Consider the following 54,368-nt stretch of genomic DNA (forward strand, 5'->3'; position numbering starts at 1 on the left):
GTAAGCGTTAAGTGAGCGCCGTATTGACGGCTATTTATTGGTGAGATCTACGTTCCATGGCAGCAGTTCGGCCACTTTGTTGATGGGCCACTCCGGCAATACGCTCAGGATATGGCGAAGGTAACCCTCTGGATCGATACCGTTCAGCCTGCACGTTCCGATCAGACCATACAGCAGGGCACCACGTTCACCACCATGATCACTGCCGAAGAAGATGTAGTTTTTCTTGCCCAGACAGACCGCTCGTAGCGCTCGCTCAGCAGCGTTATTATCCGGCTCTGCCAGACCATCATCGCAGTAGTAACACAGGGCATCCCACTGGTTCAGTGCATAAGCGAACGCCTCGCCTAACCGGGATTTTTTCGACAGAGTGGCACTTTTCTCCACCAACCAGTCATGCAGGGATATCAGCAACGGTTTACTTCGGGACCGTCTGGCGGCCAGCCGCTGAGATGCCGGAAGGCCGCGTATTTCCTCTTCTATCGCGTATAACTCACTGATGCGCTTCAGAGCCTCCTCTGCTGTGGCCGTCCGGGTGCTGATATAGACGTCATGGATTTTGCGCCGCGCATGAGCCCAGCATGCCGCTTCTGTCAACGGGCCACCTTCACGCTCTGCGCTGAACAACCTGTCGTACCCTGCGAAGGCATCTGCCTGCAGCACGCCATGATAGTGCCGAAGATGTTGCTGAGGGTGTTTCCCCTGTCGGTCCGGTGAGAAGGCGAACCATGCCGCTGGCGGATCTGATGAACCCGCGCTTCTGTTATCACGGACATATGTCCAGATACGCCCGGTTTTCGTCTTCTTTCTGCCCGGCGCCAGCACGGGCACCGGAGTGTCATCCGTATGCAGTTTGCGGCAGTCCATCACGTAGTGGTAGAGGGCTTCATCCAGCGGGGCCATTAACCGGCAGCACGCATCCACCCAGTTGGAGAGCAGCGCACGACTCAGATCCACACCCTGACGGGCAAAGATTTCGCACTGGCGATACAGCGGCAGGTGTTCACAGTATTTGGCCGTTAACACGCGGGCCAGCAGACCCGGCCCGGCGATGCCCCGGTCGATAGGACGTGAGGGCGCTGGCGCTTCAACGACGCAGTCGCATCGGGTACAGGCCTTTTTCACTCTGACCGTGCGGATCACTTTCAGGGCGCTGGAGACCAGCTCCAGTTGCTCCGCGCTGACTTCGCTGAGATAGGCCATATCACTACCGCAACCAGGACAGCTGGTTTCAGCTGGCTCCAGTCTGTTTATTTCGCGGGGAAGATGTTCCGGTAACGGGCGACGATGACGGGACTGGCGCAACTGACGCGGAACCTGCTGATCATTGTCCCGGCCGTTGTAACGATCGCTTTGCTGCTCCTGCTGTTTCAGCAGGGCTTCGGCTTCTTCGACCTGCCGGCGTAGCTTTTCTGAACGGGTACCGAACAGCATTCGGCGCAGTTTTTCTATCTGAGCCCGCAGATGTTCTATTTCACGCTCTTCGTTCTCTATTTTCTCTTCTGCGCGGGCCAGCGCCGAACGCAGGAACGACTCAGTCTCAGCAACGAGACTGAGCTGGCTGTCTTTCTGGCGAAGCGCGTCTTCCAGCGCAGCGATACGGGCGAGATAGTCCTGACTCATGACCCCATTTATAATGCGGTCATGCGCTTTTTACAACATCGTCAGTGAGTTAAGGCGTGCAGTTTTAGGTTGCCGCCAGTCCAGCTTATCGAGGAGCATGGCGAGTTGTGAGCGGGTGATGGCGATTTTGCCGTCGCGTACAGCAGGCCAGACGAACTGTCCCTCTTCCAGACGTTTGGTAAACAGACACAGACCGTCAGCATCAGCCCAGAGGATCCTCACGGTGTCACCTTTACGACCACGGAAGATAAACAGGTGGCCGGAGAACGGATTGTCATCAAGAACATGCTGGACCAGTTCGCCCAGACCATTGAAGGACTTACGCATATCGGTGACCCCGGCAACCAGCCAGATACGAGTGCCTGACGGTAAGGGTATCATCGGCTCCTCCCGCTCAGCTCGCGGATCAGCGTTTTCAGAAGTGCAGGTGATAAATCCCCGGACAGACGCAGGCTGGCACCGCCGACAGTCACCTCGCATGTCATGGCCTCGCGGCAGGCTGGAGCGGCGGATTCATAGTGCGGCTCAGCATGGTGTGACAGGACCATATCAGGCAAGACAACGGGGATAACAGAGTCTTGCTCTCTGATTGACCGTTGTATTTCATCGGGCAGAAGATGTCTGTAACGCTGGCGCCAGGTAAACAGCAGATTGTCATTAATTCCATTATCCCGCGCCAACCGGGCAACACAGGCTCCAGGCTGATATGACTTTTCGACGAGAGCCAGCTTAAAGTCCATTGAGTAGGACGCCCGCGCCCTGCGGGGCTGAAGAGTGTTTGACATTGATAGAGTCCATTAACGTTAATAAGAGGACTCTATCATCGTCAATCGTTAGTAATCGCAACAGGCGGCAGTGGCTTGACGCTTACAACATATCAACTCCATTTTATAATCCTGTCGGGATAACAGGTAACAAAATGTACATGGGGTTTACCTGGTAAATAACAAGGCCATTAACCATTATCAAGCCCACCAGCAGGTGAGCTTTGTAATGGTCACTCAGTCGTCGAGTTGCAACACACCATGCTCAAGTGAATCGGAATACGCGATCAGCCCAGTGTATAAAGGAATAATCTCGCCATCATCCGCTTCAAACTCCGGAATTGTTCCAGTGGTGATGGTGTATTGAGGCGCACCGTCTTCTTTCGCGAAGACAGCCAGGTCTTCAATCTGTTTTGCTGTAAGAACTACTGTCATGCTCATTCCTCATTTGTTAAAAAGCCCCGCTATTGCGAGGCTTGGGGTTATTTGTATCGCGACCCACTACCTGTGAATGACGAACAGCGATTTACATTTAGGGCAAAGTAACGCCTGTTGCTGGCGTACTTTCGTGGTCGAGTGTGTGGATTTATGTCCGCATATCGGGCACATGGCAGTCATATTGGCTACAAGCCCAACACGCTGCATTGCATAATCGAAAAATGACATGGTGGTTAACCTTTCAATAAATGGGGCTTATTATACCATGCATAGCTCAATTATTAATCAATCATCATCGCATTCTTGATGCCATTTAGCTTTGTCACAGGCATTCACTAAATGCCTTTGACATCAGGAGAAGGAGATACCCAAATTAACCAGCACGGCTTTCTTTCCCTCAATGCGGCGGTCAAGTTCGGCCACTGCATGTGGGCGTATAGCCTCAAGAAAGGCATTGTCTTGATAGGTGGACTGGATTGTCACACCAAGCCCGGCACCACTTTCCAGTATGCCTTTCTGCCGCTGTAGTTCTTTTATCTCGTTATTGATGTAATACGCTTCACTTAGGTTCTCTGCGTTCATGACTAAACTCCTTCTTGCAGTTAGCCAGCACTGATTTGTTATGTGCCAGAATGTCCCGCTTCGTCTGCTTATCCAGTACAGCAATATCGTGCTCAGTAAGGTAGATGATGTTTACCCAGTCACAGGCCGTGTCCGTAACTTCAGGTTTTGCGGGTAAATTTCTCACGCAACTCGCGATCAACATCGTCATCAGGAAGATGATTAACAGTCTGCTGAACATCCCTTGCTCCTTTCGTTGCCTCTACCCGGCGTTCTGCAACGGCTTCAGTAGCTGCCGCACGTTCTTCAGTACGCTGCTTTTCAGCTTTGGTCTCAGCGACGATAGTTCCGCGTGATTTTCCAAGACCAAAAGCGCCTGCAATTGCAGCCAGAACGGCAACAACCAGGCCAATAATCATTTCAAGTCCCATATGACCTCACACCAGTGCAGCTTTAGCTTTGGCGTAACGTTCACGACGGTCTTTAATGCCGTTCTGTCCGCCGTTGATAATTTGCGTGACGCGTTCCACATCCCCCGAATGCAGGAGACAACCGCGTAACGTGAAATACCACGCCGCCGAACGGGCCGAATGTCGCTCTTGCGTCAAAAGTTCTGGCGTACTGACAAGGTCAAGCTTCAGCGCCGAACCACATTTGGTGTAGTTCTCACGTCCAGTGATTTGCAGCAGGCCGCGACCGCGATATTTCCAGCCATCACCCGGGCTGTTATTACCCATGCGGTCACCGTAAACCAGATTGGCTATTTGCGGCTGGTGAGCGACCTGCTTACCATCAACGCGCCCCAGCATTTCGCACTGATACGGCGTCAGGCGCTTACCAAATGTTTTCTTCAGCCCGTTTACCGAGTAGTTGAAGCTCTCTACCAGAGAGGTAAAACCAGCAGATTCATGCCCGACTTGTGCAATGAACATGGCCTGATCATTAATTACTGTAATGCCAAACTCTTTCATTGCCGCATCGATGTGCAGAAACCAGCGCGCAGCTAATCCGGCGCTTATACCAGCCGCCTGCTGAAATTGAGATTGTTTCATGTGATTAATCCGAAATTGAGGCAGGACAAAACTCAAATCAAAGGATGTGATGTAATACCCGCGAAACAGAGTTTGACTAAAGTCGACTCTCCACCTCATTAAAACAACACAGAGCCTCGAATTTTCAGGGAAGCGGAGATGTCGCGCTTCCCTTTTTTATTTCTGAAGAATGTTAATTAAGCGTGCCAGGTTACCCCGTGCGCGAAGCACGATGGCACAGATGATCAGATTGACGATGACCACCATCCAGTGAGACTCCTGATAGAGGCCGAACAGATACCGAAACGGGATGCTGGCGTATATCAGCACAACGAAGTAGGCCAGCATAGATATCATCGGACGATGTCTCGCCCCGTCACGCTGGTAGAACATCAGAACAAGAACGATGACCCCGCAGATTAACGCATTGATCATCGCTGAAGGATCACTTGTTACCATTGCTGGCCCCTCCTCCACGGAATCGCGAAAGAATACTGAACAGGCTTCCCAAATCCTGACTGTTGAAAAATGTGAGCACTTTGATTGTCATCGCAGCCACTACAACAGCACCAAGTGCATCTAATGGCCTGTCACTATACCCGGTAGCCTGTGACAACTTTGAACCAACCAGGCCAGCTGCAAGAACGCCAACAATGAATGACGTCATGAAGTAAGCAATCAATCGTACTCGTGTGATATTTGCCGCTGTCGCTACATAAAATACTGCACCAGCGAATGCGCCAAATACCACGCCATAATCAATACCGGTTGCAAGACCAAATACGCTGGCTCCCATCAGGCCACCAGCCGCGACCGTAGTGCCAGAAACAGGATCGGACATTAAGCCACCTCTTATTGCTATGAGTCCTCTCAGAACGAGGGGAAAATTAAAAAACGCGCTTTTAGTTATGGATAAATCGGATTAACCTCATCATTTGCACTGAGAATAGTGAGGATAAACAGATGAGTAGATTTACCGTTAGGGTTGAGTTGCATAATAATCAGCCCGACGACTATGAAGAACTTCATGAGAAGATGCTGTCTGCGGGATTTGTCAAAACGATAACGGCAGATGATTCAGGAAAGACTTATAAACTTCCAGATGCTGAGTACAACTACTCTTCGGATGAATCAAAAGAGGAAGTTGCTAAAAAAGCGCTTGAAATTGCCAAAACAGTGAGAAGATTTCCATCCATTCTGGTTACAAAGTCTGCAGGAAGGTATTGGTTTAATTTGAAAAATGAGGAATAGAAAAAACCCGCCAAGAGCGGGTTTCTTTTTGTTCTGTTGCTCAGTTCGCTTTAACGTCCCGAGCCTACCACAATTTAAGCACTTACTGGCTCACCTTTCAAGTAAAATCTACTGCTATTTGTGTCGAACGTGTCACAAAGTGGTGCGTAAAGCATCGATTCTGCAAGACTTACCCACGTGTCTATGCGACGACGACACGTCATGAATGTCCATTCAGGGTGTTTTTGCTGCAATTCAGTTGCCATCTGGCGTTTGCTCTTGCGCAGGCGGTGACGGTCTACGATTACCCCATAGAGAGAGCCGTGGCCGTCTTTCATCAAAACAGAAGCAATAACGCCGTCGATTTTTAAACCCTCATCGTCAGAGCAGAAGGCCAGGCCGCTTTTATTCTTCCCTTCGAGAATTTCTCTGAAAAATGCTTCCAGTTCAGTTTTGCCTATACCCGATTTTTTCATTCGACGTAGCGCTTCGTTGATTGCCGTTTTCGTGATTTTCCCGGATACCAGTAGCTGATTGAACATATTTCCCCCAGAACCGCCGCCGATATACGACCAGCGCCCCCACATGCGTAACTTGCCTTGCACCCAGATGCTTTCCAGCGTCCGAAGGCGAACCATTTCACCGGTTTTCCCAACTTCTGATGGATTAATCATTTAACGTACTCCCCATGGTTCACCTGTTTAATTTGCCCGGTAATAATTTCGACGCTGTTGTTGCATTCGTTTCCCCATCGGTCCCATCCTTTCCACTCTTCCCGAGCGAATATTTCGATTCTTTTCACATCGCCGTATAATTGTTCCAGTCGGTTCCTGACTTCCCACGGCTTTGCGCTATGTTCCCCAAGGCAGGTATGCACAACCTGTTTTACTGCTGCGCTGGCACGTTGTAAGCCCGTTCCTCTGGTAGCAATCAGCACATCCTCGGTATTGCTGCGTGTATGGTTGCCACCGTTCATGCGGGTTTCACGGTCCAGCATTTCCAGCAGATCGTTGAAGTCCACCAGCTCTCCAGTGCTTAATGCCTTATTGAAGCGATCAGCGGCGTTCTGGTTCAGCTTCACCCACGTAAAACCCTTCATCGTTCTGACCCGAAAGCCCCAGGATTCAGCCAACGCTACAGCCTCTCGGTTATGCGTCCCCGTGTACCACATCGCCAGAACAGCGTTTTCAGCCGCCAATGACCAGACCGGAAGGCGTTTAAGTTCCTCCATGCTCATTGTGCTGTAATGATTACAGGCTGCACCATTGCTGATTCTGTTGCCGTATTCCCACGGCGGATCGCAGTAGATAAGATCGTATTTCATGCTGCCCTCTGCTTTTTCAGTTCGCGGGTTTTACGGCGGTACTTAGCCGCAATATCTTCAAGCTCTTCTCGTGAGTAGTGCTTCGCCTCATGTGGGCCTTCCAGCCAGTCCACCAGCCCAGGACCAAACCACTCAATGAGCGTCGCTCTGTAGCGTTCATGCACCGTTTTGTTCTTAGCGGTAAACCGACCAGCACCACCGTTACAGGCCTTGCACTGGCGATAGGCGTTCTTTTCTTCAAATCTGAGTTCCGGGCGTGCTCCAACACTCAGGAAATGCCCGCAATCCCACTGACCGCCGAAAATCATCGGAGGGTGATATGTGCCGCAGGATGGGCAGGGCTTCCCCTCGTCGCGTTCACGGATGAAAGCGTTAAAAGCCGTCTGGGCTTTACTGAGAAAGTAACCGCGTGGCTGGAGCGCCTTCTTGCGAATCTTAAGACTGACTTTTCTCTCTGTTTCAGCCTTTTTGACCTTCATCGCGCGGTTATAGTCAATCGCACAGCGTGGACCACATACCTTCTGAAGGTTTCGATCCGGGGTGAAGGTCTCGCCGCACTGGGCGCACTTCTTCGGCTTGTATACTTTTACTTTTGGCCTGGACGGTTTCTTCACTGTTTCATCCCCTTGTGGAACACCCATTCGAATACTTCAGAGCCATTAAGAAGTAGATCGTTGAAATCACCCTGGGCAGGCCAACGGACCGATACAGTCTCCAGATCGTTCTTCGCATGCAGGTTTGCAGCAGCACATTCAAATGCGGCGGCATGCCCCGCTGCATTTGCGTCAGAGTCGGCAAAAATAATGAGGTTCTTCACCCCGGCAGGGACGCGGAATTTCTTCATGAATGCGGTGTTCATCGTTGCCCAGGTATGGCATTTAGTGATCTGATGACAGGCCAGCGCGGTTTCGATACCTTCAGCAATGCCAAGCGTTGAAGACGTTGGAAACATCCTGATCGCTACTGATTTCGCAAATTCTAAATAGCTGTCCTCCTGCAATTTCATCATCTTCTTGGATGATCCACCTGTATGGGCCTTCTTATCCCCGTCCAGCAAGGTGCGATGCAGGTAACACAGCTCTCCACGGTCATCCGTTGCCAGTGCATAAATAGCCTGGAGGTTTTTACCGTCTGCTGGCTGTTTGTCGCAGTATCTGACGCTGTCGGCGGGTAAGGAGTTAATCCCTCTCCCCTTCAGATAATTGTCTGCACTGGTGCCGCGAAGCGGTGTGAGTTTTGCAAACTTACGGCTGACGCGTTCACGCTGTTGCGCCAGCGATGTGCGCACCGGGTTAACTCTGGTTCTGTCCTGGGTGAATTCATTACCTATGATCTGGTCCACTTCCGAGGCAAGTACCTTAAACGCCTTACCCGTACTGGCAGTCAATAACGCCCAGCCATCACCTGAACCACAAACACAGATGTATGACCCGGTTCCGTCCTTGTTGTCACAGCGAAACTTCCCCTTACGACCGCACAAAGGACATTCACCTTTAAAATGGTTTTTCCCCGTAATACCTGGCAGGCCGTAATGCTCGAAAATTTCAGACCAGCGCCCTAAGGCTGCTTGTTTGGTATTCATGCGGCTTCCCCTTGCTTCTCTTTGCTTTTCGCAAATGCGATCTGTTTGGATTTGATGTAATTGCTGACTTCGGGTGTGATCTCTTTGGGCGTGTGATGAAGACCACGCGGCCAGACACCGAATTTTTGTCGATAGGTATGCGCGCACCAGCCGTCGCTAACAGGTCGTCCCTGCACTGCACGGGTGCGCTGATAGAAAAGAATCTGGGACCACCAGGATTGTTTCTGTTCCGGGGTATATTTGACTTCGGCTTTACTGACCTTTGTCAGCCCGCGTGATTTGTCTGTTTCAACATCTTCACCAGCCAGTGGTTTAAATCCGCATTTCGGACAGATATAAATTCCGGCTGGTTTTACGTAGTGACACTGGCTGCATTCTTTCGGCAGTTTCTCAGGTTCGTCTGTCTTAACTACGCGCTGAGGGGCTTCTTCCATACCGTCAGATGATGAGGGGAGATAGTCGTACTCAATATCATCTGGATAGCCCAGCTTATTCACTGTGCCGCTGTGATCGAAGATAAGGCAGTAATCTTTGCCAGGGGCGGCACGCAACCCACGCCCCAGCGTCTGAATCCATCTGATTTCGCTTTTAGTCGGGCGGGCAAAGATGATGCAGCGAACATCACTATCGAACCCGGCAACTAATACGCCGACGTTGATAATGATTTTGGTAATGCCCTGCTCAAAGCGGCGGATCGCTAACTGGCGTTCGTCGTGCGGTGTGCTGGCCGTCATGACTTCGACTGTCACCCCGGCACTGGCAAACTCCACCGTGACATAGTTTGCGTGGGCTACGTCTACGCAGAAACAGATCGTCGGTCGGTCCTGCCCGTTCTCCAGCCAGTTTTTCACGATATCGCCGACAAGTTTTGCCTCACTCATCACCTTACTGAGTTGGCCTTCTTTGTAGTCACTGCCGTAGCCTGCAACGTAGGAAGTTTCAACGCCTGACAGATCAGGATGAGAAGGTGCGTAAAACTCATATTTACTCAGAGCGCCAATGGAGATCAGCTCTTTCATAGTTGTCGGTTTGATCAGGCGCTCATAGTAGTTGCCCAGGAACTTAGCGAACGGGGTACCGGAAAGACCGATCACCTTCGTTGAAGTATTGCGGGTGAGGTTGTCGATAACCTCCAGAAGTTTTTTCCGCTTCAGGTGGGCTTCATCAACGATCAGCAGGTCAATGTTATCCGGGAATTCACGGCGGATGAGCGTATCAGCGCTTGCTATCTGGATGAGTGCAGTCGGGTTGTATGACGGGTGATCGCGCCATACATAACTGATCTCTTCGGCCGGAAGACCGTACTCAATGAAACGGGATGCTGTCTGGTCCAGCAGGACGGTGTATGGGGCCACAAACATTACGCGCATTTCACGACTGACGAAACCATCAGTGATCAGCGCTGCAATAGCCGTCTTACCAAAACCAACTGGGGCATAGAGCATGAACGAATTATTCTTTTTCCAGGCACTACGCAACATGTTGAGTGCGACGATCTGTTTCTCACGCGGCTGGATGTTAAGCATTGGCAGATACCTCCCCAAAAGCCATAGCAACCAGGTCATCGATCACAAACTTCGTGCGCTGACGCTGAACAGACAACACAACGGTTTTGGTTCCGTCTTTGCGCGCCCGACCTTTCAGAAAACCGCCGTGGATATGGCGAATAAAGTATTCAGAGTTAGCAAGGCGTGGGATGCTGCGAACCCGTCCCAGATTACTGACTTCGTAAGCACTGGAATAAGGCTCAACCGGCACCGGGGCCCATTTTTCGTTTGCGTCTGAATAAATCATCTTGGCTCCTTATGGATGGCTAAACGTCCAGATTTCCAAGCGACGTTTTAACCCCATACAGTGATCTGTCTGTTAGATCGATCTCTTCTGGTAAAGCTGTTCCAGCCCTTCGGGCTAAAACCCAACACCGCCCCCTTTCCCCCACCCGATTTCAAAAATTCATACCCTGGGTGGGAGCGACGTATAGCCCCTGACTGCCGGGGTATACCTCGTGCAAAACTCTCGCAATCTGCGGTTAGCATTCCGTCGTGCTGCGTTCTGCTGCCGGAAAGAAACCGGTTCAGCGTCGAACGCTTCCTGGTACGCCTGCGCGTACGCCACCGCGATTTTTTCCCGCATGCCTGCCGGGAGTGTTGCTAACTGCTCTTTAATCCACGGGGCGTCCTCACGAGAAAAAACCGTGGGCATCGTCACGTAGGTATATTCGTCCTGATACATTGGCCCTCCTGCTTAGGTGGTGAGCCTGTAAGGGGTTACTCTCGCTTTGGTTTTCGTCGACCAAAGACAGCAAGGATGGATTTCACTTCTTCCTCTCTGGCTGCAAGGTGTTTCCTGTGGTAATGCCTGATTTCATCCGCTTCAGCTTCATCAATAACCCCGTCTTCCAGAGCGAGATTGATGACCTGATCCACATGTCCGCGCATAGCGGCTGTTTTCATGGCTTTATTGAATAGTTCGACCCGATCAAGGTCTTCGAATTTGGGAACATCCACCAGCAATGCGCCGCGTCTCTTTGCAAAGTAATCAGCCAGTTCGGCTGTGCCGGAAATATCCTCCATTGCCTCAAGCTCGGCCACTTCAAAGAACCTGCACCCGTTTTTCTCATACAGGTTGTTATTGAACTGCGTAACCGTCATACCAAGGGCTCCAGCCATCGCCTCACGACCGCCCGGATATGCCTTGCACATCGCTTTCACAACTTCTTTGAGACTGTGCTCTACCATATTGAATTTCCTTTGGTAGTTACGGTTATGCAGCCGAATGGGTAGACTTTTGGTAAAGCTCAGGCCAAATCTTTCCCCAATCATCAGGGTGAAGATTTTTCCTGCTAACTGAACCGCCAGAATGCGTTTCGATAGAAACGGACAGAGCGGCTCCCAACTTTTGTTTTTTGCTAATGGCTTTACGCAGGTACTCAAGTGAGGTTTCGCATCGTGATGCAAACTCTCTCTGTTGTTCGAGCGACAAAGCGTTTAGGTAATTTCTCAACGTTTCCATCGCGCCTCCTATGCTTGGAAAGAAAATATACCTTTAAGTAAACACATGTCAATACCTTAGAGTCATTTACCCGGAAGTAAATTTAAGTAAGATGGAAAACATGAAAACTGAAACGCCTGACATCTTCGAGTTACGACGCCTCAAACTTCAGGAGTTGGTAACTCGCTTTAAAACCCAGAGAGAGTTTGCTGAAAAAGCAGGGCTTGATCCGACTGTTGTTTCTCGGATGCTTTACCCTGTTGGTAAACCTAATAAGCGAAATATTGGGGAACAGTCTGCCCGGCAGATCGAAGATGCTTTGAAAATCAGCAGAGGATGGATGGATGGTCTTGGACCAACCTCAAATCTGAATGTTGATATCCCCCGCCAGAATATCGACGCTTATCGTGTTGAAGTTCTCGACCTTACGGTGAGTGCTGGTCCTGGTTCTTTCATGATTTCTGAGTATGTTGAGGTGCTGCACGCCATCGAGTTCACGACTGAACACGCTCGTTCACTCTTCGGGAATCGTTCTCAGGATGACGTAAAAGTGATGACTGTCGATGGAGACAGCATGTGCCCAACCATCCAGTCAGGCGACAGGTTGTTTTTCGATATTTCGGTAAGAAACTTTAAGGTTGATGGTGTTTATGCATTTGTTTACGGACAGCATTTCCACGTGAAGCGCTTACAGATGCAAGGCCTGCAACTTGCTGTTTTATCGGATAATCCAGTTTACAAAGACTGGTATATAACTGAAGAGAATCAGGATCAACTGTACATAATGGGTAAAGCATTGCTTCATGAATCAATAGCTTACAACAAACTGTAATAGCGTTATATGTTGAAGCATACCTGGCATCTTCTAGATAAGATTTTCTGACCCGGCTATCGAGCCGGGTTTTTACTGCCCTTTTCTCACCATTGCAGCTGCGTCTCGCAAAACTCCTTTGTGGATCACGTTTCCTACTGTCCTACGCTTAGCCTCCAGTCTATCTACAATCGCATCCCGACTTATCACTACTCCGTCGATTATCAAGTCGACAACCGCACCACCAATCTCTCCAGCTATGAATGCCGCACGGTCTTCTTCCAGTTCGTCACGTTCCATACCAAACCCTCTCTGGTGTTTTTTTGAGCTTAGCACGCATATCCAATAAAAATAAATTCCAATCAAAAGCAATAACTTGACGCCAAAGTCAATAAAAATATACCTGTAGGTATTTACTTGGAAATTACTCAAAAGTATATTCAAGGCATCAACAGCGAACAGACCGAAACCAATCACCATTCATACGGGGTTCGCTGGAGGTGGTCGAACGGCGCGACTTTAAACCATGCGTCGGAACCGTGGCGGGACAGGATGTCGGCAATACGGCGTAGTAAAAATTAACCAATGGAGAAAATCATTATGTGCAAGTAAAGCGGTTAGACCGCAGTCGAAAGGCAATGCAGCAGTCATGATGCTGCCCCGAGTCTCCGCGTAGAGAGCCAGCTTTGCATCTGGTGAGGGTAAATATGAAAAGAAGCACCGGTGTCGCCGCGTGACAGCCAATCACGCACTGGTTAGAGCCAACGGGGAGCAGAGACGAACTGGGGTGACGAACTCAAGGGCATGGGCGCAGCCACTGCGAAAGTGTGGCGTAAACGTAAGAATCCTCCGCAGCAGCTTGAATGCGAATGCGGGCTAATACCGGGAAGGTTAACAAAGTGGATAGTTGGCAAGGGAAGCGGCAACGTTAAGAACGGTTTAACGCTCTGCCCTGTTACACGGCGAGTTCCACCATGGGCACAGCTTACGTTTGAATTACTGATTTATCCCAGCCCCTTCTGTATGAGGGGGTTGGGCTGAATCAACACCTGTTAGTACTGCAAACGAGACAGAGAGCACAATGCTATGTGATGACATTGTGTCAACGATATCAGGAGGTTATAGTGCCAATATTTGAACGTTCAGATAAAGGCAATTACATGGCAAATGCACAGTATGAGAAAGGTAAAATCATTCTCGAATACTCCAAAAACCAGGTAAGGAAAGCAGGAGAGTGCATACGTAAAGGAAATGGTGATATCGATAACGCAATCGAGATCATTCAGCAATACAGAGCTGCTCACCTTTACCCTTTGATGATTATAAAAAATCTTGTTTGGAAACATGCTCAAAAGATAAATAAAAATGCCATAATTGCCAGAAGGCTTAAGCGACTTCCAACAATAATTGATAAACTTCGCCGAAAAACACTTGATGGTAAAACTAAAAACTCTATTGCAGTGACCAGAATGGGGGATATTGGTGGTTGTCGTGTTATTGTTGAGAATAGAATAGAGTTGCTTTTATTGGACTCCTCCTTAGATAAAAGCAGAACGACGCATAACTCGAAGGTAAAAGATTATATAACATCCCCAAAAGCAACAGGATATCGTGGGATACATAGAATTTATAGTTGCTATAGTAGAGATGAAGAGCACCAGTGGAAAGGGTTTGACATTGAAGTTCAATTGAGAACTAAACTTCAGCATTTGTGGGCCACTACTGTAGAAGTGGTAGACTTATGCGAGGGACGTTCTTTGAAAACAAACCCATTTGAGTCAAACCCATCGTGGATTGAATTCTTTAGGATAATGAGTGAGTTTATCGCTGATGAGGAAGGGTTTATATTCATAACTCCTCAAAATAAAAACATTCTTAAGGCGCAACTTATAAGCCACAATAATAAACTTAACGCAATTGAAAAATTATTATCATTTAATAGATTGTTTTCAGACAAACAAATAAACCTTTCACAGAGGAAAAGTGGTTATGTAATTATAGCCATAAAAGGCAATTCAATTTACTATAAGACTTTCTCCCCAGCACAAAAACATAAGGCTGTGGCACAGTACTCTATCATTGAAAAAGACGATAACTATAATAGTTTGTTTGTTGAAATGGACGACTTACGTAAACTTTCTTCTGCTTACCCAAACTACCTTATAGATACTAGATTCTTCATAGATAAATTTGAGTTATATACGAATACTAATTATTGGGCCAAACCACGGTAAACCAATTACGAAGAAAAAGGTCGCATTCGCGGCCTTTTTTAATGACTCCGGTTCTGGCAGTTACCCAGTCTTTCACCATTCCAAAGGAGGAAGAAGATAATGTTCTGATGGGTAACCGCCCTTTTTATTCAATGTGTCCGCTTCCGGTGTCGGCTGGGCTTCCCTCCCCAGCGCGGGTTCAACTCCTGCCGGATACCCAATTCCTCGGTGACTTATATGACCTTCCGTAACGTTAATTTTCAGTACGGCGACCTGATGCGCGTCCCGCGTGGTGTGCAGGCTGTTCGCAACCCTAAAACCATCGCCAGTATCTGGCGGCGTAGCTGGATGTACAAGCTGCTTACCCAGAAAGGCGATCCATGTTTATAGATGGAGAGAATTATGTCCGAAGCAAAAAACACCACACCGTTTAGCCAGCAACTGGCTTACATCAATAAAGGCACACTGGATGCTGAACTGACTGAAGCACTGGCAGAAGTAATCAAAGCAGTGCGTGAAACAGGTAAAAAAGGCGCTGTTACGCTGACGCTGAATTGCAGCATGCTGAATACCCGTGACGAGAACACAATGAAAGTCACACCCAAAGTTACCCGCACCATCCCTGAACTCGATCGCGCCGATACCATCATGTTCTCAACCGCAGACGGTGATCTTCTGCGTGATGACCCTGCGCAAGTTCAGATGGATTTGAAAGTTATTGAGCCTGCCACTCAGACCACACCGATCAAGCTGGCCCAGTAAACCCTCCGTTCCAACCGTACCAATCTGATAAGGAAATATTCAATGTCTCAAATTGAAGGCTCTACCGTGCTCGATATCCGTGATCTGGTTTCTGCAACACTGAAGACCGAAACGGATATCCCGTCTGTCGTTGTGCCAGAAGGTTTTGAAGTTAAATCCCTTGAATCACTTCAACTGGCCCCGTCGCGTATTCGTCAGGCCGCAAACCTGATTTCTCCCGGTTCGCTGATCGCCTATATCCAGCGATTCCGTGATGAACGGACTGTGGTTTTCGCTGATAAAACAAAAACGAAAATTGTCGCCGTTCTGGACTTCCATCAAAACGCTGATAACCCAAGCTGGGCTGCGCATAAAGCTGTTTATGACTGCCCGTTCTCTGACGACTGGAAAGCCTGGTCTGCCAACGATGGCACCAAGATGGACCAGATCAACTTCGCTGAGTTTCTGGAAAATAGCATTCAGAACATTGCGCCGGTTAGTGATTCATACCAGGGGCCATCGGGTACTGAACTTCTGGAAATGGTTCTCGCATTCCAGGAAACCCGAAAATCTGAATTCAAATCGGTTAAACGCCTTCAGGATGGTACATGCCAGTTCCAGTTCAGCGATGAAAAATCCGGTTCCGGTAATACCAAAATGCCGGAAAAAATTAGCCTGGCAATTTCACCGTTCCATAACGGTTCTCCATATCAGGTTGATGCGCGCATCCGCTACCGCCTGCGTGATGGTCAGTTGATCCTCTGGTATGAGCTGATCGAACCGAAGAAAGTCATTGAGCACGCTTTCCAGGAAATCGTTACCGATATGGAAAACCAACTCGGTAATGACCTCCCTATCTACGAAGGCTCGGTTTAATCCCGTCGTGTTGTTTTATGCGCCTGCCCTGCGGGCGCATAGCAAAGCACTCTCCCACTACCTGAAGGAGTACCCATGCCAAGCTTAGGCCAACTCTACAATGACAAAGACGCCGGGTTAACCACCCGTAAAACCTACAATGTCCCTCTGGATAAAATATACGCCGAAGAAGGCTACAACGTTCGTGAGCTCAACCAGCCGCATGTTGAAGAGTTCCGTGATGCATTTATTGCCGGTGAATATATCCCGCCTCTGGCCGTAGAAGTTACCGAGCGCGGTGTAAAGGTGATCGACGGTCATCACCGTTATTATGGCGCGCTGGCTGCCATCGAAATGGGGCACGACATTGTGCGCCTGGAGTGTAAAGACTTCATCGGGAGCGAAGCGGATAAAATCGCTTTCATGGTAACCAGCTCGCAAGGGCTTGCCCTTACTCCCCTTGAGCGCGGTGCGGCATACCATCGCCTTCAGAATCAGGGATGGAGTCCTTCAGAAATAGCCGCAAAAGTTAAACGTTCTGAGTCCGATATCCTGCAACACCTTCAACTTCACGAATGTACCCCGTATATCAAAAAGCTCGTGCGTGATGGTTCGATGAATTATGCCATCGCAATCGGTATCTCCCGCGAGCATGGCGTGTATGCCGATCGCGAAGCTTCACGACTGATGAAGAAAGCTGAAGCCGCAGGTAAGAAAAAAATAACTAAAAGCATAGCCAGTCCTCAGTTTAATGCAGGGAAAGCCAGGAAGTTCCTGGAGCTTATTTCTTCATGTGCTGAGGATTCCGGCGAAGTGCTGACCATTGATATTCCACCAGCAATGCAGGCTGAAATAACCTCAATACTTCGTGAATTTCGTCACGAGGCTGATGGGGTGACCTCATGAAAAAAATTCCTGAACTGGTGATGTGGACCCTGCTCTTTTCTTCTCTTTCCGGAATCGGTTTAACCGCAGGGTTCTATTGCTTCATCGCCACGGCACGACTGATAGCGAGGGTTATTTCATGAATATCGAATACCAGGATAAAGGTGCTGCGGCAAACATCATCATCACCAGCACCGTTTTTGAGTTTCGTCGTCATGTTCGCGTCGTTGATACGGTTCTGATGTGTACGCCGGGAGTTATTGCAGAACGTCGCGGCTTCTTCCTGATGAAAACTGTGATCTCAGGTCGCTCTAAAGAAATGCTTCGAGCCAATAAGACGGCGAGGCGGGAGGCGGCGCGATGACGGTTTTTGAATACATCCAGGCTCATCCAAACACCACCAGCGGCGACATCGCCAGAGGGTTGAAAAAGAAGACGCCCGCTGTGGCAGGCGCAATATCCCAGCTTTATACGACTGGTCGCGTTGTGAAATCAGGGATGTGTAACGGTGTCCCTACTTACCGCGTTAACGATCTCCCTTATGGGTGTGGTAACGCACTGCTAATTCAATTCAATCAACTACTGATGGAGTGTCGCCGTGAAGCAGTCCGATTTGCCGCGCTGCCCTGAGTGCGAACTGATGCCGGAATGGGGGCTTAAAAAGGATTATCACGGACTTTATCGCGGAGAACTGCGTTGCCCGTATAACCATTACCGGGTCCCGCTGAATGGTCCTGTTGGTAGTGAGGATCGTGCGAAAGAGAAATTATCTTCAGCATGGATTGAGTTAACCACAAATCTTCATGAGGCCGGGAAATGAGCACAGATATTGAACTCATGCAGCACGCTCTTGGTATCAACGAGCACAACAGGACGCCGTACCGCAATTATTTCCTCGCTGGCGACGGTCATACGGACAACTCGAAGTGGCAAGCGCTTGTTGCTGATGGTTGTGCAACTTCTCGGCCGGCACCGGGTTTCGTTGGCGGTGGCGTTCTCTATCACGTCACAGATAAAGGCGAAGAGTTGGCGATTGCTGCGTTGCCTGAGCCAAAGAAAAAGACACGATACGAAGATTACCTGGATGCAGATAGTTGCCTGTCATTCAGTGAATGGTTGTTGGGCTACCAGCTTCCAGAAGTCGAATATAACCGTCATGGGAAATGCCGGATGTACCGCTGCTCATACGATGCAGCTTATGGGTATCCGCGCCGTGATGTTGAAGGCGAGTGGTGCGACACCAAAAAATCGGCAAAGGCCAGTTACAAAGAGGCGCTGCGTAAATCAAAACAGGAGGCCGCCCAATGAGCAACATCGACAAACAGGCGCTGCGTGATATCGCAGAAAGCATTGAGCGCGAAGAATGGGAGGTTCTTGATAATGGCGATGATGAATATCAGGTTATCGTCAAAGGGAGCCTTGAAAAAGGGGAAACCTACCGTTCTTACCAGCCAGTTTCTAATGAAATATCCGAGCGAAAAATCGCGGCCTTTATCGCGGCATTCAGCCCGGCAACTGCGCTGGCGCTGCTGGATGATCTGGAAGCCGCAGAGCATACGGCAGCAGTAGACCATGAAGCGGCATGTTCTTTGGTTGAGGAAAACGAGGAAGTAAAACGCAAGTTGGCAGCAGCAGAGAAGCGCATAGCAGACTATCACAGAGCGCTTAACAATCTCGCCTCCGTCGCCCGTCGCTATCTGCCAGATTATGACGAGCATCCTGATATTCAGGCCGCAGATGACTTGTTAGAAAACGCCGCCACGCATCAGGGTAGCCAACTTGTAAGTAATCGTGATGAGTTGCCACCAGATGAAATCGAGTGCGATATCTGTGGACATGTATCTACTGACCCAGAGGGGCGGCACCACTGCTGCGAGGATAACAGCAATGATTGATAAATATCGTTTAGATGATTTACGGCTTGAGTCCGGCGAAAAAGGTGAGTTAGCCCGCTGGGTGGTTCAGTTGCAAACAGACCTGGATAGCGAGCGGCGTAAGGCTGGCAACTATCCGGTAATTGGCATTGACCTAGCAGCCGGTCCTGACAGAACGGTAGAAGTTCGCTACTTTGCACCACCCGGTTACGTGATGGAGCCTAAGTGCCTAACCGCTGAGAATGGCGCTAAAAGCGTGATGATCGGTGAGTTTTCAGAAACTAAGTTTATAAACTGCCCTGAGTGTTTTGGTGATGATGAATGCGAAACTTGCGACGGTAGCGGAAGAATTGAAATTTCAGTGCCTGTCAGTTGGACGAACATCAAAGCAATTTGGGCTAAAGGTGTTGCGCTTTTTGCAACAGTATCGCAGCAAGAGGTGGACCTCACGCCAAAAAAGTAGACTACTGCGATACTTGTACCGAAGGTGCGCGTGGTGGATGTGGAACATGTATTTTTAACGGTAATTTTTGATGAGGTACATATGACTAGCAATGATTTTATGGAAGAGAAAGAAGTATTTGACCTGCTAGGTAAGAAAAAAACAGCAGTTTGGAGATTACGAAAGGAGCATGGTTTCCCAAATCCGGTTCTCACTTATCCCTCTCGTTATAGTCGCAAAGCAGTTATTAAATGGATTGAAGATGGCGGAATCAACAAAGCAATTCAATAATAAATTATATCTCTCGAGTTGCGTCTATATTGGCGCAACCATCATGATAAAAATTTAACAACCACCTACCAATCAATGTTATTCCAACAACCTGGACTATCACTGGCAAAAAAATCTATCTTTACTCTGCAAGGAGGTATTACCTGATGAATAGCACTAATCACATGATTACAATATGCTTGATTATCCCCATAAACCGAAACGGCAATGCTTTTAATGTTAGATTTAGCGATTCTCTTTAAAATGTATTCATCCTGCTTACCCAACCCCCATCCATAGATGACTAGTTTTTCACCAATTTTTTGATAAACCTCACGGTAAATAACGCTTAGGTAGTGACTTCCTTCAATTGCTTTAATTTTTTGTTGACTATGCCCCTCACAAACGAAAAGTGGCACACACTTCTCAGAAGCCCAAGCGTCAAGAATCTCATCAAGTAAACAAACATCTCCTTTAGTCAACTTAATCTCTGACTCCACCTTATCTCTTACAAGTATTAAATTCCCATGAGGGTAAAAAACAAGTGTAGTAGTTTTATCGAAACGTAGCTTTCCTCGGAGCCATTCCCATTCATTTTTAAATTCGCCATGAATGAAACAATCCTTTATAGTATGTCGGTCATAAACACCATGCCCATACATGCTAGCCCAGTACAGTATCAAGTCATAATTTAAGGAGATAACAGTATCAAAATTTTTAATAAAATTATAGATAGAATCAAGATATACAGAGACCTCTGCGTGCTGTGGATGAATCCCCCTTACTGATTTAATAAGGCAGTCCCTTACACGTAGATATGCTTCATGAGTTTTTAAATCTGGTACACCAAGAGATTTGTTAACATTTGATGCCTGCCATACCAATCTCAAAACTAGCTCAAAGTCATTAGTATTAAAAAATTTAAATAATAAAGAAACATCTTCAGTCAGAAAACCTTTGACATAGGCATAATCTATCAATGATGAATATCCAAAGCGACGGTCTATTGCGATACTTGCACCATTCCCCAACAACAATGCACCTCGCGAGTAGTAACCACGTAACTCTGCCCATTTATGGATTTTATGTACCATCTATATGAACTCCTTTTCAGATATTTTTTATACTATAGTTATAAATCAAAATCATTCGATAAGAATTATAAATAATTTAATTTAGATATTTCACATGCCAGAAAATCTTATCAGCATACAGTTCATATGCATCTTTCTGCTCCACCAGCCAGTCGTGTTTGTTATAAACCGCCATCACTCCCCCAAGCTCATGCCCCAACATCTTTTCGAGGACGTGGGGCATCACTCCCTCCCCCGATAAGTTTGTCACCAGCGATCGCCTGAAGTCGTGTGTTCGCCACTCCGGGATATCAATTTTATTCCTTAATTTTTTCATGTATAGATTGGCTGACGAGCGATCTATCGCCTTGTCCAGTTCCTGGCCGGGAAAAAGAATATCCCTGCCGGAATTGAGTAACCTTTCCACGTATGGTTTCACCTGGTCGAATACAGGACGCCGGATTACGTTCCCCATCTTGGAATGCTCTCCTGGTGTGGTCCAGATGAGATCATCCATATTAAACTCGCTGGCAGTTGCAAGCCGCAATTCAGACAAACGTGCCCCCCAAAGCAACAGCAACTGGTGAAGAACTTTGTTGGAGGAAACGATCTTGCTGTTCTCCAGTGCCAGCCAAACTTTTGCAAGCTCGGTATATGTGAGAACCCGGCTACCCACATCGGGCTTTTTCCCAATGGTTTTAACGCTGAGTTTCAATACTTCACATGAGGGAATCAGTTGACGACTGATGCACCAGTTCATCACGGATCGAAGCTGGAGAAGTAATACCCTGGCTTTCTTGCCGTTCTTCTTTTCCTGCTTATCGAAGAACCTGACCCAGGATGAAACGGGAATGTTGACTACCGGTGCATCCGGGAATTCTGTGTACATGGTGTTGTACACAACTGACTTGTACAGCGTCCGGGTGTTAGGCTTGAGAGTCTCAACATATTTCGCCCACCACTGATCCAGACACTCCTTTAACGTTAGCTCGCCATCTTCCTTGGCAAAATAATTTTTAGGGTTCAGTCCCTTGATGTACAATTCGCGCATCTCACCGACTATCACGCGAGCCTCTTTGAGAGACATTGCAGGGTATCGGCCAACAGAAAGGCGGACAGGCTTACCGTTCCAGCGGTAACGATACTGAAACGTAATCGTTCCGGTTGGGGTGATACGCACACTCAGACCGTCACCATCTGTGACTTCGGGTGCGCCGTTGTAAGGCTTGGCATTTATGCTGCGAAGTTTGGTATCACTGAGGGCCACGGCTTAGTATCCTGTACACACTGAACTTCAGCATTCTGTACTCAATCTGTACGCAATGGCAAGTGAACGAAGTGATTTCCTATGCGGAAACATGAGAAAGGTTACGAAATAAAAGGAATGAAATGCTTGATGGGGTGCGGACTGATAGGATAACATTCAACACAAGAAGAACACTTAAAAATCAGTTAGTTCAAAGTCCCCTTAGTTAAATGGATATAACGAGCCCCTCCTAAGGGCTAGTTGCAGGTTCGATTCCTGCAGGGGACACCATGACATGCCTCTCCTGATATCTGCTGAATTCAATAAAATCGCTTTACTATCATAGACAGTCTCTTAATTCTGGCTACACGACGTCAGCCCAATTAAACGTAAATCAATAATCGTTTAGGGGCCTTGAATAACAGTAGACATTGCCTGTCCTCACGCGCGAGCTGCGCGACGGACATCGCTGAACGGTGTGAGAGTTCCCCCCTTTTGATTTTGAACTCAACGGGATATATAGGCTTTTTTACCCACTGCAGTTAATGATTTCATGGATAGTGACCACTATCCTTTTCAGGAGTTTCAGATTCTGCCAGACGGGGCTGGAATGACGCTTACTCCTCAGCCGTGCGTAAAGTTATCCTGAAGCCATTATTGTCGGGGACGATGTTTAGCATGGTCAAGGTTGCGCAGGCAAACGCGTCCTGAGCACCGTTAGCATCGGGGACGACGGCAATCACGCGCGCACCGCTTGCATTCCCGGCCCGTATACCGGCCTCCGCATCCTCAAAAACAAGACAGTGACGGGCGTGATAACCAAGAATCGATGCTGCTTTCAGATAGCCTTCAGGCGAGGGTTTTCCTTCTGCGACATCCTCTGCGCAGACCATCACGGCCGGAAGCGGTAATCCGGCTGCCCGCATCCTGTTAATAGCCAACTCTCTGCTTGCGGAGGTAACGAGTGCCCAGCGTTCCTGCGGCAGGCGCTTCAACAAATCGGCCGCCCCGGCCATAGCGACAATCCCGTCAAGGATCACCAGTTCACGTGCATCCAGCTCCTCTGCTGCCGTCACGGCCTCTTCGCCTGCGCCTAAAAAATGAATAACCGTATCAATCGTTTGTCGCCCATGAGCAAAGGCGATAACCTCTTCTGCATCCAGATCAAAGCGGGCACTGAACCTACGCCATTCATTTTCAACCACCTCCGTTGAGTCTACCAGGGTGCCGTCCATATCAAACAGAAACGCTTTAGCCTGTAACATGTCCTTCTCCTTTCTAAGCTGTATTTCAGTCGCATCGCGTTGCCACCTTCACGGACGATCCGGATACTGGTATGGAACGCTTCTGGTTCGATCCGGGTCAGCGACAGCTCGAATCAACACTCAGGAACGACGAAACGGATATCTACATTGTCATTCTTATAGTGGTTTTTCTGATGTTCAATATTAAACGCCATCATGCCGCAAGCGACTTGCGACAGACGTTGTCATTGGGCAAGAATAAGTAAAAACAGGAGCCGGTTTCCCGACTCCTGTTTTACTTCAGCTACATTTCCCTGGCTGTCAGTTACCAGCTGTATTTCACTCCCAGCATGCCCTGGGTGTCACTGTAGCCTTTATCCCCCATCTGTACGCCCACGTTGCCCCAGACGCTCAGACGGTCATTCACTTTGCCTTCCACCCCGGTGCGGATTTCGCCCAGGTTGCGTGCGCCGTCACGACTGACTTTCGTGCCGTCCATCTTCACGCCAAAGGTTTCGGTGTTGTGGATCCAGTTCACTTCCACGAACGGCTGGAACTCACGCTGTTTACCGTCATCCATTTTGTGGTGACTGTTCAGGTACGTTCTTACGCCCAGACGCGTCTGGATGTTGCCGTCACCCTGCGTTTCGATGCGGGTACCGTCTTTCCGGGTGTGCGCGTTGTCTTTCACGCCCATCCAGGTGACCTGCGCCTGCGGCTGTACATACCAGGTGTTCAGTGTGCCCTGGCTGCCGTTGAACTCACCGGCTTTCAGGGTGTAACCCGCTTCCAGCGAGGCGGTCAGCCCTTTCGAGTTGTAGCTGTCGCTGTCGCGGTTATCCGCTTCCACACTGCTGTCGAACCAGTTGTACAGCATCCAGCTGTCAACATACGCCCCGGTTTTGTCCGCCTCGTTCTGGTACCAGGTGCCGTACAGACCGGCGCTGTAGCCGCTGATACGCCCGTCTGAACCGTAACCGGCACGGTCGCTGCGGGTATTGCTGTGCGCATTCGCATAGCCGCCCATCACGCCCAGATGCCAGCGATCGGCGCCGTCGGTACTCCACTGCGCGATGTCGCCACCCAGTTGCAGCACGTAGCGGTTGCTCTGTGTTTTCAACTGACCGTCACCGGCAGAAGACCGTTCGTGTCCGCCGACATGACGCATCCACATGCTGGCGGCCAGTCCCTCGCCTTTCAGCGCATCGGTGTACTGTGGTTCACCGAGACGGTCGTGCAGACGGGTGTTGAACAGCGTGTTGGCGGCCGCGATATTGCCGATATAGCTGCCCGCTTCCGGACGCAGCGCATCCGGTGCTGTCGGGTCAACCACCGGTGAGGTCCCTGGCTTATCCGGCGTGGCCGGGGAGACCGGGTCTGTCGGGGTGGTGCTGTTTTTCCATTTACTGGTCAGATACCAGTTTTTCGCCGCGCTGCCGGTGCCTTTCGCCAGCGCATAGACATAAGCCCCGGCCTCCACGGTGCCGGTGGTCAGGGCGAAGTTGCCGGCAGAGCTGCCGTTCACCTGAATCACCTCAATACCGTTCACCGTCTGCGCCCCGGTGCCGCCGGTGTTGGTGACACTGACCCGGGTGTTACCCGCCGTGTTGCCGTTCACCGTCAGTTTGTCGGTCGGAGAGCTGTCGCCACCCAGTTCGGTGTTGAACGCCAGCAGGCCGTTGCTGCCGGCGTAGTTGCCGTTGACGGTCAGGGTGTTGCCCGGCTGACCGTCCGCACGGGTCAGCAGAACGGAACCGCGGTTGTTCAGGTTGCCGCCGACCAGGAAGTCCGTCATCTGCATCGTCCCGCCCTGCATGACATCCACATTCCCGGCAGTGCTGCCGTAACCGGTGAAGGTGGCGCCGTTGTGTACATTCACCTGTTGGCTCGCCATTTCCAACGCAGAGTCAGCGTCACTGCCGAGCGTCAGTTCGCCGGCGGTGATGTCGGTAGTACCGGTATACGCAGCAGAGTCCGCTGTCAGGGTCAGGGTACCTGCGCCCTGTTTGTTCAGGCCGCCGCTACCGCTTACGCTGTTCACCAGCGTCCAGTCACTGGCGGTGTCGACGGTCAGCAGACCGTTATCGTTCACTGTCGCCGTACCGAGATGGTTCTGTTCACCGACGGTCAGGTTGCTGCCGCTGTCGATGTTAAACAGACCACTGAAGCTGCTGTTGTCACCGGAGAGGGCGGCGTCCGTGGTGTTTGTAGCGTCCACATTACCGGTTCCGCTGATGTTGTTTGCCAGCATCCCGGTGACATTGTTCAGCGTCAGGGTGCCTTCGTCGGTGATATCACCGCTGCCTGCGCCCTGTGCATCACTGAGGACCACTTCCGCACCGCTGCTGATGTTAGTGATCACACTCAGACTGCTGTTGGCACCGTCAATGGTCAGCACGCCGCCTTCAACGTTCAGTTTCCCACCGCCGTTCAGGATGCCGTTACTGTCCCCGCCCCCCGTCAGCGTCAGCGTGCCGGCGTTGAAGTCAAGCTGTGAACCGCCATCACCGGCCAGGATGCCAGCAGTCTGCCGTGTGCCGTTGAGGTCAGCTTTCGCTCCGCTGTTAATCGCCAGTCTGGCGGTATCCCCCAGCGCACCGTCGACGTCAGTACGCAGAGTCCCGCTCAGGACCGTGGTATCACCGGTGTAATCGTTGCTGCTGTTGGACAGGGACAGTACGTCACTGCCTGTGGTACTGACCGCCAGGCTGCCGCTGCCGGTGATGCGGGCGGACTGGTCCGCTGCCGCACCGGTGGCACCCGGTGTGCCGTCGAGCGTCAGGGTCTGGTTTGCCAGCAGCTCCAGTTCTGTCAGGCCATAGTTGACATACAGACCGTCCTGGCTGCCGGATGAACCGGCCGTGGTCAGGCGGTAATCGTAAGTGCCTTTCGCCACCGTGCTGCCACCCTGAGCGATATCCACCTGCGTGTCGTCCGTGATGACATTGCCGCTCTGGTCCTGCAGTACCAGGTTACCGCCAGCACCGTTAACCAGTGCGGCGCCAACCAGCTCCAGGCCGATGTTGGCGTCATCCTGAGTCATCAGTGAGGCGGTAGTGCTGGTTTCATGGCCCGGGACATACGGCGCCGGAACGTTAATTTGTACCGTACCGTTACCGGATGCATCCAGTCTGTTGACCGTCATATGACTGGTCGCCACTTTCTGTGCTGGCGCGCTGGCGTTAAACGCCACTTTACCGCTGGCGAAAGCCAGACCGCCGATAACCTGTTCCCCGTCCGCCACGGTGGTGACGCTGCCGGTATCGGCCTTCAGGGTGGCATTCGTCAGGGCGGTGGTGTTCACCCCGCCCAGCGCCAGGGTCGCATTGCTCAGGTCCACGGTCCCGACAAAGGCGCTGCCGGTGGTGGTGGCGAAGTTAAACGCCTGTCCGGCGTTCTCTACCGCCACGGTACCGGTGCCGGTCAGGGCATTGGTCAGCGTCCGGTCGACCGTGCTGTTCACCGCCAGAACCGAGGCGGCATCAATATTGAACCCGGCACCGCCGGCTGGTTTACCGCCGAGGGCATAGTTGTTATCCAGACTGAACAACGAGCCGTTACGCAGATTCACCTGGTTATAGTTGTTGATTTGCGCGCCGGTGCCGTCCATATGGAAGCCCGCCGTCACGCCGTCAAACACCGCCGTGGCCGTACCGCTGCCGCCGTTGAGCGCCGTAAAGGTGTTACCGTTACCCAGAACGGTGACCGTATCGTTACCCGCCGAACCACTGACTGTGTTCACGTCCGCGTTGTTTTTCAGCAAAACGGTATTGGTGCCGTTACCGCTCAGCGCGATATTGCCGCCAACAGTTCCGCTGTCCACCGTGACCGCGTTATTGCCGCTGGTGGTGGTGATATTGTTACTGACCGTACCGCTGTTGTTCACCGTACCGCTGGCACGGTTCATCACCACATCGCCGTTGATGGTCCCGGCGTTAGTCACTGTGGCATTCGCCGCGTTCATCGCCAGCGCCGGGTTACCGGACGCTGACGCAGTGATAACCCCGGTGGCAGTGTTGGTAAAGGCGGTGGCATTCGCCGTCTCCACCGTCGCCGTCGTGGTGCTGGCTGAGGTCAGCGTACCGCGGTTAGTGGCGGAGGTGACGCCGTTACCGAGTTTCAGAGCCGCGCCGCCCGCGGCGTTGCTGACGTTCACGCTCACTGCGGTGTCAGTGGTGCCGGCGGTGTTCGCATAAATCCCCGTACCGCCGGTGCCGCTGACATTAATGGTCAGGCCGGACGAGCCGGAGAGGTCCAGGTTGCTGCTGGTCGCACTGCCATCGGCGTTTGCAAAGGCAATCCCGGTACCCGCGCCGCCCACATTAATAGTGCCGCTGTTGGTGTCGTCGATGGTCACCGAGGTACGGACCCCGGCACCATTCGCCACATCAATGGTGGTGCCCGTCAGTTGCAGGTCGGTCAGATTACCGGCGTTCTCGATGCCGTTACCGGATGCGCCCGCCGCGCTGACAATAATATGGGCATTCGTCACGTCGAGTCCGCTGGCGCCGCTGCTGACCAGCACACCGTCTGCCGTGCCGCGGGCTTCAACGGTGCCCACGCCGCTGCCGACGAGGTTCAGGCTGCCGGCCGCCAGTTCGATGGCGGCATTCCCGTTGGTCGCCAGCACCGTGCCGCTGTTGGTGACGGTAGAGGCCTGTCCCTGGTCACCGGCTCCGATATACAGGGCAGTCCCGTTCGCTTCGATGCTGCCGGTGTTGTTAACTTTCCCGCCCATTACCTTAATGGCGGTGGAATTCGTGCCGGTCAGCAGGACATTACCGCTGTTGGTCAGTGTTCCGCTGTTTTGCGCCGTAAAGGCGGTGGCACCGGAAACCGTGGAGCTGATGGTTGCGGCGTTAATCAGTTCCGCGCCGGTATTTTGCTGCAAGAGCGCGCCGTCAGACGCATAGGTGTTACCGTCAACCAGTCCGGCGGTGGCACCGCTACCGGTCAGCGCCAGCGTCGCACCGCTCTCGATGGTGGCGGTCGCACTCCCCGAAGAAATCACCCCGGTGGCGCCGTTACCACTGATATCCAATTGACTGCCGCTGCCGATAACCGCCGTCGTATTTTCACCGGTGGCGTACAGCGCAGTTGCATCCTTCCCGCTGGCCGCCACCTGAATGTCGCCGTCCATCGCCGCCCCATCTTCCAGACGGAACAGGGTGGAACGCTCACCGGAGGCATCCAGCACCGTCCCGGTCGGGACACTGGTGTTGATGGTGGAGCCCGCGCCGGAAATAGCAAACAGGATCTGGTCCGTCGCGGAGGAAGAAAACGCAGGCGTCGCAGTACCGGAGAGGTTCACGGTTGCCCCCTCTGAGGCCCGCACGCCGGTGGCGCCGTTGCCGTTCAGGGTCACCGTTCCGGCGGTCATGTTGACCGTGGTGCTGGCACCGCTGGCAACAATCCCGGTGGTGCGGTTGGCGGTATTGCCACCGTTCAGCACCAGGTTACCCGAGGTGTTGACCACCGTGGTGCGGGTACCGGTCGCATCCTGCGCCACGATCCCGGTACCGCCGGCACCGACGGTGATGCTGCCGGTATTATTACCGCGGGCACCCGCTTCAACCAGCAGACCGGTGGTGTTGTTTCCGGTAAAGACGATGTTCCCGGCGTTGCTGACTTCCGCCCCGTTACGGGCAATGAAGCCGGTTACCGCATCCAGCGCGGAATTCAGCGCCGCCTCAGTGACCAGCAGGGTGCCGGATCCAAAACCTGCCGCCCCCGCCGCCAGTGCCGCGTTCGACAGCACGCCCGCAATCGGGCTGCCCAGAACATTACCGTTGATGTCATAGCCCTGACCGTCGGCAATCCCCGCGACTGCGCCGGTGGCGGTCATGTTGATGGTGGCGTTAGACGAGATTTTACCCTGCGCACCGCCCTGGATAACCACGCCGGTGGCATCCCGGCCGGAGAGATTAAGGGTCATACCGCCGGAGTTAAAGGCGGAGACATTACCGCTGATGGCATCTTTACCGTTGGCGACCACGGCGGTTGACCCCTTACCGGAGGCCGTCAGGACGGACGCCGCACCGGCGCCGCCGGTAAAGTCGGCCCCGTCATCGACGCGGAACAGCACGGAATCTTCGGTGCTGACATCCTGCGCGCCGGTACCGTTGTTGGTGATGGAAGCCGTCTGCCCATAGACGTAGTAGCCAATCTGGTTGCTGCCGTCAGTAAAGTTCACTTCACCGGTACCGGAAATGGTCACATTGCCGCCATAGCGGGCATGAACGCCTATCGCCCCGTCCCCGTCCATGTTGATCTGGCCGGAAATATCGACCTGCGAGCCAGTGCCTTCAGACCAGACACCGTAGTTACGCAGTCCGGTTGACAGCTCTGCGCCGCCGGTAATATTGATGTCGCCGGATAATGACGCTTTCCCGCCGGAAACCGCTTTGATCCCGGTATTATTCACGCCGTTAAGGTTGATGATGCCGGAACTGCCAACGGTCCCCGCCGTTTTGCTGAACGAATAAATCCCGATGCTTTCAGAGGGAACAAATGCCCCATCATCCCCGTCGCTGTTGACGTTGATAGTGCCGCTGTTTACCAGGGACGCGGTGCCATCAAGGGCATGCAGACCATAGACACCGTTGGCCATCGAACTCAGCGTAATGGTCCCCTGGTTATCACCGCGGCCACCGGTTTCCGTGTGAATCGCGGCACTTTCGGTATTCAGATAGGCTTCGCTACTGCCATCCTGGGTGTAACCTAAATTGATATGACCCGTCGGCGTGTTAACGAAAGAAGAGGCGTTATACACCTTGGCAATCCAGACGCTGCCTGTCTGAAACTTATCGACAGCGTTGCTCCAGTAACCGGTATTAATGGTCCCGGCATTTTCAGCAGTGGTTCCGATATGTGTCTGAACCCCTTCAACAATCCCATTCTGGTTTTTATTGGTGTAATTGTAACGGGGTGAAATGGTGTAGGTCCCCTGGGCGCTATTTATAAAACGACTGTCGTTGCCATCAACGACAATTGCGATATTTTGATAAGCGCTATCCGGGATATTCCCCCCCAGGCTCAGGAACCCATTATTGATAAAGGATGAGCCACTGTTAATGTGGGCGATCCTGTTAGTGGTCATTGCCGTACCGTTATTAATAAACGTGGCATTATTATTCAGTTTGACAAGCAGAAATGATGCGCTGCTGCTTGCTCTCAAATCAATTGAACCACCCGGGGCAATGTTGATAGTAGCATTTTGCCCATTTGCCTGAAGAACAGCGACATCACGCTCACCATAAACAGAAACGTCAAACCCATCCGGGGAGTGAGAGACCTGATAAGTCTGCGAGGTTGAGGTATACGCTTTTTTCAGTTCAGACTGATAGCTGGTGTAAGCCAGATCGCCGGAAGACAATTTACTGATAAGCCAGTTATTCCAGGTTTTAAAATCAGCCAGGGAACTGACGGTATGCGATGAACCGTCAAACGCGGTGAAGGTCCCCACATAACTGTCAGTCTTAATGCTCCGGTTAATGGGTGAACCCAGCGTATCCAGGTCACTCGGAATATTTGCATAAATGAGTTGTTGTGACGTCCAGTTAGCCGTGGCGTCATTTGCCGTGGTGCCATCCACATAAACCAGGGCGCTTTCTCTTAATTCCCCAAGATTATACTGGCTTTTATTCAGCGATATATTAGCAACACCATTCGTTACCGTTGCCAGTCGGGTATCAATATAAGGTTCAGCATCCGCTAAGACAAAGGATTCAGCAGGGTTGAAATAGTAGGCATCAAGCTCGGTAAACGCGCCAGAGCTATAGACCATAACCGTTTTGTTACTCGAGGTGATCGGATCAAATACGGTTACCGCCGTGGTCAGGCCAGGGAAAATAATCGTGTTCCCGGCCGCAGGCAAAGACGTCACAGCGCTCCCGCCTTGCATTACGGTGTAGCCTGCGTCAATGACTTGTTGGAGATGAGTATAATACTTATAGGTCATATCTCCTGCCCGCCATGTATCCAGCCCCGAAACCGACCAGGTATTGCCGTCAGTAATGACCGCAGCGCCGGTCTCATTGCTGTTTGTTGCCGCGCTCCAGGTGGCATCAAGCTGGCAATTCAGGGAGGCAAGATCGCAGGTGGCTGCATACGCCCCTGCTGTCATTACCGCCATCAGGCCGGTCGCCTTCACCGCATTGCTGACGGCTCTTTTGATTCTGGCGCGACCAAATTCCGAAGTGACAACCCATTGCATCAGGGTGCTGTTCCAGATAACGCGATAGATTTTGTTCATAAGATCCCTCTGTTACACCCTGTCTGTACGGGTTGTAATATTGCTACTGATAAATTCATCCTGAGTTATTCCAATGCTTTTACTCAGAAATGAGAACGCTGCCCGTCTTTCGCTGGCGGGCTTTTTAATTTTCCGGGTACTGGCTTTTTGCGCATGAATTAAAACTGAATATGTCATTTAACATCCTGTTTTTAATCGTTTATATCTGTATCATCCCTGTGATGATGCGTGAAATAATGTGTTCTGGTTGTCTGATAAATAAAACAACGTAATTAATACCGTGATAAAAAGGAGTTTTCACCATAGGATGAAAGGCTAACAGGGGCAGAGTTAAGAGCGACAGAAAATCAGAAGGTTAACAGAATAACGTAACTAATTTTTAATGAGAAAATACCAAATATTAACTTACCAAAACACGCGACCGAGTGTTAATTAACACAATAATCAAATAAGAACAAAAACAGATAAAAATCAAATCCGGTCAGATACTCTATGCTCCAAAATCCTTTTCTGAACTTATTATAATTAGATAGGATTAACTTTGAAACAAAGAAAATTCTTAAATATATCCTTAGTACATTATAACACTTAAATAAATCAGGGATAATTAAGAATATTAGACAAAAATACCTGACACAGATAAGCATATTATTTCGGCATTACAACTAACACTATAAAAACACGCCATAAAAAATGAAACGCGAACTAATTTGTATTACGTTGGTTAAATTGTCATTGAGTAATGTTCATTTTATTAAACAAAAATGCAACAGGAAAGATATTCTACTGAGAAATTTTCAGAGTGGCCATCTGATCCAGAATGCCAGTGCACGTTGGTCAGGTAAGGGAAGACAAACCAGAGGATGGTAAGTCACATTCAGGATCCGCTGGCGTGTGTTGAAGGCGTCGTGGTTTTGCAGGCGTTTAGCGCAGGATTCGTTGCTCCATTAACGTTAATAGCATGGTTTAGACGATCGGTCATGACCCCTCACTTAACTAAAACAGGCGCATTAACGCGATATCTTAAGCATTTCAGTTATTCCGGATGACGGATGAGAAGCATTTCTTTTAGAGACCGGAGGCCATATTATTGTTCCTTGCCATTATTATAAAGCCGGTGTAATAATTCATAAAAACACGCCACGGAATAAATAACTTATGGATAATATTATTCAACTTGAATATTATATGCGTCATGCTATTCGTGAGGCTGAAGAAAGTCTGCGTGAAGGAAATAAGGGATTTGGTGCGGTCATCATTAAGGATGGAGAAATCATTGCCTGCGCGCATGATGGTGAGGAAACGCAAGCAGACCCGACATCGCACGCGGAAATTAATGCCATAAAACTCGCCGGAAAAAAGATCGGTAAAGACTTATCGGGTTGTCTTCTTCTCTCAACCAGTGAACCCTGCCCGATGTGTGCCTTTGCCATTGCATGGTCTGGTATCAAAGAGATTGCCTATGGCTACTCTATTCAGGATGCGCTGGCCCAGGGGCGGCGGCGGATTTTATTCCTCTGTACCGAGGCGTTTGATAAAGCAGGAATGGATATTACCGTTCATAAAGGCATTCTTCAGCGGGAATGTTCAATTCTGTATCGGGCGGATGTTCGACATGAAATCAATAATCTCCGTTCCGCGACTGATGACGATCTCAGGGCGCTGAATGCGGATTCCATTGCCCGTCGAACACTCTGGTTCTGTGAGAATAGCGCGGTACTGCGTACTGAACATAGCCATCCGTTAGAGGCAGCCCACCACTTGCTGGTGACCCGATTTCACGCCGCGGAGGATGAAATGCCTGTTGTGGCCAGAAGTGAAAAGCAGATAGTTTTCCATTCCATGAATTTCTGCCCAACGCTTGAGGCATGCAAAATATTGCATCTGGATACACGGCACGTGTGCAAGCTCCTGAATGAAGATTCCACAGACCGGCTGGTCAAAAATATAGACCGGAGACTTCGTTTCTCGCGAAATTACGCTAATCTGCGTCCTTATACGCCTTTTTGCGAAGAATTCCTCTCAATTGAAGATTGATATTTCAGGAGGAGATATTCCGCGAACTAAAAAGACGTTATAACGGTAACAGAAAGCGGTAAACAGGGAGGAGTAAAGTGGATATTACCATCGTTCAGGCCAAACCCGTCGACGCAGAAGATATTTTATTGCTTCAGCAAATGGCTTACCAGAGTGAAGCATTACTTTATCAGGATGATTCCATTCCTGCATTGCAGCAAACGCTGGAATCATTACGGGCGCAATTTACGAACACACTCCTGCTTAAAGCGTCTCTGGCGGAGGGGCGAATTGTCGGCTCGGTGCGCGGTCATGTTGTCGGGAATACCTGCCATGTGGGGCGTTTGATTGTCCACCCGAACTTTCAGCGCAGAGGTATCGGCTCAGACTTACTGAATGCATTGGAAAGACAATTCCCTGATATCACACGTTTTGAACTCTTTACCGGACATAAAAGTGCAGGCAATTTACGCCTGTACCGCCGTCACGGTTATCAGGAATACCGTCGCGAACCCATTCACGCGGGTCTGACAATGATTTACCTTGAAAAGCACCAGACAAGAACCTGATTCGGCGTTGCGTTTTCCACCGATGTCGACGCCCGCCTTGTAGGCCAGGCGTCGTCTGGCTTAGCGTTTCACTCCTATGCGCATTTTCCGGGTTGCGTAAAACGCGTTCGGGCTCATCCAGAGATCATAAGCCGTTTCATGACGTTTACGATTTTTGAGCTCACGCAGCGTGATACCGCGAATCTTACCTTCGGCAACCCATCGCGCGACCTCCCCCGTACTGAGTCGCAACTGTTTTTTCACCACCGCCAACAGGCTGACCTGAAAGGCGATCGTTAACCTGATACTCACCTTCAGTTGCTGATGTCGGGCAAGCGTCATCCGCCACTGCTCGCGAACCGCAAAGTCCGGGATCCCGGAAAGCTCAGCATTATTTCGCTTCAGGATTTGGCGATCGTGAGCGAAAAGTTGAATTGTGCTTGCGTCATTAGCAACGATCCGCATATAGAGCGCGTGGTTGATACGACTGACAGGGAGTCGCGAGAACAGGCTGATATTCCAGGTGTAATCGCAATGAAGACACTTATAGATGCTCCAGACATCCAGCAGCTTCTTTTGTGAATTCATTCTGAAAGCCCCGGAAGGGATGAAATCGCGTTTGATATTGCAGGCAGGACAGCGCTTCGCGATGCGCTGATAGCCCACGGGACTGACGGTCCATGTGACGTGCATATTGATCCTTTTTTAACCCATACAAAAACGGATTCGTTCTGAACGAACCATAAATTTTGCTATGCGAAAAATATTTGAAGATATTTTTCAGTGGGTTAAGAAAAGATTTCCAGCACAACAATCCCTTGAGTCATCGATGATGACAGTAAGACTAACAGACCCTCATTTTCTTAATACATAAACCAAATCAATATTTGTTACACATCCATAAGGGTTATTTGATCTGGCATCGGATTCAGCCCGCCAAATAACCGTATATTTATTAGGCGATCATAAAACAAGGAGGATGCAATGTCAGAAACAGAACAATATTGCCACGCCTGTGGAATGCCATTATCGATACCCAACGCTAAAGGGGTGAGCGATACGTACTGTGCGTATTGCAGCGATGCCGAAGGCAATCTGAAACCCTGGGAAGATGCCGTTTCTGGCCTGGCGGGGTTTCTTGATTCCTGGCAAAAAGTCGGTCCCGAGGAGTCACGTAAGCGCGCGATTCGCTTCCTGACATCCATGCCCGCCTGGGCTCACAAAGCAGACGACTAAACTGCAGATGCCCAGTCCACGGTCGGATGCCGTCGTCATTCTGCATGAAATCTACGGCATCAATGCGCATATCCGGCGTACCAGCGAGATGTGGCGAGCGCGTGGGTTCGAGGTCTATACTCCCGCGCTTTTCCCGCATGAGATTCCCTACAGCTACGCGCAACAGGACGAGGCTTATCGCTATTTTTCGCACCACGTGGGTTTTGATCCGCAACCCGTCTTAACGCTGCTTGCCACACTCCGCGCGCAACATCGCAAACTGATTGTCATTGGCTACAGCACCGGCGCAACGCTTGCATGGCGAGTTGCAGGAAGCGGCTTGTGTGACGGGGTTATCTGTCATTACGGTTCGCGAATCCGCCAGTACAGCGACGAGGTGCCCCACTGCCCTGCGCTGATGATCATGGCTCGCCACGAGCCGTCATTCGATCCTACGGTACTACAACAGAAGCTGGAAACACTGCCCCTGGTACAATGTCATATGTTCGACGCCCGGCACGGTTTCTGCGACGCCGACAGCCCCGGACACCTTGCGTGGCAGGCGCGTCATGCCGTTGCCGATGCCATCGCCTTTGTTGACGCAATCTGCGGATAGTCAGCGTGATGGCCTTTATAGCCAGCGACGAACCTGCTTAGCGTAGCGCTCCCACTCTGCCCCAAAGCGCTTATGTAACTGAAACTCTTCAAAATCGATATGCAATCGTGCCACCGCCAGCATGAAGAGTGGTACGGCAATCACGCCAGGCAGACTGCCCATCCAGAGCGCAACGGCAAGTTGCCCTCCGCTCAGTCCAAGATAAATGGGGTTTCGGCTCCAGGCATAACATCCACGCGTGACCAGCGTCGTCGTTTTATCCGCCTGAAGCGGATTGAGCGTGGTGCGATTCACATGCATTTGCCATGCGGTTGTCAGGATGACGCCAAGGCTTACTGCGGCTATCGCCAGGCTCAGAACCTGGGTGACCAGACCAAAGGTAAAACGCGGATTTGCGGTAAGACAATCTCCCACCACAAAGATTAACAGAATGACCGGTGGCGGAAATCGGCTCCTGAGCTTTTCGAGACGCACGTTGACGTGTTTCATTTCCCTCCTTTTGCAGCGCAATTATTTGAGACTTTTCAGATCCCTTCGAATATTGCCTGATAAATTATTATTAAACTATGCTCAATACGGTGCGGTAATTCCTCTCTTTTCAAAAAGGTGATAATTATGGCCGGTTGGTTTGAATTAAGTAAGAGTACAAACGATCAGTTTCGCTTTGTACTGAAAGCAGGTAATGGCGAGGTGATCCTCACGAGCGAACTGTATACCACGAAAGCGGCGGCAGAAAATGGCATTGCCTCCGTTCAGTCGAACAGTCCGCTGGACGAGCGCTACGAAACGAAAACGGCGTCGAACGGTAAGTTCTTCTTTAATTTAAAAGCAGGCAATCATCAGATCATTGGCACCAGCCAGATGTATGCCTCCACGCAGTCGCGTGACGTGGGTATCGCGTCGGTAAAAACAAACGGCAGCAGCAAAACAATAAAAGAGCAGATCTGATTTTTTGACGTAAATGGCCAGATCGGGAAATACCGATCTGGCACCTTATATCAGAGAACCTTACTTAAGAATTCAGCCGTTCGCGGATTTGCTGGCGACGTAAAAAGCACCTCAGGCGTTCCCTCTTCCTGGATAATACCGTGATCGATAAAAATGACCCGGTCGGCCACTTCACGGGCAAACCCCATTTCGTGGGTGACGATCGCCATGGTCATGCCTTCGTTGGCCAGGTTCTTCATCACCTCCAGCACATCGCCGACTAGCTCCGGGTCCAGCGCCGAGGTTGGCTCGTCGAACAGCATGATCGAGGGATTCATTGCCAGCGCGCGCGCAATCGCCACGCGTTGCTGCTGACCACCCGACAGGCGCGAAGGCCAGGCATCGCGTTTATCGCTTAACCCGACCTTTTCCAACAGCATTTCAGCCCGGCTGACCGCTTCATTGCGGGAGATCCCCAACAGCATTTGCGGCGCCATCATCAGGTTGTCCAGCACCGTCATGTGCGGAAACAGATTAAAACGCTGGAATACCATTCCCACGCTTTCACGCATTTTATTGAGATCGGTCTTGCGATCGTGAACGGCAAAACCGTTCACCACGACTTCGCCTTCGGTGACCGTCTCAAGCGCATTCATGCAGCGTAAGAAGGTGCTTTTCCCCGACCCTGACGGACCAATGATACACACCACCTCCTGGGGTTTGATATCACAGTCAATACCGCGCAGAACGTGGTTGTCACCAAAGTGTTTATGTAAATTTTTAATGTGGATCACTTTTACCAAACCTTTTTTCCAGACGGTTAACCAGCTGCGCCAGCAGGAAGGTGAGTACCCAGTACACCAGCGAAATAGTCAGGTAGGGTTCCCAGTAGGTCGCGTAAGCCCCTGAAACCGTTCGCGCCGCGTAGGCCAGATCGGCAAGCCCGATCGCCGAGGCGAGTGAGGAATCTTTGACAATTGCAATGGCATTATTGCCCAGCGGCGGAAGAATACGGCGAAAAGCCTGAGGCAGGATAACCTTGCGCATGGTTTTCCACCACGGCATTCCCAGCGCCCGCGACGCTTCCATCTGACCGGGGTCAATCGACTGGATCCCCGCACGGAAGATCTCGGAAACATAGGCCCCGGCATTCAGCGTAATGGCCACAATACAGGATAAGAAGGCACCGTAGCCCGAGCGCAATTCGCGGGCAACATCGGCGCTCATCAGTCCACTGGTAACCAGCATCCCATCCCGGGGATTGATGAACAGCGGCACCAGCGCAAAATGGACGACCATGATCTGAACAAACAGTGGCGTTCCGCGAAAGGCGCTGACGTAGAAACGAACGGGATACTGAACACAATAGCGGAGCGCGTATTTCCAGAAGCCGTGCTCGGCTTTTGCCATGCGGCCCAGCCCCAGCGTCAGCCCCCAGAGTGTGCCAAGACAGACACAGATGATGGTGCATTTTATGGTCATCCATGCGCCTTCCATAAACAATGGCGCATACTCCTGGATGATTTCCCAACGAAATCCCGTCATGGTTTTCCCCTGCAAAAAAGCTGGCACAGACAGCGTGCCAGCCTAAAAAAAATTAATACCGCAAATTACTCTGACGGAAGCGTCGGGACTTCGCTGTCAAACCAGGTTTTATAAATTTTATCGTAGGTGCCATCAGCGATGATTTTCTTCAATCCCGCGTTAATTTTCTGCTGCAATTCGGTGTTCCCTTTGGCGACCGCAATACCAAAATACTGGCGCTCGAACTTGGCATCCGGGACAAGCTTGAACTGTTTTTCCGGATGCTGCTTGATGTAGTATTTCACCACGCCAACATCGCCGACCGCCGCGCTGACGCCATCCTCAAACAGTTCCTGCAACATTAACGGCGTATTGTCGAACCGTTTGATCGCGGTGCTGTTTTTCCCAAGAACGCCAGAAACCACAATGTCGCCGGTGCTGGAGTTAACGACGCCAACCTTTTCCGTTTTCAGCGAGTCCAGAGAACTCACTTTTGAATCAGCCGGAACGACAATTGACTGCTCCGCCGGGAAATAAGGAAGAGAAAAATCCACCATCTGCTTACGTTTATCCGTGATGGTGATCCCCGAGATAATAATGTCGCGATCCCCGGAACCCAGCGTCGCGAAGATACCTTCCCACGGCGTGTTGACCAGTTTGACATCAAAATTTTCCGCTTTCGCGATGGCTTTAATAATATCGATATCAAAGCCTTCCAGCTGTTTCTGGCTGTTTTCAAACTCAAACGGGCGATAGGTGCCACCCGCGCCGACCACGTAAGTTTCTTGTGCTGCGAAAGCGGCCCCGGTCAACGCCATCATCAAACATCCTGCTTTTATCCACTGACTGAACATTCCCTTCTCCTGTTATTTTTATGCACATTTACTGCATAAAAATACCCAAACTGATTTCCTTATGCAATCACTATCTGATCCGCAGTTTGCCTTGCCGGATCCCCGCTTAGCTCGCCGTTGATACTGCCTTCGCGCCTTCCTGCGCCATCGCGACAAACGCCCTGGCGGCAGCGGTTCGCCAGGCACCTTTTCGCTGCATTAATACGGCCGTGCGTTCGAGGAGTTGTGGGGTCAGTGAAATCGCCTGTAGATAGTGACTCTGTGCGGCGATGGGCGCCGGCAGCAGCGTGGATAATCCGGTGCGCCGCACCAGTTCCAGCACCGCGCTGATGGAGTTGACCTCCATGAGAATCTGCGGTCGCAGCCCTGCCTGACGGCAGTAACGGTCAATCTGTTCCCGGGTAGCAAACTCTGCGCTCAATAAAATCAACTTTTCGTCATTGAGCACGCTCAAATCTACCGACGTTTGCGCCGCCAGCGGATGGTGATTCGCCACGACCAAAGCCAGGTTTTCGGTCAGCAGCGGCTGCGCGTCAATATCCGGAGAGTGAACCTCGTCGAAGGCAATACCGACATCCAGTTCATCATTAACCAGCCGCTCTTCGATTCTGTCCTGCGATATTTCCTGTAGCTGTAAGGTTATATTGGGATAGCGGGTATAGAATTCAGCCAGTAACGGGCCAATAAACCAGGCGGTAAAGGTCGGCGTAACCGCAACGCGCAGGGAACCCCGGCTCAGATCCTCCACATCATGAATGGCGCGTTTGCCCTCTTCCAGCGCCTGTAGCGCGCTGCGCGCATAGCGCAGATAGACCTCTCCCGCGTCGGTCAATCGGGTCGTACGCCCGCTGCGATCGAACAACTGCACGCCCAACATCTCCTCCAGCTGTCTGATTTGCTGCGAAAGCGCCGGTTGCGAAACGTGCAGCGCCGCCGCTGCACGGGTGAATCCGTGATGCTCCGCCACGGCAAGAAAATAGTGGGTGTGTCGATCCAGCATCGCCTTTACCTATAAATTTTTCCAATAGACTCCATTATAAATGAGTCTTTTATCTTATGATACGAAGCGCGTAGCCTGTGTTCATCGCATAGCGAGACAGAGGATTATTCGTGAAAGAGATTATTGATGGTTTCCTGAAATTTCAGCGCAATGTATTTCCTGAACGCGCGGAATTATTCAGACGCCTTGCTACCCAACAAAACCCCCGTGCGTTATTCATCTCCTGTTCGGACAGCCGTCTGGTTCCCGAACTGGTCACGCAGCGCGAGCCAGGCGATCTGTTCGTGATCCGCAACGCCGGCAATATTGTGCCGTCATATGGACCGGAACCCGGCGGGGTGACCGCCTCAGTGGAATACGCCGTCTCTGCGCTTCGTGTCACCGACATTGTTATCTGTGGGCACTCCGACTGCGGCGCGATGACCGCGATAGCCGGATGTCACTGCCTGGACCACATGCCAGCCGTCGATCACTGGTTGCGCTATGCGGACTCCGCTCGCGTGGTCAACGAGTCACGCGAGCACGCCTCTTTGGCCGAGAAAACGGCCTCGATGGTGCGTGAAAACGTCATCGCACAACTCGCCAACATTCAGACCCACCCCTCAGTGCGTCTCGCGCTTGAAGAGGGGCGCGTTGCGCTCCACGGCTGGGTCTACGACATCGAAAGCGCAGAGATTGCTGCTTACGACGGCGCCAGCGGACGGTTCGTCTCACTGGCAAAAAACCCGAACACCTGCGCGATGCCTTATCGCCAGTCATCCGCAGCCTGAGCTATTTATTAATCTATCAAAGAGGTTCCATTATGATTCAGTCGCAAATTAACCGCGATATTCGCCTGGCCCTGGCCGATCAGATCCTGCTGAGCAAAGCCAGAAAAGATCTCACGTTTGCCCAACTTGCGGACGGCACCGGCTTATCAGAAGCGTTTGTCACTGCCGCACTGCTCGGTCAACACGCCCTCCCGGCCGATGCTGCGCGTCTCGTTGGCGAGAAACTGGCCCTCGACAACGATGCGGTACTGTTGTTACAGACCATTCCACTGCGCGGCAGTATTGACGATCGCGTACCGACAGACCCGACGATGTACCGTTTCTATGAGATGTTGCAGGTTTACGGCACCACGCTGAAAGCGCTGGTTCACGAAAAATTTGGCGACGGCATTATTAGCGCCATTAATTTCAAGCTGGATGTAAAAAAAGTGGCAGACCCGGAAGGCGGCGAGCGCGCCGTGATTACCCTGGATGGCAAATATTTACCGACGAAGCCTTTCTAATCCATCAGAACGGTACGCGCAGGCGTATCGTTCTTCTTTTCTCTGCTCACAGGAGTAAAGCATGTCTGCACATGATAACTATCTGCAACAGGCGCTGGCCCTGGCAGCCCGCAACGTTGAACAGGGTGGACGCCCGTTTGGCGCGATCATCGTCCGCAACGGCGAAGCGATCGCCGAAGCCGTCAACACCCTGCACCTGGATGATGATCCCACCGGGCATGCTGAGCTCAACGCCATTCGGGCGATTGCGGCCCATTCAGGCAGCGCGGCGCTTCGTGAATGCGTGGTTTACGCCAGCGGCCAGCCGTGCCCGATGTGCCTTAGCGCCATGTATCTCACCGGCGTAAAAGAAGTCTGGTTCGCCAACAGCAATGGCGATGGCGAAACATTCCGTCTCTCCACTGCGGCAATTTATCAGCAATTACAGCAGCCCCTCGCTCAACAAACCCTGCCTGTTCATCATCTTCCACAGCCCAATGGGCTGGCGGTTTACCAACGCTTCGCTGAAAAACAGTCATGAACAAAACCCCGCGCGTTGGCCTGGTCCTGCTGGTTCTGGTACTGATTGGCCTGAATATGCGTCCGCTGCTGACCTCTGTCGGCCCGCTTCTGCCGCAACTGCGTGCCGCCAGCGGTATGAGCTTTGCCGTGGCGTCGCTGCTCACGGCATTACCAATGATCGCCATGGGCGCGCTGGCGCTGGCCGGTGGGTGGATCAATCGCCATATCAGCGAGCGTCTCAGCGTCGCCTTAAGTTTGTTGATGATTATGGCTGGCGCGTTGCTTCGCGAGCTGGCGCCGCACAGCGTTGTGCTGCTCAGCAGCGCTCTGCTGGGCGGTATCGGTATTGGGATCGTTCAGGTCGTAATGCCAACGGTGATTAAGCGTCTTTTTCACCGTCGCATGCCGCAGGTCATGGGGCTCTGGTCAGCTGCACTGATGGGCGGAGGGGGACTCGGCGCGGCGATGACGCCGTGGATCGCACAGCACAGTGAACTCTGGCACCGCTCGCTGGCATGGTGGGCCCTGCCCGCGCTGGTTGCCCTGGTCGGTTGGCTGGCGCAACGTCGCTCAACAGAGATGCCTTCATCTCACCCGAAAAGTGCCGCCGTGCGCGTCGTACTCAACCCCCGCGCCTGGACGCTGGGACTCTATTTTGGCGTGATCAATGGTGGTTACGGTAGCCTGATCGCCTGGCTACCACCGTACTATATTCAGTTGGGCGAAAGCGCGCAGTTCAGCGGCACGCTGCTGGCTCTGATGACCGTCGGTCAGACGGCGGGGGCGCTGGTATTACCGATGCTCGCGCGTCATCAGGATCGCCGTAAACTGCTGCTCTTCACGCTGGCCCTACAGATGCTTGGCTTTTGCGGTTTTATTCTCTGGCCTGCGCAACTGCCAATCCTCTGGGCCGTGGTTTGTGGTATCGGCCTTGGCGGCGCATTTCCTTTATGCCTCGTGCTGGCGCTCGACCATGCCCAACATCCGGTAATATCTGGCAAATTAGTCGCTTTTATGCAGGGGATTGGCTTTATTATCGCCGGCCTCTCTCCCTGGTTCTCCGGTATCTTGCGTAGCCTGAGCGGCAATTACTGGCTTGACTGGACGTTCCACGCCCTCTGTGTGGCCGGGTTGATGGCGCTCACGCTGCGTTTCGTGCCCGCACGCTATCCGCAGGAGTGGTCAGTCGCCGATTAAGGCGCGAAGGGAGTAAGAAGGGAATTAACCGGGTCGGTTTTGTTGATCCTGACAACGAAAGTGCCAGTTAACTGGCACTTTCTCATACGACGTGATCACCCGATATAAAAAATGGCAATCATCAATATTAATGCTTTATTGCCGGGCCAATTAACGCTTACCGTACCCCACCATAAAACGAATGATCAGGCCGCAGGCAGGTGAAAGAAAAAGAAACAATCCTGTGACCATTTCATCACCCGCAGTCAACCACATCGTGGTGTAGTATATCAGCACCGCCAGAATGACCATGCCGACAAACGCGCTAATGGCTGATACCCAACCTAAAACCTGCGCGATATAGCCGCTGACGCCCAGCATACTCACGAGCAGAAAGGCTAAAAAAAAGATCATCGCTGTACCTCCTTTTTGCGTGAACTCAAAACGTAAATACTTACTCTCCTTATATTTTCAATCATAAGCTAAAGCGGCCCCTCCGGCAAATCTCATAACCCATTTATAACAATTGTAATTATACGAATATTCCGCATTGTGCTTTTCTAACCTTATTAAAAACAACCCATTAAAAACAACGTCATTATTTTTTATACGCAATGCAAATATTTACGCTTCTTGATTAATTATTTGTGGCTTACATTAATCCCCGGATGGTACATTATACGTCCAGCATTCATGCCCCTCGTGGTTTTATCCTGACGCAGTTTTACACTCTTTGCAGGAACCATTGTCGTACATGATGGCCTAAAACATTGAGTGTACCGCGTTGGAGAATACGTCTTCTGCGATACAAAAATGGGTATCAATAGAAGGTATTTATGTTCCCAACATGCAAATTTTCCCGCGCGTTTCTGCATCCGCGTTACTGGCTCACCTGGTTTGGTCTCGGTGTGCTTTGGTTATTGGTGCAACTTCCCTACCCTGTTTTGTGCTTTCTCGGCACCCGGACGGGGTCACTGGCACGCCCTTTTCTGAAACGTCGCGAATCCATCGCCCGTAAAAACCTTGAGCTCTGCTTCCCGTCTTATTCTCAGGAACAGAGAGAAAAGATGATCGAAGAGAATTTCCGTTCTCTTGGTATGGCGCTGCTGGAAACCGGCATGGCCTGGTTCTGGCCGGACCGTCGCGTGCGTAAATGGTTTGATGTTGAGGGACTGGACAACCTGCAACGCGCACAAGCGCAAAATCGCGGCGTGATGGTTGTTGGCGTTCACTTTATGTCACTGGAACTCGGTGGCCGGGTGATGGGTCTTTGCCAACCGATGATGGCGACCTATCGTCCGCACAACAATCCGCTGATGGAGTGGGTACAGACCCGCGGACGGATGCGTTCGAATAAAGCCATGATCGGCAGAAACAATCTGCGCGGCATCGTCGGCGCCCTGAAGAAAGGTGAAGCCGTCTGGTTTGCACCGGACCAGGATTACGGCCCGAAAGGCAGTTCATTCGCCCCGTTCTTCGCCGTTAAAGACGTGGCGACCACTAATGGTACCTATGTGCTGTCGCGCTTGTCAGGTTCGGCCATGCTCACCGTGACGATGGTCAGAAAAGCCGGTAACGCCGGATACCGTCTGTATATCTCCCCTGAGATGAAGGGCTACCCGGCAGATGAAAACCTGGCAGCCGCCTATATGAACAAGATTATCGAGAAAGAGATCATGCGCGCCCCTGAGCAATATCTCTGGATCCACCGCCGCTTTAAAACCCGTCCATTGGGTGAAGCCTCACTCTACATTTAAAGAAGGCCGCAAGGCCTTTTTTATTGTCTGCCACCCACCAACAACCTTGATTACGCTATGGTTTTCATCCTCGTTTTTTGCGCTATAAATCGCGTCGCTCAATGGTGATTTATTACCCTCTGCAATTATACTGTCGCCGAATCCCGACAGTTGTAAGTTACTAAAAGTAAATAAGAAAATGTCTATTGTCTTGCCCCTTTTTTAGGCGTACATTAGCGCCGTCTGGAGCAATCAACGCACAGAATTCTGAGGTGATACCGCAGACGAAACGGGGAACATTCCGGGTTTCGTTTTTACCGGTATCAGCTCTCTATAATCAGATGAGATAAAATTCATTCAGGCGTATCAGTCATTACGCGGAGAGATGAAAGTGAAATATTTCTTTATGGGCATTTCTTTTATGGTCATCGTTTGGGCCGGTACGTTTGCTCTGATGATCTAAAGACAACAATGCAGCAAAAAAACAGGAGCCGATGGCTCCTGTTTGCGTTTGGATGGACAGAACGTTTTACTCGAGGGTTTCAGAGGCCGATTTCGTTCCGGCAGGCAGCAAGCCATCGGCGCGGAACATCGATTTAATCCCTCTGATCGCCTGACGGATACGATCGCGGTTCTCAATCAGCGCGAAACGCACATGGGTATCACCGTAATCACCAAAGCCAATTCCGGGCGACACGCACACTTTAGCGTCGTTCAATAGTTTTTTCGCGAAGTCCAGCGACCCCATCCCGGCATACTGTTCCGGGATCTTCGCCCACACGTACATCGAGGCCTTCGGCATTTCGACCATCCACCCGGCCTCATGCAGCCCTTTCACCAGCACGTCACGGCGACGCTTATACTGCTCGGCGATATCACGCACGCACTGCTGATCGCCTTCCAGCGCCGCAATGGCAGCAACCTGCAGCGGGGTAAACGTACCGTAGTCGTGATAGCTCTTAATCCGCGCCAGGGCATTGACCAGCGTTTTGTTGCCCACCATAAAGCCAATGCGCCAGCCGGCCATGTTGTAACTTTTCGACAGCGTGAAAAACTCTACCGCCACGTCGCGCGCCCCTGGCACCTGCATGATGGACGGCGCTTTCCAGCCATCGTAAACGATGTCGGCGTAAGCCAAATCGTGCACCACCAGTACATCGTAACGCTTCGCCAGCGCGACCACTTTCTCAAAAAATTCTAACTCAACGCACTGCGCCGTCGGGTTAGACGGGAAACCGAGGATCATCATCTTCGGTTTCGGATAACTTTCGCGAATCGCGCGTTCCAGTTCGTTGAAGAAATCGATACCTTCCACCAGCGGAACAGAACGCACCTGAGCGCCAGCAATCACCGCGCCGTAGATATGGATGGGATAGCTGGGGTTCGGCACCAGCACCGTATCGCCATGATCGAGCGTCGCCAGCATCAGGTGCGCCAGCCCCTCTTTTGAGCCAATGGTGACGATCGCTTCAGATTCCGGATCGATATCAACTTCATAGCGTTCCTGATACCAGCGGGAGATGGCCCGACGCAGGCGTGGGATACCGCGAGAAGTGGAATAACCGTGCGTATCGGGGCGCTGCGCCACGGTACACAGTTTTTCGACGATGTGAGGCGGCGTTGGGCCGTCCGGGTTCCCCATGCTGAAGTCGATAATATCTTCGCCGCGCCGACGCGCAGCCATCTTCAGTTCAGCCGTGATGTTAAAAACGTAGGGGGGGAGACGATCAATACGCGTAAAGCGACGTTCAGGGCGAGAGTCAGCCATAATTTCCTCAGATTCACGTTAGCGCCCGGACCGTCCGAGCGACGCTGCCACGATGGTGGCATGTTTAGAAAATAGCCTGATTAAAATCCCTCTGTCGAGAGGGAAAGGAAAATATTTTTTTGTTTCTCAAAAGAGGAATATCAATTTTAAAAGAGGAAGTGATTCGTTTTCGTCGCCGTTAAATGTTACGTTTTTATAACACTCTGTTGTTATGGTAGTAACCATGAAAGCCCGCGTTTTATGAGATGTATTGTAAATACACCAATCATTCATCAATCCCCTTTTAAAATTGAGGTTTTTCCTCATTAGCCACCCGATCTCAGCAGGCTGGTCATCCGCCCTGCGGTTACCTATCATAGTCCTTTAACCCTTTGGCAAGAGTCCCCCCGTGCACGAAATATTTACCATGCTGCTGGCCGTCTTTGACCGGGCTGCGCTGATGCTATTCTGTCTGTTCTTTCTCATCCGCATCCGCCTGTTTCGCGAGCTGCTGCATAAGTCTGCCCATACGCCAAAAGAACTGCTCGCCGTTACCGCCATTTTTTCGATGTTCGCATTGTTCAGTACCTGGTCCGGCGTGCCGGTAGAAGGTTCACTGGTGAACGTGCGTATTATTGCCGTGATGTCAGGCGGGATCCTGTTTGGTCCGTGGGTAGGTATTATTACGGGGGTGATTGCCGGGACGCACCGCTATCTGATCGACATTGGTGGCGTGACGGCGATCCCCTGCTTTATCACCAGTATTCTGGCGGGGTGTCTTGCCGGCTGGATTAACCGTAAGATCCCCAAAGCCCAACACTGGCGCGCCGGGATTTTAGGCGGCATGCTTTGTGAAACGCTGACGATGATCCTGGTTGTCCTCTGGGCGCCAACCACCGAACTGGGGCTGGATATCGTCTCGAAAATCGGTATTCCGATGATCCTCGGCAGCGTCTGTATCGGGTTTATCGTGCTGCTGGTACAGAGCGTTGAGGGTGAGAAGGAAGCGAGCGCCGCGCGGCAGGCCAAGCTGGCACTGGATATCGCCAATAAAACCCTGCCCTTGTTTCGCCAGGTCAACAGTGAATCGCTGCGCCAGATCTGCGAAATTATTCGTCACGATATCCACGCCGATGCGGTGGCAATTACCAATACCCAGCACGTGCTGGCCTACGTCGGTGTCGGAGAAGCCAACTACCGCAATCACGATGACTTCGTCAGCCCGACCACCCAGCAGGCGATCAATCACGGTGAAATCATTATTAAAAACAATGATGAAGCACACCGCACGCCAGAAATTCACTCCATGCTGGTCATTCCATTATGGGAAAAAGGCGTCGTGACCGGCACGCTGAAAATTTATTACTGCCACGCCCATCAGATCACCTCGTCATTGCAGGAGATGGCAATAGGTCTGTCGCAAATTATCTCGACCCAGCTCGAGGTGTCCCGCACCGAGCAATTGCGGGAGATGGCAAATAAGGCAGAGCTACGCGCGCTGCAAAGTAAAATTAATCCTCATTTCCTGTTTAACGCCCTGAACGCGATTTCGTCATCGATTCGGCTTAATCCGGACACGGCCCGTCAGCTCATTTTTAATTTGTCGCGTTACCTGCGCTATAACATTGAGTTAAAGGATGACGAGCAAATCGACATCAAAAAAGAGCTGTACCAAATCAAGGATTACATTGCCATTGAACAGGCCCGTTTTGGTGACAAGCTGACCGTGATTTATGATATTGATGAAGAGGTCAACTGCTCCATCCCCAGCCTGCTGATACAACCGTTAGTCGAGAACGCCATTGTCCATGGCATTCAGCCCTGTAAAGGGAAAGGCGTGGTGACGATTAGCGTCGCCGAGTGTGGTAACCGGGTGCGCATTGCCGTAAGAGACACCGGCCACGGTATCGATCCAAAAGTGATTGAGCGTGTGGAATCCAACGAAATGCCGGGCAATAAAATTGGTCTGCTTAATGTCCATCATCGCGTTAAGCTGTTATACGGTGAAGGTCTGCATATTCGCCGCCTGGAGCCAGGTACCGAAATCGCCTTTTATGTGCCGAACCAGCACACCGCGACCGCGACGCCCGCCACGTTATTGCTTTAAGCCGGAGTAACACTGTGAAAGTCATCATCGTTGAAGATGAATTCCTTGCCCAACAGGAACTCAGTTGGCTGATTAAAGAACACAGCCAGATGGAGATTGTCGGCACGTTTGACGACGGTCTGGATGTGCTGAAGTTTTTGCAGCATCACCGCGTCGACGCCATTTTTCTTGATATCAATATTCCGTCTCTGGACGGCGTTCTGCTGGCGCAAAATATCAGTCAGTTCGCCCATAAGCCGTTTATTGTGTTTATTACCGCGTGGAAAGAACATGCGGTTGAAGCGTTTGAGCTGGAAGCGTTTGACTATATTCTCAAGCCGTATCAGGAATCACGGATCGTCGGGATGCTGCAAAAGCTGGAGACAGCCTGGCAACAGCAACAGTCCGGCGCCGCAGCGGTTGGGCCGGTTACGCGTGAAAACGACACCATCAACCTGATCAAAGATGAGCGGATTATCGTCACGCCGATCAACGATATTTATTACGCCGAAGCACATGAGAAAATGACGTTTGTCTATACGCGGCGGGAGTCGTACGTGATGCCCATCAATATCACCGAGTTCTGCAACAAACTGCCACCCTCGCATTTTTTCCGCTGCCACCGCTCGTTCTGCGTCAACCTGAACAAGATCCGCGAGATTGAGCCGTGGTTTAACAATACTTATATTCTGCGGCTCAAGGATCTGGAATTTGAGATTCCCGTAAGCCGCAGCAAGGTAAAAGAGTTCCGCCAGCTAATGCATTTATAGTGGACTGCGCTGTGCTGTCGACAGGCAGCGCAGAAATCAAACTTTGAGCATTTTGACCGTGGACTCGATATCAATCTCATCTTCCGAGAAGATCAGCGTCGTGCCCTGGAAGGTGGTGATCGCCAGTTTTTTCACCGTGCGCATTTCACCCGCTTTTTCCGCGGTTTTCGGTCTGATGCTGCTCATCAGCAGTCCAACAGAGAGCACCGCATTTTCTTTATCAATCGGCGTATCGGCCGGGACTTCTTCGCTGAACACCACGAATGACTTAATCGAGGTGAGCTTTAGCCGCTCGCCCGCGATATAGATATATTTGCTGTCCGGCACGACCTTCACCGCATACGCGGAAAGACCTTTGTTATTGGTCGTTGGCTCAAAGGTTACCGCCGCATCTTTCTTAATCAGCTCAGGGTTGGCAACCTTAATCACATGAAAATAGCGGTTATCGCCGTTCTCATCTTTGATAAATCCAAAACCTTTATCTTTAAACCACGTTGTGATTGTTCCGTTCATCGCCATTACCGTCTGGTTAATCTACTCAATTTTTTGCAGCGCGCAGTGTAAAGCACAATGCCTGCGCAGACCACGTCTTTGGGTTAAGTCTGGATGATAAATTTCAGGGATGCGAGGGAAAGTGAAGTCGCCGTCATTCGCCGGTCAGCAGAAAATGGGTTATCATCCGCACCCACTTTCCCGCCGGGCAGCCTGATGTCTACGATTATTGATACCTTTATTGCCCCACCGTGCGACGACGAGATAGAGACGCTCTATCAGGACGATCACCTGGTGTTGATCAACAAACCCGCTGGGCTGCTCAGTCTTTCAGGAAAGCATCCGCAAAATCTCGATTCGGTACACTATCGACTGGTTCAGCAATTTCCTGGCTGCACGCTGGTTCACCGCCTGGATTTCGGTACGTCCGGACTGATGGTGGTGGCGCGTAATAAGGCGATCAATGCCGCCCTCTGCCACCAGTTCAGCCAGCGCACCGTCAGTAAAGTCTACAGCGCGCTGCTCTGCGGACATCTGGACGCTGACGAGGGGACGATCGACGCACCGATTGCCAAAGATCCAGCCCTGTTCCCGCGGATGACGATTTGCCCGCTCAAGGGCAAACCCGCGCGGTCTCGCTATCAGGTCGTTGAGCGCGTTGTCCGGCAACTGGCCGATGGGACCATGATGCCGTTGACGCGGGTCCAACTCACGCCGGAGACCGGACGCACGCATCAGCTACGCATTCACTGCCAGCGAGTGGGGCACCCCATTCTGGGCTGCGACCTGTATGGCGGCCGCCTGCAGCCCGGTACAGAACAGGCTTCGCGTCTGATGCTTCACGCCAGCGAACTGCGCTTTGTTCACCCCGTCAGCGGGGAGCACATCAATGCTCATCACCCCGCGCCGTTCTGAATGCGTCTTACCACATCAAATCATCAGGCACTTTAAAATCAGCATACGGATCGTCTTCATCCTGCTCTTCCTGACTCAGCGCGCTGTGTAATACGATGCTGTTTGCATCGCGCTGCGCAATTTTATCGGCGACGCTGGCCGGGATAATCGCGTATTCGCTCTCGTCGCTGTTATCGGTAGCCAGACGCGCAATGGCCAGACGTCCGTTGATCAACTGCGCCTGAGTTAGCTTATCCACTTCGATTTTTTTGATGAGATTGTTATCGGTGAAGTTAAAGCCAATGTCGCCTTTTGCGACAGTGATCCGGTTCATTTCAATCAGTTGCTTCACCTGGGCTTTAAACTCTTTCGCCAGCGTCGCCTGTTTTTGCTGCTCGCTGAGCTGTTTGTCACGCTCAAGCTGCGCCTTTTTATTTTCTTCGACCGCCTCTCTTGCCTCACGAGCCTGCACGCGTGATTTTTTAGCCGTTCTCTGGACTTTCGCCATCTTTTTGCTGGTTACTAAACCCGCTTTGAGCATCTGCTCTTGTAAGGTAAGTTTCGTCATCTTTGCTTCTGAGTCTGGTGAATGATAGGTGGAATTATACCTGCAATATTTGAGGCGATACCAGTTGGCAGACACGTTTCACCGGTATCGTCATGATCGGACCAGGACTACGAATGCTGTTCAGCCATAAACCCTGAATCAGAGTGCGAACACTGTCTCAATTTCGATTCTGAGATCGGGTGCAAAAAGACGGCTGACTTCAACGAGGGAACTGGCAGGCAGATATTCACCGTAGTGCCGGTAAAGGACCTCGCGCAACGTGTTAATTTCATCAAATGAGGTAATGAAAATAGTCACTTTTATCAGCGCGGAAAAATCGATGCCTTCTGCGGCGGTCACTTTCTTTATCTGAGCAAATATCTCTTCCGCCTGTTCTGCGATACCACCGCGCTGAGCCGGCGTGCCAAAGGCGGTCAGCCCCGAAATATAGAGCGTCCCATTGTATTTCACCGCATGAACGTAAGGCGCGTTAACGTCACCTAATTCAGGGTAGTTTTTGCGTTCTACCGTTTTCATTCTGTCGGTTCCTTAATCAAATGGGTGAAAAAAACCGCGTGAGGTACGCGGTTTGTCTGTTTAACGTGGCTTATAGGATCTGACCTAACGTCTGGCGCAAATGCGCGCCAGAGCCAAGCAGGCCAGGATTATCGTGAACGATCAGATACACCGGAATATCCTGCACGTAGGCCTTAAAACGACCTTTATCTTCAAAACCACCACGGAAGCCCGACGCTTTGAAGAATTCCAGGAAACGCGGCACGATGCCACCGGCGATGTAGACGCCGCCAAAGGTGCCTAACGTTAGCGCCAGATCGCCGCCGAAACGTCCCATGATCACACAAAACAGCGACAGCGCGCGGCGACAGTCAGTGCAACTGTCGGCCAGGGCGCGTTCGGTAATATCTTTTGGCTGCAAATTTTCCGGCAGACGTCCGTCGGATTTGACGATGGCGCGGTACAAGTTCACCAGCCCTGGACCGGACAGTACGCGTTCCGCAGAAACATGACCAATCTCGGCACGCAGTACCTCCAGGATGATCGCCTCTTCTTCACTGTTCGGCGCGAAATCTACGTGACCGCCCTCGCCCGGCAGGCTGACCCAACGCTTATCGACATGGACCAGATGCGATACTCCCAGACCGGTGCCCGCACCATAAACCGCGATAGGTTTACCCTCAACCGGTTCCGCGCCGCCAAACTGGATCAGATGCTCTTTTTTCAGCATCGGGATCGCCATCGACACCGCGGTGAAATCATTAATGATTTCCAGATGGCTAAAACCAAGATTCTTTTTCATCTTCGCAATAGAAAATGCCCAGGTATGGTTGGTCATCGCGACCCAGTCCCCCGTAATCGGGCAGGCAATCGCGATACAGCCAGCGTTCACGTTAACCTTGTGCTCATCGAGGTAAACTCGCACAACAGCTTCCAGGCTGGGATAGTCCAGACCGGAATAGGTTTTGGCCTGCGAGATCTCACCGCTGTCGATATCACACAGAGCAAGACGGGCGTTGGTGCCGCCGACATCACCTACTAAAGCATACTTTGTCATTCTTCTACTGCTCCGCTAAAGTCAAAATAAGTCTTTGCCACACTGTAAATATACGGGGGCATAACAACAATGTCAGAAAAGCGAGTCCCCTGAAAATATCGATCCAGGTCACACAATAACTTTATCGTTTCAGCACCATTTGCAGCGATGCCATCCGGCTGACGCGGCAAACTGAGCGCAAGACACGGCATTAAGGAAAAAAACATGCTCCATCCGCGAGCCAGAACCATGTTGTTATTGTCGCTTCCCGCGTTGATCCTGGGGGTCGCATCCAGTTTAGTCCTGATTGTGGTCATGAAGTTTGCGTCCATCTTGCAGAGCATACTCTGGCAACGTCTGCCGGGCAGTCTGGGGATCGCTGCCGATTCTCCCCTCTGGATCATGCTCACCCTGACGTTAACCGGGGTTATGGTCGGTCTGGTGATTCGCTACAGCACCGGACATGCCGGTCCGGATCCGGCCACTGAACCGCTTATTGGCGCGCCGATTTCTCCTGCCGCGTTGCCAGGCTTGATCATCGCGCTGGTGTTGGGTCTGGCGGGTGGGGTCAGCCTCGGTCCCGAGCATCCGATTATGGCTGTTAACATCGCGTTAGCCGTTGCCCTGGGTCGTCGGCTATTCCCGCGGATTGGCGCACTCGACTGGACCATTCTGGCCTCTGCTGGCACCATCGGCGCCCTGTTTGGCACACCGGTCGCCGCCGCATTGATTTTCTCGCAAACCCTGAGCGGCTCTAATGACACCCCTTTATGGGATCGGCTCTTTGCGCCGTTAATGGCGGCGGCGGCAGGTTCGCTGACCACCAGCCTGTTCTTTCATCCGCATTTCTCGCTCCCTATCGCCCACTACACCCAGATGCGCATTGTGGACATTTTCTCCGGAGCCGTGGTGGCGGCGATTGCTATTGCGGCGGGGATGGTGGCGGTCTGGTGCTTACCCCGGTTGCACGCTTTACTGCATCGCCTGAAGAACCCGGTGGTGCTCCTTGGCGTCGGCGGCTTCCTTTTAGGGATACTCGGCGTGGTGGGAGGACCGCTAACGTTGTTTAAAGGTCTGGATGAAATGCAGCAAATGGCGTTCAGCCAGACGCTCGGCGCAACGGATTTCTTCATGTTAGCGGTGATTAAACTCGCCGCGCTGGTCATTGCGGCGGCCAGCGGTTTTCGCGGAGGGCGAATCTTCCCGGCGGTATTTATTGGCGTAGCGTTAGGGCTGATGTTGCATGCCCACGTTGAAGCCGTTCCGGCGGCCATTACCGTCTCCTGCGCGATTCTGGGACTGGTGCTGGTCGTCACCCGTGACGGCTGGCTCAGCCTGTTTATGGCCGCAGTGGTGGTGCCGGACACCACCCTGCTGCCGCTACTGTGTATTGTCATGCTTCCGGCCTGGCTGTTACTGGCGGGCAAGCCGATGATGGTCGC

Annotated in this window: 66 protein-coding genes and 1 tRNA gene (1 of these 67 running past the window's edge); 31 read left to right on the forward strand and 36 right to left on the reverse strand. The window is 51.4% G+C overall.

What is annotated here, in order from left to right:
* Positions 1-30: 30 nt before the first annotated feature.
* The 11 genes from tnpC to QQZ17_RS23915 all read right to left on the reverse strand — a co-directional run bounded on the left by tnpC (position 31) and on the right by QQZ17_RS23915 (position 5,258).
* Positions 31-1,623 (reverse strand): IS66 family transposase, encoded by a 1,593-nt coding sequence (gene tnpC / locus QQZ17_RS23865; RefSeq protein WP_044596437.1) that lies wholly within the window; start codon positions 1,621-1,623, stop codon positions 31-33.
* 30 nt (positions 1,624-1,653) lie between these two features.
* Entirely contained in the window at positions 1,654-2,004 is a 351-nt protein-coding gene (gene tnpB / locus QQZ17_RS23870) for an IS66 family insertion sequence element accessory protein TnpB (protein ID WP_021567584.1), read from the reverse strand.
* On the reverse strand, positions 2,001-2,408 hold the full coding sequence (gene tnpA / locus QQZ17_RS23875) for an IS66-like element accessory protein TnpA (protein WP_048242260.1): 408 nt from the start codon (positions 2,406-2,408) through the stop codon (positions 2,001-2,003). The genes tnpB and tnpA overlap by 4 nt, the downstream gene beginning before the upstream one ends.
* Positions 2,409-2,624: 216 nt before the next feature.
* A complete protein-coding gene (locus tag QQZ17_RS23880; RefSeq protein ID WP_275257545.1) occupies positions 2,625-2,822 on the reverse strand; it encodes a hypothetical protein in 198 nt (65 codons plus the stop codon).
* Between the two features lie 66 nt (positions 2,823-2,888).
* Positions 2,889-3,053, reverse strand: coding sequence for a YnfU family zinc-binding protein (locus QQZ17_RS23885; protein ID WP_275257546.1), 165 nt, complete (start codon positions 3,051-3,053; stop codon positions 2,889-2,891).
* Positions 3,054-3,176: 123 nt separating this feature from the next.
* The gene (locus QQZ17_RS23890; protein ID WP_275257547.1) at positions 3,177-3,407 is read right to left on the reverse strand and encodes a hypothetical protein; all 231 of its coding nucleotides are present in this window, start codon (positions 3,405-3,407) and stop codon (positions 3,177-3,179) included.
* The gene (locus QQZ17_RS23895) at positions 3,385-3,591 is read right to left on the reverse strand and encodes a hypothetical protein (RefSeq protein WP_125340104.1); all 207 of its coding nucleotides are present in this window, start codon (positions 3,589-3,591) and stop codon (positions 3,385-3,387) included. The genes QQZ17_RS23890 and QQZ17_RS23895 overlap by 23 nt, the downstream gene beginning before the upstream one ends.
* The gene (locus tag QQZ17_RS23900; protein WP_125339899.1) at positions 3,548-3,817 is read right to left on the reverse strand and encodes a hypothetical protein; all 270 of its coding nucleotides are present in this window, start codon (positions 3,815-3,817) and stop codon (positions 3,548-3,550) included. Before QQZ17_RS23900 ends, QQZ17_RS23895 begins: the two co-directional genes overlap by 44 nt.
* A 6-nt stretch (positions 3,818-3,823) precedes the next feature.
* Positions 3,824-4,438, reverse strand: coding sequence for a glycoside hydrolase family 19 protein (locus QQZ17_RS23905; protein WP_125339900.1), 615 nt, complete (start codon positions 4,436-4,438; stop codon positions 3,824-3,826).
* 156 nt (positions 4,439-4,594) lie between these two features.
* A complete protein-coding gene (locus QQZ17_RS23910; RefSeq protein ID WP_044268894.1) occupies positions 4,595-4,876 on the reverse strand; it encodes a phage holin family protein in 282 nt (93 codons plus the stop codon).
* Complete coding sequence (locus tag QQZ17_RS23915; RefSeq protein WP_008323296.1) at positions 4,863-5,258, reverse strand: phage holin family protein; 396 nt, start codon at positions 5,256-5,258, stop codon at positions 4,863-4,865. Before QQZ17_RS23915 ends, QQZ17_RS23910 begins: the two co-directional genes overlap by 14 nt.
* Positions 5,259-5,380: 122 nt before the next feature.
* Here QQZ17_RS23915 and ghoS point away from each other — a divergent pair, with 122 nt between their 5' ends.
* Positions 5,381-5,668: a type V toxin-antitoxin system endoribonuclease antitoxin GhoS gene (gene ghoS, locus QQZ17_RS23920; protein ID WP_192502299.1), complete on the forward strand. Its 288-nt coding sequence runs from the start codon at positions 5,381-5,383 to the stop codon at positions 5,666-5,668.
* A gap of 74 nt (positions 5,669-5,742) precedes the next feature.
* Here the strand turns inward: ghoS and QQZ17_RS23925 are convergent, their stop codons facing one another.
* The 8 genes from QQZ17_RS23925 to QQZ17_RS23960 form a co-directional block, all read right to left on the reverse strand.
* Complete coding sequence (locus QQZ17_RS23925) at positions 5,743-6,321, reverse strand: DUF1133 family protein (RefSeq protein ID WP_192502298.1); 579 nt, start codon at positions 6,319-6,321, stop codon at positions 5,743-5,745.
* Positions 6,318-6,971 (reverse strand): MT-A70 family methyltransferase, encoded by a 654-nt coding sequence (locus QQZ17_RS23930; protein ID WP_192502297.1) that lies wholly within the window; start codon positions 6,969-6,971, stop codon positions 6,318-6,320. The genes QQZ17_RS23925 and QQZ17_RS23930 overlap by 4 nt, the downstream gene beginning before the upstream one ends.
* Positions 6,968-7,612 (reverse strand): recombination protein NinG, encoded by a 645-nt coding sequence (locus QQZ17_RS23935; RefSeq protein WP_192502296.1) that lies wholly within the window; start codon positions 7,610-7,612, stop codon positions 6,968-6,970. Before QQZ17_RS23935 ends, QQZ17_RS23930 begins: the two co-directional genes overlap by 4 nt.
* Positions 7,582-8,553, reverse strand: a complete 972-nt coding sequence (locus tag QQZ17_RS23940) for a DUF7146 domain-containing protein (RefSeq protein ID WP_229233635.1) — start codon at positions 8,551-8,553, stop codon at positions 7,582-7,584. Before QQZ17_RS23940 ends, QQZ17_RS23935 begins: the two co-directional genes overlap by 31 nt.
* Entirely contained in the window at positions 8,550-10,079 is a 1,530-nt protein-coding gene (locus tag QQZ17_RS23945; RefSeq protein ID WP_284554199.1) for a DEAD/DEAH box helicase, read from the reverse strand. The genes QQZ17_RS23940 and QQZ17_RS23945 overlap by 4 nt, the downstream gene beginning before the upstream one ends.
* Positions 10,072-10,347 (reverse strand): NUMOD4 domain-containing protein, encoded by a 276-nt coding sequence (locus QQZ17_RS23950; protein WP_125338901.1) that lies wholly within the window; start codon positions 10,345-10,347, stop codon positions 10,072-10,074. The genes QQZ17_RS23945 and QQZ17_RS23950 overlap by 8 nt, the downstream gene beginning before the upstream one ends.
* Positions 10,348-10,506: 159 nt before the next feature.
* The gene (locus tag QQZ17_RS23955) at positions 10,507-10,785 is read right to left on the reverse strand and encodes a hypothetical protein (protein ID WP_266167681.1); all 279 of its coding nucleotides are present in this window, start codon (positions 10,783-10,785) and stop codon (positions 10,507-10,509) included.
* Between the two features lie 35 nt (positions 10,786-10,820).
* Positions 10,821-11,291: a YmfL family putative regulatory protein gene (locus QQZ17_RS23960; protein WP_284554210.1), complete on the reverse strand. Its 471-nt coding sequence runs from the start codon at positions 11,289-11,291 to the stop codon at positions 10,821-10,823.
* Positions 11,292-11,665: 374 nt separating this feature from the next.
* Here QQZ17_RS23960 and QQZ17_RS23965 point away from each other — a divergent pair, with 374 nt between their 5' ends.
* Positions 11,666-12,376 (forward strand): LexA family transcriptional regulator, encoded by a 711-nt coding sequence (locus tag QQZ17_RS23965; protein ID WP_284554200.1) that lies wholly within the window; start codon positions 11,666-11,668, stop codon positions 12,374-12,376.
* Between the two features lie 72 nt (positions 12,377-12,448).
* On the opposite strand, the gene QQZ17_RS23970 is transcribed toward QQZ17_RS23965, so the two are convergent.
* Positions 12,449-12,655 carry a hypothetical protein gene (locus QQZ17_RS23970; protein ID WP_046401725.1) on the reverse strand — a complete coding sequence of 69 codons (207 nt, stop codon included), beginning with the start codon at positions 12,653-12,655 and terminating at the stop codon, positions 12,449-12,451.
* 824 nt (positions 12,656-13,479) lie between these two features.
* Between QQZ17_RS23970 and QQZ17_RS23975 the strand changes: the two genes are divergently transcribed.
* The 12 genes from QQZ17_RS23975 (at position 13,480) to QQZ17_RS24030 (ending at position 19,656) form a co-directional block, all read left to right on the forward strand.
* On the forward strand, positions 13,480-14,589 hold the full coding sequence (locus QQZ17_RS23975; RefSeq protein ID WP_233438017.1) for a RelA/SpoT domain-containing protein: 1,110 nt from the start codon (positions 13,480-13,482) through the stop codon (positions 14,587-14,589).
* Positions 14,590-14,805: 216 nt separating this feature from the next.
* On the forward strand, positions 14,806-14,958 hold the full coding sequence (locus QQZ17_RS23980) for a hypothetical protein (RefSeq protein WP_164566080.1): 153 nt from the start codon (positions 14,806-14,808) through the stop codon (positions 14,956-14,958).
* 12 nt (positions 14,959-14,970) lie between these two features.
* Positions 14,971-15,330: a hypothetical protein gene (locus QQZ17_RS23985; protein ID WP_192502289.1), complete on the forward strand. Its 360-nt coding sequence runs from the start codon at positions 14,971-14,973 to the stop codon at positions 15,328-15,330.
* A 42-nt stretch (positions 15,331-15,372) separates the two neighbouring features.
* The gene (locus QQZ17_RS23990; RefSeq protein ID WP_284554201.1) at positions 15,373-16,185 is read left to right on the forward strand and encodes a YfdQ family protein; all 813 of its coding nucleotides are present in this window, start codon (positions 15,373-15,375) and stop codon (positions 16,183-16,185) included.
* A 75-nt stretch (positions 16,186-16,260) separates the two neighbouring features.
* A complete protein-coding gene (locus QQZ17_RS23995; RefSeq protein WP_192502287.1) occupies positions 16,261-17,070 on the forward strand; it encodes a ParB/RepB/Spo0J family partition protein in 810 nt (269 codons plus the stop codon).
* The gene (locus QQZ17_RS24000) at positions 17,067-17,192 is read left to right on the forward strand and encodes a hypothetical protein (protein WP_046401721.1); all 126 of its coding nucleotides are present in this window, start codon (positions 17,067-17,069) and stop codon (positions 17,190-17,192) included. The genes QQZ17_RS23995 and QQZ17_RS24000 overlap by 4 nt, the downstream gene beginning before the upstream one ends.
* Positions 17,189-17,413 carry a hypothetical protein gene (locus tag QQZ17_RS24005; protein ID WP_192502286.1) on the forward strand — a complete coding sequence of 75 codons (225 nt, stop codon included), beginning with the start codon at positions 17,189-17,191 and terminating at the stop codon, positions 17,411-17,413. Before QQZ17_RS24000 ends, QQZ17_RS24005 begins: the two co-directional genes overlap by 4 nt.
* Entirely contained in the window at positions 17,410-17,679 is a 270-nt protein-coding gene (locus tag QQZ17_RS24010) for a hypothetical protein (RefSeq protein WP_192502285.1), read from the forward strand. The genes QQZ17_RS24005 and QQZ17_RS24010 overlap by 4 nt, the downstream gene beginning before the upstream one ends.
* Before the next feature lie 186 nt (positions 17,680-17,865).
* Positions 17,866-18,357, forward strand: a complete 492-nt coding sequence (locus tag QQZ17_RS24015; RefSeq protein WP_200016139.1) for a hypothetical protein — start codon at positions 17,866-17,868, stop codon at positions 18,355-18,357.
* The gene (locus tag QQZ17_RS24020) at positions 18,354-18,944 is read left to right on the forward strand and encodes an ead/Ea22-like family protein (protein ID WP_284554202.1); all 591 of its coding nucleotides are present in this window, start codon (positions 18,354-18,356) and stop codon (positions 18,942-18,944) included. Before QQZ17_RS24015 ends, QQZ17_RS24020 begins: the two co-directional genes overlap by 4 nt.
* A complete protein-coding gene (locus tag QQZ17_RS24025) occupies positions 18,937-19,386 on the forward strand; it encodes a hypothetical protein (RefSeq protein ID WP_284554203.1) in 450 nt (149 codons plus the stop codon). The genes QQZ17_RS24020 and QQZ17_RS24025 overlap by 8 nt, the downstream gene beginning before the upstream one ends.
* An 81-nt stretch (positions 19,387-19,467) precedes the next feature.
* Positions 19,468-19,656: a DNA-binding protein gene (locus tag QQZ17_RS24030; RefSeq protein WP_200016165.1), complete on the forward strand. Its 189-nt coding sequence runs from the start codon at positions 19,468-19,470 to the stop codon at positions 19,654-19,656.
* Positions 19,657-19,721: 65 nt separating this feature from the next.
* Here the strand turns inward: QQZ17_RS24030 and QQZ17_RS24035 are convergent, their stop codons facing one another.
* Both QQZ17_RS24035 and QQZ17_RS24040 read right to left on the reverse strand, forming a co-directional pair.
* The gene (locus QQZ17_RS24035) at positions 19,722-20,729 is read right to left on the reverse strand and encodes a DUF4917 family protein (RefSeq protein WP_200016141.1); all 1,008 of its coding nucleotides are present in this window, start codon (positions 20,727-20,729) and stop codon (positions 19,722-19,724) included.
* 76 nt (positions 20,730-20,805) lie between these two features.
* Positions 20,806-21,975 carry a tyrosine-type recombinase/integrase gene (locus tag QQZ17_RS24040; RefSeq protein WP_284554204.1) on the reverse strand — a complete coding sequence of 390 codons (1,170 nt, stop codon included), beginning with the start codon at positions 21,973-21,975 and terminating at the stop codon, positions 20,806-20,808.
* 195 nt (positions 21,976-22,170) lie between these two features.
* Here QQZ17_RS24040 and QQZ17_RS24045 point away from each other — a divergent pair.
* Positions 22,171-22,245, forward strand: a tRNA-Arg gene (locus QQZ17_RS24045).
* 326 nt (positions 22,246-22,571) lie between these two features.
* Here the strand turns inward: QQZ17_RS24045 and QQZ17_RS24050 are convergent.
* Positions 22,572-23,219: an HAD-IA family hydrolase gene (locus QQZ17_RS24050; protein WP_199800601.1), complete on the reverse strand. Its 648-nt coding sequence runs from the start codon at positions 23,217-23,219 to the stop codon at positions 22,572-22,574.
* Positions 23,220-23,290: 71 nt separating this feature from the next.
* On the opposite strand from QQZ17_RS24050, the gene QQZ17_RS24055 reads away from it, so the two are divergent.
* Complete coding sequence (locus QQZ17_RS24055; RefSeq protein ID WP_187696655.1) at positions 23,291-23,464, forward strand: hypothetical protein; 174 nt, start codon at positions 23,291-23,293, stop codon at positions 23,462-23,464.
* A gap of 59 nt (positions 23,465-23,523) precedes the next feature.
* Here QQZ17_RS24055 and QQZ17_RS24060 read toward each other — a convergent pair whose 3' ends face one another.
* Positions 23,524-31,452 carry an autotransporter outer membrane beta-barrel domain-containing protein gene (locus QQZ17_RS24060; protein ID WP_152403184.1) on the reverse strand — a complete coding sequence of 2,643 codons (7,929 nt, stop codon included), beginning with the start codon at positions 31,450-31,452 and terminating at the stop codon, positions 23,524-23,526.
* 1,158 nt (positions 31,453-32,610) lie between these two features.
* Between QQZ17_RS24060 and QQZ17_RS24065 the strand changes: the two genes are divergently transcribed.
* Both QQZ17_RS24065 and QQZ17_RS24070 read left to right on the forward strand, forming a co-directional pair.
* A complete protein-coding gene (locus tag QQZ17_RS24065; RefSeq protein WP_152403182.1) occupies positions 32,611-33,489 on the forward strand; it encodes a nucleoside deaminase in 879 nt (292 codons plus the stop codon).
* Between the two features lie 77 nt (positions 33,490-33,566).
* The gene (locus QQZ17_RS24070; protein WP_199800600.1) at positions 33,567-34,037 is read left to right on the forward strand and encodes a GNAT family N-acetyltransferase; all 471 of its coding nucleotides are present in this window, start codon (positions 33,567-33,569) and stop codon (positions 34,035-34,037) included.
* 60 nt (positions 34,038-34,097) lie between these two features.
* Here QQZ17_RS24070 and QQZ17_RS24075 read toward each other — a convergent pair whose 3' ends face one another.
* Positions 34,098-34,709 (reverse strand): DUF1062 domain-containing protein, encoded by a 612-nt coding sequence (locus tag QQZ17_RS24075; RefSeq protein WP_152403180.1) that lies wholly within the window; start codon positions 34,707-34,709, stop codon positions 34,098-34,100.
* 291 nt (positions 34,710-35,000) lie between these two features.
* Between QQZ17_RS24075 and QQZ17_RS24080 the strand changes: the two genes are divergently transcribed.
* The gene (locus QQZ17_RS24080; protein ID WP_152403178.1) at positions 35,001-35,252 is read left to right on the forward strand and encodes a zinc ribbon domain-containing protein; all 252 of its coding nucleotides are present in this window, start codon (positions 35,001-35,003) and stop codon (positions 35,250-35,252) included.
* 7 nt (positions 35,253-35,259) lie between these two features.
* Positions 35,260-35,847 (forward strand): dienelactone hydrolase family protein, encoded by a 588-nt coding sequence (locus tag QQZ17_RS24085; protein ID WP_152403176.1) that lies wholly within the window; start codon positions 35,260-35,262, stop codon positions 35,845-35,847.
* 15 nt (positions 35,848-35,862) lie between these two features.
* On the opposite strand, the gene QQZ17_RS24090 is transcribed toward QQZ17_RS24085, so the two are convergent.
* Positions 35,863-36,336 carry a methyltransferase family protein gene (locus QQZ17_RS24090; RefSeq protein WP_152403174.1) on the reverse strand — a complete coding sequence of 158 codons (474 nt, stop codon included), beginning with the start codon at positions 36,334-36,336 and terminating at the stop codon, positions 35,863-35,865.
* Between the two features lie 126 nt (positions 36,337-36,462).
* Between QQZ17_RS24090 and QQZ17_RS24095 the strand changes: the two genes are divergently transcribed.
* Positions 36,463-36,795: a YegP family protein gene (locus tag QQZ17_RS24095; protein WP_152403172.1), complete on the forward strand. Its 333-nt coding sequence runs from the start codon at positions 36,463-36,465 to the stop codon at positions 36,793-36,795.
* Between the two features lie 50 nt (positions 36,796-36,845).
* Here QQZ17_RS24095 and QQZ17_RS24100 read toward each other — a convergent pair whose 3' ends face one another.
* The 4 genes from QQZ17_RS24100 to cynR form a co-directional block, all read right to left on the reverse strand.
* Positions 36,846-37,568 carry an amino acid ABC transporter ATP-binding protein gene (locus QQZ17_RS24100; RefSeq protein WP_152403170.1) on the reverse strand — a complete coding sequence of 241 codons (723 nt, stop codon included), beginning with the start codon at positions 37,566-37,568 and terminating at the stop codon, positions 36,846-36,848.
* Positions 37,555-38,319: an amino acid ABC transporter permease gene (locus QQZ17_RS24105; protein ID WP_042317723.1), complete on the reverse strand. Its 765-nt coding sequence runs from the start codon at positions 38,317-38,319 to the stop codon at positions 37,555-37,557. Before QQZ17_RS24105 ends, QQZ17_RS24100 begins: the two co-directional genes overlap by 14 nt.
* Positions 38,320-38,384: 65 nt before the next feature.
* The gene (locus tag QQZ17_RS24110) at positions 38,385-39,152 is read right to left on the reverse strand and encodes a basic amino acid ABC transporter substrate-binding protein (protein WP_042317722.1); all 768 of its coding nucleotides are present in this window, start codon (positions 39,150-39,152) and stop codon (positions 38,385-38,387) included.
* A gap of 106 nt (positions 39,153-39,258) precedes the next feature.
* Positions 39,259-40,152 (reverse strand): transcriptional regulator CynR, encoded by an 894-nt coding sequence (gene cynR / locus QQZ17_RS24115; RefSeq protein WP_152403168.1) that lies wholly within the window; start codon positions 40,150-40,152, stop codon positions 39,259-39,261.
* Between the two features lie 110 nt (positions 40,153-40,262).
* On the opposite strand from cynR, the gene QQZ17_RS24120 reads away from it, so the two are divergent.
* The 4 genes from QQZ17_RS24120 to QQZ17_RS24135 all read left to right on the forward strand — a co-directional run bounded on the left by QQZ17_RS24120 (position 40,263) and on the right by QQZ17_RS24135 (position 43,123).
* Positions 40,263-40,922, forward strand: a complete 660-nt coding sequence (locus QQZ17_RS24120) for a carbonic anhydrase (protein WP_152403166.1) — start codon at positions 40,263-40,265, stop codon at positions 40,920-40,922.
* A gap of 32 nt (positions 40,923-40,954) precedes the next feature.
* Complete coding sequence (cynS, locus tag QQZ17_RS24125; protein WP_046483436.1) at positions 40,955-41,425, forward strand: cyanase; 471 nt, start codon at positions 40,955-40,957, stop codon at positions 41,423-41,425.
* 61 nt (positions 41,426-41,486) lie between these two features.
* Complete coding sequence (locus QQZ17_RS24130) at positions 41,487-41,945, forward strand: nucleoside deaminase (RefSeq protein WP_152403164.1); 459 nt, start codon at positions 41,487-41,489, stop codon at positions 41,943-41,945.
* Positions 41,942-43,123 (forward strand): cyanate transporter, encoded by a 1,182-nt coding sequence (locus QQZ17_RS24135; RefSeq protein ID WP_152403162.1) that lies wholly within the window; start codon positions 41,942-41,944, stop codon positions 43,121-43,123. The genes QQZ17_RS24130 and QQZ17_RS24135 overlap by 4 nt, the downstream gene beginning before the upstream one ends.
* Before the next feature lie 150 nt (positions 43,124-43,273).
* Here QQZ17_RS24135 and QQZ17_RS24140 read toward each other — a convergent pair whose 3' ends face one another.
* On the reverse strand, positions 43,274-43,516 hold the full coding sequence (locus tag QQZ17_RS24140) for a DUF2545 family protein (RefSeq protein WP_152403160.1): 243 nt from the start codon (positions 43,514-43,516) through the stop codon (positions 43,274-43,276).
* Positions 43,517-43,938: 422 nt separating this feature from the next.
* On the opposite strand from QQZ17_RS24140, the gene lpxP reads away from it, so the two are divergent.
* Positions 43,939-44,859, forward strand: a complete 921-nt coding sequence (gene lpxP / locus QQZ17_RS24145) for a kdo(2)-lipid IV(A) palmitoleoyltransferase (RefSeq protein ID WP_152403158.1) — start codon at positions 43,939-43,941, stop codon at positions 44,857-44,859.
* Positions 44,860-45,229: 370 nt separating this feature from the next.
* Positions 45,230-45,301 carry a membrane protein YpdK gene (gene ypdK, locus QQZ17_RS24150; RefSeq protein ID WP_010723117.1) on the forward strand — a complete coding sequence of 24 codons (72 nt, stop codon included), beginning with the start codon at positions 45,230-45,232 and terminating at the stop codon, positions 45,299-45,301.
* Between the two features lie 66 nt (positions 45,302-45,367).
* On the opposite strand, the gene alaC is transcribed toward ypdK, so the two are convergent.
* Entirely contained in the window at positions 45,368-46,606 is a 1,239-nt protein-coding gene (gene alaC / locus QQZ17_RS24155; RefSeq protein WP_152403156.1) for an alanine transaminase, read from the reverse strand.
* 388 nt (positions 46,607-46,994) lie between these two features.
* On the opposite strand from alaC, the gene QQZ17_RS24160 reads away from it, so the two are divergent.
* Together QQZ17_RS24160 and QQZ17_RS24165 are read left to right on the forward strand one after the other, a co-directional pair.
* Positions 46,995-48,692: a sensor histidine kinase gene (locus QQZ17_RS24160; RefSeq protein WP_152403153.1), complete on the forward strand. Its 1,698-nt coding sequence runs from the start codon at positions 46,995-46,997 to the stop codon at positions 48,690-48,692.
* Positions 48,693-48,706: 14 nt separating this feature from the next.
* Positions 48,707-49,441, forward strand: coding sequence for a LytR/AlgR family response regulator transcription factor (locus QQZ17_RS24165; RefSeq protein ID WP_152403151.1), 735 nt, complete (start codon positions 48,707-48,709; stop codon positions 49,439-49,441).
* A gap of 36 nt (positions 49,442-49,477) precedes the next feature.
* Here the strand turns inward: QQZ17_RS24165 and QQZ17_RS24170 are convergent, their stop codons facing one another.
* A complete protein-coding gene (locus tag QQZ17_RS24170) occupies positions 49,478-49,960 on the reverse strand; it encodes a cold-shock protein (protein ID WP_152403149.1) in 483 nt (160 codons plus the stop codon).
* 189 nt (positions 49,961-50,149) lie between these two features.
* On the opposite strand from QQZ17_RS24170, the gene QQZ17_RS24175 reads away from it, so the two are divergent.
* Positions 50,150-50,848, forward strand: coding sequence for an RluA family pseudouridine synthase (locus QQZ17_RS24175; protein ID WP_152403146.1), 699 nt, complete (start codon positions 50,150-50,152; stop codon positions 50,846-50,848).
* Between the two features lie 7 nt (positions 50,849-50,855).
* On the opposite strand, the gene QQZ17_RS24180 is transcribed toward QQZ17_RS24175, so the two are convergent.
* The 3 genes from QQZ17_RS24180 to glk form a co-directional block, all read right to left on the reverse strand.
* Complete coding sequence (locus QQZ17_RS24180; RefSeq protein WP_152403144.1) at positions 50,856-51,395, reverse strand: DUF2058 domain-containing protein; 540 nt, start codon at positions 51,393-51,395, stop codon at positions 50,856-50,858.
* Between the two features lie 138 nt (positions 51,396-51,533).
* On the reverse strand, positions 51,534-51,911 hold the full coding sequence (locus QQZ17_RS24185; protein ID WP_152403142.1) for a RidA family protein: 378 nt from the start codon (positions 51,909-51,911) through the stop codon (positions 51,534-51,536).
* A gap of 70 nt (positions 51,912-51,981) precedes the next feature.
* Positions 51,982-52,947 carry a glucokinase gene (gene glk, locus QQZ17_RS24190; protein ID WP_284554205.1) on the reverse strand — a complete coding sequence of 322 codons (966 nt, stop codon included), beginning with the start codon at positions 52,945-52,947 and terminating at the stop codon, positions 51,982-51,984.
* A 204-nt stretch (positions 52,948-53,151) separates the two neighbouring features.
* On the opposite strand from glk, the gene QQZ17_RS24195 reads away from it, so the two are divergent.
* A protein-coding gene (locus tag QQZ17_RS24195) for an ion channel protein (RefSeq protein WP_152403124.1) crosses the window boundary here: on the forward strand, positions 53,152-54,368 show its 5' portion. Its footprint extends 19 nt past the window's final position; 1,217 of the gene's 1,236 nt are visible here — the first part of the coding sequence; its start codon is at positions 53,152-53,154; its stop codon lies off the right edge, out of view.

It is taken from the genome of Citrobacter sp. T1.2D-1 (assembly GCF_950098555.1).
Taxonomy (GTDB): domain Bacteria; phylum Pseudomonadota; class Gammaproteobacteria; order Enterobacterales; family Enterobacteriaceae; genus Citrobacter_A; species Citrobacter_A telavivensis.

Excerpts from the sequence above, each read along its gene's own strand:
- QQZ17_RS23880 (WP_275257545.1), bottom strand. The coding sequence starts at position 2,822 with ATGACAGTAGTTCTTACAGCAAAACAGATTGAAGACCTGGCTGTCTTC.
- QQZ17_RS24010 (WP_192502285.1), top strand. The coding sequence starts at position 17,410 with ATGACGGTTTTTGAATACATCCAGGCTCATCCAAACACCACCAGCGGC.
- QQZ17_RS24130 (WP_152403164.1), top strand. The coding sequence starts at position 41,487 with ATGTCTGCACATGATAACTATCTGCAACAGGCGCTGGCCCTGGCAGCC.
- QQZ17_RS23885 (WP_275257546.1), bottom strand. The coding sequence starts at position 3,053 with ATGTCATTTTTCGATTATGCAATGCAGCGTGTTGGGCTTGTAGCCAAT.
- QQZ17_RS23995 (WP_192502287.1), top strand. The coding sequence starts at position 16,261 with ATGCCAAGCTTAGGCCAACTCTACAATGACAAAGACGCCGGGTTAACC.
- QQZ17_RS24090 (WP_152403174.1), bottom strand. The coding sequence starts at position 36,336 with ATGAAACACGTCAACGTGCGTCTCGAAAAGCTCAGGAGCCGATTTCCG.
- QQZ17_RS24050 (WP_199800601.1), bottom strand. The coding sequence starts at position 23,219 with ATGTTACAGGCTAAAGCGTTTCTGTTTGATATGGACGGCACCCTGGTA.
- QQZ17_RS23895 (WP_125340104.1), bottom strand. The coding sequence starts at position 3,591 with ATGTTGATCGCGAGTTGCGTGAGAAATTTACCCGCAAAACCTGAAGTT.
- QQZ17_RS23960 (WP_284554210.1), bottom strand. The coding sequence starts at position 11,291 with ATGGTAGAGCACAGTCTCAAAGAAGTTGTGAAAGCGATGTGCAAGGCA.
- QQZ17_RS23945 (WP_284554199.1), bottom strand. The coding sequence starts at position 10,079 with ATGCTTAACATCCAGCCGCGTGAGAAACAGATCGTCGCACTCAACATG.
- QQZ17_RS24065 (WP_152403182.1), top strand. The coding sequence starts at position 32,611 with ATGGATAATATTATTCAACTTGAATATTATATGCGTCATGCTATTCGT.
- QQZ17_RS24025 (WP_284554203.1), top strand. The coding sequence starts at position 18,937 with ATGATTGATAAATATCGTTTAGATGATTTACGGCTTGAGTCCGGCGAA.
- QQZ17_RS23940 (WP_229233635.1), bottom strand. The coding sequence starts at position 8,553 with ATGAATACCAAACAAGCAGCCTTAGGGCGCTGGTCTGAAATTTTCGAG.
- QQZ17_RS24030 (WP_200016165.1), top strand. The coding sequence starts at position 19,468 with ATGACTAGCAATGATTTTATGGAAGAGAAAGAAGTATTTGACCTGCTA.
- QQZ17_RS24085 (WP_152403176.1), top strand. The coding sequence starts at position 35,260 with ATGCCCAGTCCACGGTCGGATGCCGTCGTCATTCTGCATGAAATCTAC.
- QQZ17_RS24185 (WP_152403142.1), bottom strand. The coding sequence starts at position 51,911 with ATGAAAACGGTAGAACGCAAAAACTACCCTGAATTAGGTGACGTTAAC.
- QQZ17_RS24105 (WP_042317723.1), bottom strand. The coding sequence starts at position 38,319 with ATGACGGGATTTCGTTGGGAAATCATCCAGGAGTATGCGCCATTGTTT.
- QQZ17_RS23910 (WP_044268894.1), bottom strand. The coding sequence starts at position 4,876 with ATGGTAACAAGTGATCCTTCAGCGATGATCAATGCGTTAATCTGCGGG.
- QQZ17_RS24035 (WP_200016141.1), bottom strand. The coding sequence starts at position 20,729 with ATGGTACATAAAATCCATAAATGGGCAGAGTTACGTGGTTACTACTCG.
- QQZ17_RS24060 (WP_152403184.1), bottom strand. The coding sequence starts at position 31,452 with ATGAACAAAATCTATCGCGTTATCTGGAACAGCACCCTGATGCAATGG.
- lpxP (WP_152403158.1), top strand. The coding sequence starts at position 43,939 with ATGTTCCCAACATGCAAATTTTCCCGCGCGTTTCTGCATCCGCGTTAC.
- QQZ17_RS24015 (WP_200016139.1), top strand. The coding sequence starts at position 17,866 with ATGAGCACAGATATTGAACTCATGCAGCACGCTCTTGGTATCAACGAG.
- QQZ17_RS23950 (WP_125338901.1), bottom strand. The coding sequence starts at position 10,347 with ATGATTTATTCAGACGCAAACGAAAAATGGGCCCCGGTGCCGGTTGAG.
- QQZ17_RS24140 (WP_152403160.1), bottom strand. The coding sequence starts at position 43,516 with ATGATCTTTTTTTTAGCCTTTCTGCTCGTGAGTATGCTGGGCGTCAGC.
- QQZ17_RS23955 (WP_266167681.1), bottom strand. The coding sequence starts at position 10,785 with ATGTATCAGGACGAATATACCTACGTGACGATGCCCACGGTTTTTTCT.
- QQZ17_RS24005 (WP_192502286.1), top strand. The coding sequence starts at position 17,189 with ATGAATATCGAATACCAGGATAAAGGTGCTGCGGCAAACATCATCATC.
- QQZ17_RS24170 (WP_152403149.1), bottom strand. The coding sequence starts at position 49,960 with ATGGCGATGAACGGAACAATCACAACGTGGTTTAAAGATAAAGGTTTT.
- QQZ17_RS24095 (WP_152403172.1), top strand. The coding sequence starts at position 36,463 with ATGGCCGGTTGGTTTGAATTAAGTAAGAGTACAAACGATCAGTTTCGC.
- QQZ17_RS23970 (WP_046401725.1), bottom strand. The coding sequence starts at position 12,655 with ATGGAACGTGACGAACTGGAAGAAGACCGTGCGGCATTCATAGCTGGA.
- QQZ17_RS23980 (WP_164566080.1), top strand. The coding sequence starts at position 14,806 with ATGACCTTCCGTAACGTTAATTTTCAGTACGGCGACCTGATGCGCGTC.
- QQZ17_RS24135 (WP_152403162.1), top strand. The coding sequence starts at position 41,942 with ATGAACAAAACCCCGCGCGTTGGCCTGGTCCTGCTGGTTCTGGTACTG.
- tnpB (WP_021567584.1), bottom strand. The coding sequence starts at position 2,004 with ATGATACCCTTACCGTCAGGCACTCGTATCTGGCTGGTTGCCGGGGTC.
- QQZ17_RS24180 (WP_152403144.1), bottom strand. The coding sequence starts at position 51,395 with ATGACGAAACTTACCTTACAAGAGCAGATGCTCAAAGCGGGTTTAGTA.
- glk (WP_284554205.1), bottom strand. The coding sequence starts at position 52,947 with ATGACAAAGTATGCTTTAGTAGGTGATGTCGGCGGCACCAACGCCCGT.
- QQZ17_RS23915 (WP_008323296.1), bottom strand. The coding sequence starts at position 5,258 with ATGTCCGATCCTGTTTCTGGCACTACGGTCGCGGCTGGTGGCCTGATG.
- QQZ17_RS24110 (WP_042317722.1), bottom strand. The coding sequence starts at position 39,152 with ATGTTCAGTCAGTGGATAAAAGCAGGATGTTTGATGATGGCGTTGACC.
- tnpA (WP_048242260.1), bottom strand. The coding sequence starts at position 2,408 with ATGTCAAACACTCTTCAGCCCCGCAGGGCGCGGGCGTCCTACTCAATG.
- QQZ17_RS23990 (WP_284554201.1), top strand. The coding sequence starts at position 15,373 with ATGTCTCAAATTGAAGGCTCTACCGTGCTCGATATCCGTGATCTGGTT.
- QQZ17_RS24000 (WP_046401721.1), top strand. The coding sequence starts at position 17,067 with ATGAAAAAAATTCCTGAACTGGTGATGTGGACCCTGCTCTTTTCTTCT.
- QQZ17_RS23985 (WP_192502289.1), top strand. The coding sequence starts at position 14,971 with ATGTCCGAAGCAAAAAACACCACACCGTTTAGCCAGCAACTGGCTTAC.
- ghoS (WP_192502299.1), top strand. The coding sequence starts at position 5,381 with ATGAGTAGATTTACCGTTAGGGTTGAGTTGCATAATAATCAGCCCGAC.
- QQZ17_RS24175 (WP_152403146.1), top strand. The coding sequence starts at position 50,150 with ATGTCTACGATTATTGATACCTTTATTGCCCCACCGTGCGACGACGAG.
- QQZ17_RS23925 (WP_192502298.1), bottom strand. The coding sequence starts at position 6,321 with ATGATTAATCCATCAGAAGTTGGGAAAACCGGTGAAATGGTTCGCCTT.
- tnpC (WP_044596437.1), bottom strand. The coding sequence starts at position 1,623 with ATGAGTCAGGACTATCTCGCCCGTATCGCTGCGCTGGAAGACGCGCTT.
- cynS (WP_046483436.1), top strand. The coding sequence starts at position 40,955 with ATGATTCAGTCGCAAATTAACCGCGATATTCGCCTGGCCCTGGCCGAT.
- QQZ17_RS24020 (WP_284554202.1), top strand. The coding sequence starts at position 18,354 with ATGAGCAACATCGACAAACAGGCGCTGCGTGATATCGCAGAAAGCATT.
- cynR (WP_152403168.1), bottom strand. The coding sequence starts at position 40,152 with ATGCTGGATCGACACACCCACTATTTTCTTGCCGTGGCGGAGCATCAC.
- QQZ17_RS23930 (WP_192502297.1), bottom strand. The coding sequence starts at position 6,971 with ATGAAATACGATCTTATCTACTGCGATCCGCCGTGGGAATACGGCAAC.
- QQZ17_RS23905 (WP_125339900.1), bottom strand. The coding sequence starts at position 4,438 with ATGAAACAATCTCAATTTCAGCAGGCGGCTGGTATAAGCGCCGGATTA.
- alaC (WP_152403156.1), bottom strand. The coding sequence starts at position 46,606 with ATGGCTGACTCTCGCCCTGAACGTCGCTTTACGCGTATTGATCGTCTC.
- QQZ17_RS23965 (WP_284554200.1), top strand. The coding sequence starts at position 11,666 with ATGAAAACTGAAACGCCTGACATCTTCGAGTTACGACGCCTCAAACTT.
- QQZ17_RS24075 (WP_152403180.1), bottom strand. The coding sequence starts at position 34,709 with ATGCACGTCACATGGACCGTCAGTCCCGTGGGCTATCAGCGCATCGCG.
- QQZ17_RS23890 (WP_275257547.1), bottom strand. The coding sequence starts at position 3,407 with ATGAACGCAGAGAACCTAAGTGAAGCGTATTACATCAATAACGAGATA.
- QQZ17_RS24080 (WP_152403178.1), top strand. The coding sequence starts at position 35,001 with ATGTCAGAAACAGAACAATATTGCCACGCCTGTGGAATGCCATTATCG.
- QQZ17_RS24055 (WP_187696655.1), top strand. The coding sequence starts at position 23,291 with ATGGAACGCTTCTGGTTCGATCCGGGTCAGCGACAGCTCGAATCAACA.
- QQZ17_RS23935 (WP_192502296.1), bottom strand. The coding sequence starts at position 7,612 with ATGGGTGTTCCACAAGGGGATGAAACAGTGAAGAAACCGTCCAGGCCA.
- QQZ17_RS23900 (WP_125339899.1), bottom strand. The coding sequence starts at position 3,817 with ATGGGACTTGAAATGATTATTGGCCTGGTTGTTGCCGTTCTGGCTGCA.